This window comes from Alkalimonas mucilaginosa, from assembly GCF_036327005.1.
In the GTDB taxonomy this organism is placed as follows: domain Bacteria; phylum Pseudomonadota; class Gammaproteobacteria; order Enterobacterales; family Alteromonadaceae; genus Alkalimonas; species Alkalimonas mucilaginosa.
On record NZ_JAUGZK010000007.1, the window covers coordinates 1 to 57671 of the forward strand.

Below are 57671 nucleotides of genomic sequence, written 5' to 3' on the forward strand. Positions count from 1 at the left end.
GTACGGCGCATCCTATACTGATGCTGAGCGGTGTGGATAGCGGTGCTGGTGTTGCCGCTGTGGCGATATGTTGTCGCAAACGCTCACAAATCTGCTGCAGGTTGGCGCCTGGTACCCCAGGCAAGACGGCGACAAACTCCTCACCACCCATACGGAACAATAAATCGTAATCGCGCAGCTGTTGCCTTGCCAGTTGAGTAATGTGTTGCAAAACGCGATCGCCCACAGTGTGGCCATGCTGATCATTTACCTGTTTAAAATGATCAATATCAAATACCAGCACACTAAAGGGCTGTTGTTCGCGTTGACAGCGATGCCACTCACTATCCAGCCGCTTTTCCAGGTAATGGCGATTTAGCCAGCCAGTTAAAGGATCTGTTTCCAGTAAGGTTTGCAGTTGCAGAGTCTTTTGCCGTACCAGCAGCAGGACACAACCTACCATCGCCATCAACATAAACAACATAACCGCCATGGTCCCAATGCTGAACCAATGCTCCGGGGTCAGTATCGGTTGTGCCCCAAGCTGCTGTTGCAAAAAGGCGGTAAACCGCAGGCTCAGCTGCATCATGTTAAGAACTAACACGATATTAAGTAGCAGCGCAGCCCGGGCTGTTTCAAAGGTGGCTTTGCTGAGTAAGTAGTAAAGACTGAGCATATTAAGCAATAGCAGCAGCGGGTAGTTAAGTAGGACTCTATGCAGCAAGTCTGCTTGTGCAAAGGGTAATAGATTGGCGCCGTAGATCAGGAGCAAAACGATGGTCAGAGTTCGCTTGCGGTACGGGCGCTGAAAAAACATCGCGATACCGCTGAGCAGCAACAAATAGCTGGCCACCAGTAAGGTGTTTCCTAATGCCGGGCCGGCCCAGTAAGGCCAATGATCTGGGCTATAACTGAAACTTAGGGCTGAATAGGCTAAAAACGACATGGCAGCAAAAAACCAATGCAGCAAGCTTTGATCTTTTGGGGTTGCCAACAACAAACCAGCCATGGTGATCGTCATTACCAAAGCAACGGCGATATTTACGACCTGTAAAGTAAACGCATCCATGTGATTTTTTATCTTACGCCAGGCAGTTGCTATTATGTTAAGAGTATAACAGGGGCAGGAGCTTTTGTCATGTTGGCAGCGGCGGATGTAGGGACAAGGCAGCAACAGGCAGCTAGCATCTGTTCACATCCCTAAGTTACACAACGTCAGTTAATTTTACAGCATCAGTTACCACAAGATGATTGTTGCTGATAAGTTTATGATTTTAGAGTAATTAAATTGTGGCACTTATCTTGCTAAGTGTGCCGGGTCAATGTTGATGAAAACAATCACCTTTATGGAGGAAGTATGAAGTTATTAAAGCCTGTAGTTTGTGCTGTTGGTCTGGCATTTTCCGGTATCGTTAGCGCAGGGCCTATTTTAATTATCAATGGTGCGGATCAAACCTCAGAAGTACATACCACCGCTGCTGTTACTAACAATCTGACCTTCTTACATGAAGCTGTTGGAAATACAGTCACCGTTAGCAACCATCTGCTGGCCGATTTATCAGGCTATGCTCAGGTTTGGGATGTACGTTTCTTCAATGGGGCGGCACTGGACGCTGGTTCTTTTAACACCTACCAAAATTATCTGAGTAATGGCGGCGGCTTATTCTTGATGGGTGAAAACTCAGGTTTTATGGCGCGTAATAACTCTATCCTGTCGCTGATCGACTTGTTAGGTGGTGGTTCTGTTGGCTTTCAGGGAAACTGCCAAAGTAATCAGGTTGTACACGCCCCTTTTGATGGCCCAAATGCGGTATCACAGGTAAGCTACAATGCTGCCGGTTGCTTTGATGGTACTGGTGCCGGCCAGTGGATTACCTCCACGGCGAATGGTGCTCAGGGTTCTGGTCTGGCGTTTAGTGTAGGCACTTTGGCCAACGCTATGGCAGGTAGCCTGACCACCATCCTGGATGTGAACTTCATGATGAATCAATTTGATTTACCAAACTCGCAAGAGCTGACTAAAAACCTGATCACCTATGTTGGTGATCAAACTGAGCCAACCCCGGTACCGGCGCCTGCCAGCTTTTTATTACTTGCTGCCGGCCTGCTTGGTTTGCGCCTGAGTCGCAAAACTGCCTGATTAAGACGCAACCTTATTGGCAAATCAATGCACGCGCACTGCACAGTGCGCGTGTTTTTATTTGCAAAAACCAGTAAACTAGTCGGTGTTTTGTTACTTATTTCTGGTAGGGAAGCCCGAGCCTATGCTGTTTTTTCTTCGCGCTTGCAGTGCGCTGCTGCTGGCCGGCATTGCTTGCCTGGTATTGCTGATGTATTTGCCTGCGTCCAATGAGGCTGCAAGAGGTTTTATCCGTGCTCTTGGCGGCCATGCTCAGATGCATGTGCTGGTAGGGGCATTGCTGCCTTTGTGTATCGCTTTGCTGCTGCGGCTGTATCGTTGGTCAAAGTCTTGGCAGTGGTTGTTTTGGGGCAGCTGTCTGATGCTGTTTGCATTGGATGAAAGCATGCAGCGTTTTTCTGTATTGCGTGCATCACAACTAGCCGATTTTGGCTGGTCTGCTTTAGGCTGGGGGATAGGCTGTGCTATTTGGTGGCTGTTTACCGGCCTGGCACTCTTGTATCGCCGTCGGGACACTATCACGCACTAACCGATGCTGGCGGTGCTGGCCTCTTGAGTGCATCCGCTGTGTCCAACTGATTAGAAACTACTTATTTTCGTGCTTTATTAACATCTTTGCATGAAAGCTTGCATTTTGATCTGTTTGGTTTTTTGTTATTTTTTTTCAGTGGCTTGGATTTTTTGTTTTTCCTTTTTTCTGCGAAAAAAACGTTCTGAAGCGAAGGTTTCAGTTTTTTTACCGGGTTAAATGAACGCTTTTAGTCGACTTATATAAAAAAAGGCTGATTTGTCAGGCTTCTTTACAGGCATAAAATTCCTATTTGTTAAAACTCTTTGAAAACAGCAGCTTAATGTGTGGCATGTATTTTGCTTTAAATCTGAGTAAGTTTAAGCTCTCTTCTTATTTTTGCACAATGGAGTGTATCTATGTTCCGTGAAAAACTTTTGCCTACGCTGGTTGCTACTGTTGCTGCGCTATCTTTCAGTGCGCATGCTTCTCTTATTTCTAACGGTAGTTTTGAACAGACCCCAGGCAGCGCTGACTGTCTTGCTCAATATACGCATGCACCTTATGCATCCTGCGATGCCGAGGTGATCCGCACTGCAGATGGTAACTCAGGCGGCTGGGGTGTATTTAACCAGTTACCAGGTTGGAACCTGCTGTATGGTAACGGCATTGAAATTCAAGGGCAGAATGCTGTTGGCGGTGGTTTTGCACCGGCACATGGTGATTTTTATGTTGATTTGGATAGCCACTTTGAGGTTGCCAACCCAACTGGTAGCAACGCTGGTATTTACCAACAGTTGAACGGTCTGGCTATTGGCCAGTGGTATGAGCTGACCTTTGCTTACGGCATCCGTACCAACAACGAGAATGAAAACGGCCTGAACGTCTTCTGGGGCGAAGATGAAGCTTCTCTGGCTGATTCGATTGTACTTAGCATGATTGAACAAAGCGAAGATGCGCAGTGGTTCTCGGTATCTTACATGCTGCAAGCCACCAGTGACACCATGTTCATTGGTTTCGGCGCCTTTGGTGACTATGTCCGTCAGTTGGATAATGGTAACTGGACCTCAGACGGCAGTGGCCGTGGTGCTATGCTGGATAACGTAAGCCTGGTTGCAGTGCCTGCACCAGCCACTTTAGGTCTGTTTGGTTTGGCCTTAGCTGGCTTGCTGTTAGGCCGTCGCCGCTAAGCGTCTGCTTTCTTTACACAAAAAACCGGCCATTGTGCCGGTTTTTTTCTTAACTTCTGTTCCCCCTTCTTTAGTGAAAGCGTATGCTAGCTTTTTTGACTGCAAGCCAGCGGCATCAGACGGCTGCTTTGGCCGGCTTGCATCTGCATGGAACCCGGTATGCGGCATGATGGCAACAGCATCAAAGCAGTGAGCAGTATAGTGGCTCAGGGTGCGCTGGCTGGTGCGGCACTGGTGCAGGCGCTGGCCCTGTTGCTGGCTGGTTCCCTGACGCAGTACGGTACTTTTGCTGCGTTGCAATTGGTGCAAGGTTTGATGTTGGGGGTGGTGTCGGCTTTGCTGTTATCACCATTGCTGATCCAGCTGGCCAGCCAGAATGCAGCTTTACTGAGTGCATACGCACGTTTGCAGTTGGCTTTAAGTGTTATTTTTGCTTTGGTGCAGGCGCTACTCTGTGTCTGGCTGATAAGGGATGGGCCTGCGCTGTTGGCTGGCGGCGCTATTTTCTTTCATAGTGTGCGCTGGTATGCCCGTGGCCTGGCTCAACTCCATGGGCAACTGCTGCATGCCGTTGCCAGCGATGCATGCTCTGCAGTGGTGTTGCTAACTGGTGTGGCAGTGTTGTGGTGGTTTGACGCTGTACAGTTATCCACACTATTGGCGGTGAACCTTGCGGCGGCATTGTTGGGTTGTGTTGCCACCGGCAGCTATTTTTGGCGTACTTTGTGGCCTGTGCAGGCGAAACCCGATTGGTTAAGGCTGCGTCAGGGCTGGCGGGGGCAGGGCAGGCCGGCACTCTCCGGCACTTTGGCCTCGGAAGCGGCCGCCAATGCACACAGTTATTTTGCGGCTTTGTTGTTTGGTCCGCTGGCTTTCGCGCCCCTGGCCGCCGCCGCACTGCTGTTTCGTCCGGTAGTGGTAGTGCAACAGAGTTTGCAGCAGACGGAGCGTCCTGCTATGCGCCAGGCCCTGTTAGCTCAGAATGATGGGTTGTTTCAGCAGTTGCAGCGGCGATTTTTTGTGTTTGCCCTGGCTGCACTGGGCGCTAATGTGCTACTGGCTGCCTGGCTAATGGGGCTGCAGCCAGAGTGGCTCTGGAGCGATAGCAGCAGCATCGGCCAGTGGCAACTGGCAGGTGTTTTGATGGCAGTGCTTTGTTTTTTTCGTGTCTTTCGCAGTGGTTTTACGGCACAACTGCAGGCTCGTGATGCTTTTGCTTTTTTGGCCCGGACCGCTTGGCAGGCCGCTGTATGGGTGATTCCGTTGAGTGTGTTGGTGATGATGGTGTTTGGCGTAGTCTGGTCTTTAATGGTGGTGGTTTTGGCCGAGTGTTGGCTGCTGGTGCGCCTGCAACAGCATTGTGCTTTGCTGCAACGTCAGGTTGCTCATGGTTGAATCGATAGCTGCTAATAGCTTTGCCGATGACGCTGGCCCGGTACGGATTGCTGTGCTGATGGCCTGCTATAATCGCAAAGAGACAACCCTTCGTTGTTTGCAGCGCTTGTTCAGTCAGCAGCTTGTGAATAGCGAGCTGCAGCTGTACCTGGTGGATGATAACAGCCCCGATGGCACGGCCGCAGCTGTGCGGACAGAGTTCCCCCAGGCGCATGTGATTGAGGGGACCGGCGGGCTATACTGGAACGGGGGGATGCGGTTGGCCTGGCAGCAGGCACTGACCGGCTCGCACCACTTTTACCTCTGGTTGAATGATGATGTGCTGCTGCAGCCCGATGCCATTACGCGCTTGCTGCACTGCTATCAACAGCAAAAAACACCTGCTTTAGTGGGGGCTGTACTTGGTGCCATGATCTGCCCTGCCAGCGGCGAGGTGACCTATGGCGGCCGCCGCAGTCGCTATGGCTGGTTACCCCTGCAGATGGGGCCTTTGCTGGCAGTCTCTGAAGCTGTCCAGTACCTGGATGGCATGAATGGCAATTGCTGCTTAATCCCCCATCCGGTGGCCGCAAAGATGGGTATTTTGTCATCCCGTTATACCCATGCGATGGGCGATTACGATTATGGTTTTCGGTTGCAAAAAGCCGGTTACCAGCTGTTACAGGCTCCCGGTGCCTTTGGCCAGTGCGCCGCCAATGGCGTAGCTGGTGGTGTGCGGGATGGTCGCTTGCCATTGGTGGTGCGTAAAGCCATGTTGCAGCGACCAACCGCCTGGCCGCCGTTGCCGGAGTGGCAGTTGTTTGTTCGCCGCCATGGTGGCCCTTTGTGGCCCTTGCTTTGGTTAAAAGCTGCCCTGCGTGGTGTTTTTCCCGGGTTGTGGTTGCGTAGCATTGCGGTGCCAGCCCGGGAGCTGGACGAGCGGCCCAGAGTGGTGATCGTGCAGCAGGTGTTGAAGCAGTATCGGTTGCCGTTATTCAACCAGTTGCAGGCCGAACTGGCGCAGCGCGGCATCGCCTTGCAGCTCTTGTTCAGTAAGGCCGATGGGGTGGAAGCTGCCAAGGCCGATCAGTGCCAACAGGCCTTGCCATCCTATTGCTGTGAAGTGCCGTTGCGGCGGCTGGGGCCTTTGACCTGGCAGAGTTGTCCTTCCTACCATCCACAGCAACTGGTGATCCTGGAGCAGGCCAACCGGCATCTGTTAAATTACTGGTTGTTGTTGCAGCGACGGCTGGGGCGTTTGCCTCGTTTGGCCTGGTGGGGCCATGGCTACCATCATCAAAAGCAGCAGCCGGACCTGAAAGACAAAATAAAGCGGGCCCTGCTGACGAAAACCGACTGGTTTTTTGCCTATACCGGGCCGGTGGCAGAGTATGCGGCCGGGCAGGGCATGCCCAAAGCGCGTATCAGTGTATTAAACAACAGTCTGGATACCAGCGAACTGGCCAGCCAGGTCCGCTTGCTGCGAAAAGAGCGGCAGGCAGGGCCAGCAGGTGCCAGCGATAGCCGGTTGGTACTGCTGTTTTGCGGTGCCCTGTATCCGGAAAAGCGTATCGATTTATTGCTGGCTACGGCCGATTTGCTGCAGCAACGCGGTCAGTTACAGCGCTTAATTGTGTTGGGGGATGGCCCCTCGGCACCCTTGTTGCAGCCTGCTCCGGCCTGGCTGGATTATCGTGGCGCCTGTTTCGGTGCCGACAAAGCCAGGGCCTATGCCGAGGCGGATTTTGTACTGCATCCGGGCCTGGTTGGCCTGGCAATTCTGGATGCCTTTGCGGCCGGGGTGCCTTTTGTCTGCGCCAGCCAGCCGAATCACAGCCCGGAAATCTGTTACCTGGAGCCGGGTGTGAATGGGGTGATGACGGCGGCAACGCCAGAGGCACTGGCGGATGCGATCGTGGAGCTTTGGCAGCAGCCAAAGCGTTACCAGCAACTGGTGCAGCAGGCACAACACAGTGCTGAACGCTACAGTCTGCCAGCTATGGTGACTGCATTCAGCGATGGGATCCAGGCCTGCCTGCTGGGGGATTTGGCATGAAAGTCCTGCAAATTCATCAGTGTTACCGGCAAGCAGGCGGCGAAGAACAAGTGGTGGAGCGCGAAGCCAGGCTGCTTAAAGCTGCCGGTTGCGAAGTGGATACCTGGTTGCTGCCGGCACTGTCCGGACAGCAAAGCGGATTAAAAACACTGCTTTCGATGCTGCATCACCGACAAGCATGCCGTGAGCTGGCCAGTCGCCTGGATAGCAAAGCCTACGATGTGGTGCATTTGCACAATGTTTTTCCTGCGCTTTCACCGTCCATTTGCCAACCTGCCCGGCAACGAGGTATTGCGGTGGTGATGACGTTGCATAATTTTCGCCCGCTGGTACCAGCCGCAACCCTGACTGGGGAGTTGCCACTGCGTGGGCGGTGGCGGCTGTGGTGGCGTCAGGTGATGACGGGAGCCTACCAGCAATCACGACTGCGCACTCTGGCATTGGTGGCTTTTATTTTGGTAGCCCGTTACCGCCGGTTCTGGTCGCAGCTGGATGCTTTTATTTGCCCGTCGGAATTTGTGCGCCAGCAATATCTGCGGGCGGGCTTTGCCGCCGATAAGCTAAAGATGTTGCCGCACGCCTGTGAGCCGGTTGCCGACAGGGTGATGCCTGTGGGGCACTATGCCCTGGCGGTTGGGCGCTCAGGACCAGAGAAAGGGCTGCACTGGCTGGCTCAGCATTGGTCTGATATGCCGCTGCCCTTAAAAATAGTGGGCATAGCACCCTGCAGTGCTTTGCCTGCAGAGCCGGAATTTTGTGGTTATCTGCAAGGGGACGCATTAAAGTCCCTGTATCAGGAGGCAGCGGTGGTCGTGGTGCCTTCGTTGGTGTGTGAAACCTTTGGGAATGTCGTGATGGAAGCTTTTTCGGCAGGCAAACCCTGCCTGGTTGCTGCCCATGGTGCTTTAACCGAGTGGGTGCAGCCGGATTACAACGGAGCCTGGTTTGTGCCGGGCGATGCGGCGGATTTGCGCCGGCAGTTAACGGGGCTGCTATCGAACCCTGAGCAGTTGGCAGCTCTGGGGCACAATGCCCGTGCCTGTTGGCAGCAGCAGTTCAGCCCGGCCCGGCACGCGGCTGCGTTAATGACACTGTATCGCACCGTGTCTGCACGACAGGCAGGTCTGCGATGAAGCCGGTGGCGGTACTGCGTTTGCAGGTAGACCCTCATACGCTGAGCAGCGCTCTGGCCGCGTGCCAGCAATTGCTGCTCAGGCCCCATCCCGGCTACGTTTGTCTGGCGAATGTGCATATGTGCATGGAAGCCTGGGATCAGCCCGATTTTGCCGCTCTGGTCAATCAGGCAGCCCTGGTGCTGGCTGATGGCCGCCCGGTCTATTGGGCGCAGCGGCTGTTGCTGCCAGCCAGCTCGCCGCCAACCGAGCAAATCCGTGGGGTGGATTTTGTGCAAGCCATCTGCGCCATGGCTGCACAGCAGCAAATCCGGCTGGGTTTGTACGGTGGCAGCGACGATGCTCTGTTAGCACGGCTGGAACAGCAGCTTTGTGCGCAGAATCCCGGTTTGCAGGTGGTGTACCGCTATGCACCACCTTTTCGGGCGTTAACTGAGCAGGAGCGTTTGACGGTGCACCAAGCCATTGGTGATGCCGGAGTGCAACTGTTATTGGTCGGGCTTGGCTGTCCCAAGCAAGAGCGCTGGATGGCTGATGCGACTGCTTTGCCGGTGCTGATGTGTGGAGTGGGTGCTGCTTTTGACTTTTTGGCCGGCGCACGGGCAGAGGCACCGCGCTGGATGCAAACAACCGGCCTGGAATGGTTGCATCGCTGGTGGCACGAGCCGGTGCGTTTAAGCTGGCGTTATCTGAAACACAATCCTCGTTTTATGCTGTTGTTCTTTTGGCAATGGATTCGCGGTAAACTTCAGTAATGCATTTTGTATCTTGAATTCAGGGAAGGGTATGACCGAAAAAAAGGCATTGATTACCGGCATTACCGGGCAGGATGGCTCTTATCTGGCCGAGCTGTTATTGGGGAAGGGCTATCAGGTGCATGGCCTGAAGCGGCGCGCCTCGTCCTTTAATACGCAGCGGATCGATCATTTGTACCAGGATCCGCACACGCCGGATCCAAAGCTTATTCTGCATTATGGCGATATGACCGATAGCTCGGGTCTGATGCGTTTGCTGGCAGAAATCAGGCCGGATGAAGTTTATAACCTGGCGGCCCAAAGCCATGTGGCGGTTTCTTTTGAATCGGCTGAATACACCGCCGATGTGGATGCGCTGGGTACGCTGCGCTTGCTGGAGGCGATTCGTGCTGCCGGGCTGACCCAATGCCGCTTTTTTCAGGCATCGACATCGGAGCTGTATGGGCTGGTGCAGGAATCGCCGCAACGGGAAAGCACCCCTTTTCATCCGCGCTCACCTTATGCGGTGGCGAAGTTGTATGCGTATTGGATCACGGTGAATTATCGTGAAGCCTATGGCCTGTATGCCTGCAATGGCATTATGTTTAATCACGAATCACCGCGCCGGGGTGAAACCTTTGTGACACGCAAGATAACCCGTGCCTTTGCCGCCATGGCATATGGCCTGCAGTCGTGTTTGTATCTGGGCAATATGGATGCCCGGCGTGATTGGGGGCATGCGGCCGATTACATGGAGTTGGTATGGCGGATGATGCAGCAAGAGCAAGCCGATGACTTTGTGCTGGCGACCGGACAACAACATTCAGTGCGGGATTTTGTGCAGCAATGCGCTACAGAGCTGGGGATTGAGCTTGAGTTCAGTGGCGAAGGCTGTGCTGAAACCGGCCGGGTGCGAACTGCCTGCCCGGAGCGGGCTCCGGCTTTGAAGGTGGGGGATGTGTTGGTGCGGGTCGATCCGCGCTACTTCCGGCCGGCTGAGGTGGATTCATTGCTGGGCGATGCCAGCAAAGCCCATCGGACCTTCAACTGGCGCCCGTCTTGTAGCTTTATCCAATTGTGTCAACAGATGATGCAGCACGATATTGCCGAAGCACAGCAGCAGGCGTTGTTGCGCCAGCACGGTTTCTGTGGGCGTAGCTATGACCGGGACTAAGCCGGTGCGCGTTTGGGTTGCTGGGCATCAGGGCATGGTGGGGGCGGCTTTGTGCCGGCAACTGGCGGCACAGCCGGGGATCCGCTTGCTCACCGCCAGCCGGCAACAGCTGGATTTAACCAGCCAGGCCGCTACCCTGGCCTTTGTGCAACAGCAGCAGCCAGACCACATCTATCTGGCGGCAGCCAAAGTGGGGGGGATCCTGGCCAATAGCCAGCAACCTGCCGACTTTTTACTGCAAAATCTGCAAATCGTCACTCAGGTGGTGGATGCCGCCTGGCGCTGCGGCGTGGCCCGCGTGATGGTGCTGGGTTCCAGTTGCATCTATCCGCGCCTGGCCCAGCAGCCTGTGACGGAAGACGCCCTGTTAACCGGGGCGCTGGAGCCCACCAACGAAGCCTATGCCATTGCAAAAATTGCCGGCCTTAAGTTGTGTCAGGCGTTTAACCGTCAGTACGGCACGGATTTTCGCACCGCAATGCCAACCAATTTGTACGGGCCAGGTGATCACTATGCGCCGGGTGCCAGCCATGTGATCCCCGGCCTGATGCACCGGATGCATCTGGCCAAAGTACAGCAGCAAGCCGAGTTGCAGGTGTGGGGCAGCGGTCGTCCGCTACGGGAGTTTTTGCATGTCGATGATCTGGCCGTGGCGCTGGTGCAATTGATGCAACTGCCTCAGGCCGATTATCAGCAGTTGCTTGGCTCGGGGCCTGAGCATCTGAACATCGGATCGGATGATGAGGTGTCGATTGCAGATTTAGTGCAGTTGTTGGCGGAGGTGATTGGCTATCAGGGCCGGTTGGTGTTTGATACCAGCAAACCGGATGGGACGCCGCGTAAACGCCTGGATTCCAGTCGTATCCACCGGCTGGGCTGGCGGCCGGCATTCAGCTTACGGCAAGGATTGGCGCATACCTATCAGTGGTATCTGTCTCAGTCACAATTGCGCGGGGTGAAGGCATGAGCCTGTTGCAACCTGTGATCCTGGCTGGTGGCACAGGCGATCGATTGTGGCCTTTGTCGCGGCAACACTGTCCAAAACAGTTTCTCGCACTGGTGCCCGGGACTGAACTTAGCTTGCTGCAGCAGGCGGCGGAGCGGGTTCGCTCACCGCTGTTTGCTCCTCCTGTGGTGGTCACGCATCAAGCCTATCGTTTCCGGGTAGCAGAGCAGATGCAGGCTATTGGCATGGATGCCGCTATTATTTTGGAACCCGAAGGTAAAAACACCGCCGCGGCTATGGCTTTGGCCGCTTTGTACGCTCAGCAGCAGGGAACGGGACCGATGCTGGTACTGGCCGCCGATCATTGCATGGACCAGTTGGATGCCTTCCTGGCATCGGCTGCTTGTGCCAGGCCGCTGGCAGAGCGCGGGGCTATTGTGCTGTATGGAATTGCGCCCGACGGCCCGAACAGCCGTTACGGCTATATTCAGGCAGGAGCTGCTGTATCCGGGACGGTGCAGGGATTTCAGGGCTATGCGGTTCAGCGCTTTATTGAAAAGCCAGCCCCGGAGTTGGCAGCCAAGTTGCTCCAAGCCGGTGATTGTTACTGGAACAGTGGCAATCTGATGGTGCAACCCGGGGTGTATTTACAGCAATTGTTGCAGTTTCAACCGCAGATCCATCAATGCTGCCAACAGGCCTGGCAGGCCCGGCAACCTGATCTGGATTTTATCCGGGTGGCTGCTGCCGACTATGCGGCTTGCCCGGCAATGGCAGCCGATTACGCGGTGCTGGAGCAGACAGATAACGCGGTGATGGTGCCGCTGCAGGCTGGCTGGAGTGATTTAGGCAGTTACGATGCCCTGTGGCAACAGCTCAGCAAAGATGACCGGCAAAATGCCAGTTATGGCAAAGTTCGAGCCCTGGCCGCGGATGCGAACCTGTTGTACAGCACTCATGGGGTGCTGGTGGCGTACGGTGTGTCGAACTTGCTGGTGATTCAAACGAAGGATGCGGTGCTGGTGGCCGACAGGCAGGATGATCAGGCGCTGCGGCAGGTGGTGGCCGATCTGAAAACCAGCGGCATCAGTGAAGCTGGCAGCAGTGTGGTGACCTACCGGCCCTGGGGACATTTCGAGCTGATTGATGCCGGATCGCAGTATCAGGTGAAACGCATCAGCGTGCGTCCTGGTGGGCGCTTGTCGTTGCAGCTGCATCAGCACCGCTCAGAGCACTGGGTCGTTGTCGCAGGACAAGCCAGGGTGCAGCTGGATGGTGTGAGTCGTCAGTTGAGTGCCAATCAATCGATTTACATTCCGGCGGGTAGCCGCCATGCGTTGGAGAATACCGGCCAGGACACCCTGCAGTTGATTGAAGTGCAAACCGGCGCTTATCTGGGCGAAGATGATATCCAGCGCTTTGAGGATGTGTATGGCCGCAATGAGTGGGGAGACTGAGCCGGGTGGTACAGCTGAGTTGCTTTAAGCGCTACGATATCCGAGGTGATACCACAACAGCACTAACCCCTGTGATTGCTTATGCGATTGCCAAAGCTCTGGTTGAACAGCTTGGCTCGACTGCAGTGGCCGTCGGTTGCGATGCCCGTTTAAGTAGCCCGGCACTAAAAGATGCGGTGATCGCCGGCCTGGTGGCTGCCGGTGCCAGGGTGTTGGATCTTGGCCTGGTGGCTACAGAGCAGCTGTACTTTGTCAGCCAGCAACAGCAACTGGATGGGGTGATGATTACCGGCAGCCACAATCCGGCGCATGAGAATGGCATGAAACTGGTGTCTGCCGGAGCTGTGCCGCTGGATCCTGTGCTGTGTTTGCCGGCGATAAAACAACGGGCCGAGTCGTATCTGGAGCTGGGGGGCAACGAAATAAGGCACGTCGGTGCGGCGCTGCCAGCCTCGCGTGAGCAGCCAGTGACGCTGCTGGCACCCTCATTAACCCATAGCCGCTATTTACAACACCTGATTGGCTTGCTTGGCCTGCAATTGCAGCAGCAACGTACCGTGGTAGTGAACTGCGGGCATGGTGTGGCCGGGCCTTTGATGCAACAGCTGGCGGCAGAAGCGACCGCCGCTGGCTGGCCACTGCAGTTGGTTTTGCTGCATGCAGAGCCGGATGGCCGCTTCCCGACCGGAGTGCCTAATCCGCTGCTTAGCTGGCAACGACAGCAGACAGCAGATGCGGTGCTGGCGCATCAGGCCGATCTGGGGATTGCTTTTGATGGCGATGCCGATCGCTGTTTCTTTTTTGATCACCGCGGCCACTTTATTGATAGTTATTACCTGATTAGTTTGTTCAGTCAATGGTGCTTGCCGGCTGAAGGCGGTAAGGTGGTGCTGGAGCAGCGTGCTTGCCTCGGGCCTGAGCAAGGGGTTCTGGCTGCCGGTGGCGAACCGGTATTCAGCCGGGCTGGTCATGTGTTTATCAAGCAATGCATGCGGGAACACGATGCGGTGTATGCCGGTGAAAACAGCGGCCACCACTACTTTAAAGCGCTGGGCTTTTGCGATAGCGGTGTCTTTCCATTATTACTGGTGTTGCAACAGCTGGAGCAGCAGGCTTTGTCACTGGCGGCTATGTTGGCACCGTGGCAGGCTCATTACCTGGTATCGGATGAGATCAATTACCACTGTGAGCAAGTGCCTGCTTTGCTGCAGTACCTGAAAACGCGATTTCAGGCACAAGCGTTGAGCCTTTCTGAGCAGGATGGCCTGAGCATAGGCTGTGACAACTGGCGCTTTAATCTGCGTCAATCAACGACAGAGCCAATGCTGCGGCTGAATGTGGAAGTACGCGGCGATGCTGCATTGCTGGCAGCAAAGTTGGCTATGGTACAGCACGCCATGGCCCAAGGCTACCCGGCCATTCGTCTGCTGTCGTTTTAGCCCGGCTGCAGGCTGCAAATTACGGTATACTAAGAGCCAGATACCAAAGGAGACTCCATGATCCCATTTGCCGACCTGGCTTTGGATCCAAGATTACTGCGTTCGATGCAGCATCTTGGTTTTACCCAACCGACAGAAATACAACAAGAGGCCATCCCTGCAGTACTGACCGGCAAAGATTTGCTGGTGTCGTCCCGCACCGGCTCTGGTAAGACACTGGCCTACCTGCTGCCGATGATGCAGCGTTTGCTTCGCAGCAAACCTTTGTCACGTCAGGATGCCCGTGCCCTGATCCTGGCACCGACTCGTGAGTTGGCGAAACAGGTGTATGGCCAGCTGCGCTTGTTGATTGCCAATACCCCCATCCAGGCGGTTTTGCTGCTGGGCGGTGAAAACTTTAACGATCAGGAAAAGCAGCTAAAACGTCAGCCACAGATCATTGTGGCCACCCCTGGCCGTTTTTGCGATCACCTGGCACATCGTTCTATTTTCCTGCAGGGGCTGGAACTGTTGATCCTGGATGAAGCCGACCGGATGCTGGATTTAGGCTTTGCCAATGAATTGCTTACCATTCATAAAGCGGCCTCCCACCGGTTGCGGCAAACGCTGTTGTTCTCGGCCACGCTGGATCATATTGATGTGAATGAGCTGGCATTGGCACTGCTGCGCAAACCGCACCGCATTACCACCGATGATGCCCATCAGCAGCATGCCGATATTAAGCAAGATTTCTACCTGTGCGACAATCTTAGCCACAAAGAAGCCTTGCTGTCGCATCTGCTGCAACATGCCGCTGAGTTACGGCAGGTCATTATTTTTACAGCCACCAGAGCGGATACAGAGCGTTTGCCGGATTGGTGTGCCAGGCTGGGTTATCAGGCGATAGGGTTGAGCGGCAAATTAAGCCAGGCGAAGCGCAATAGCGTGATGCAGGACTTCGCTAAGGGCAAGTATCAGATCTTAATCACGACCGATGTTGCTTCACGCGGTTTGGATTTGTTGCAGGTGTCGCATGTGGTGAATTTCGATTTGCCCAAGTTTGCCGAAGAATATGTGCATCGGGTAGGCCGGACCGGCCGTGCCGGGATGCAAGGCCAGGCCATTTCGTTGGTGGGCCCGAAAGATTGGCAGAGTTTGCAGTTGCTGGAGGCTTTTTTCCGCCAGCCGGTGCAGTTTTCGGTGATTGACTCGTTGCCAGCCCGTTTTACTGGCCAGCCACAGGTTTCGGCAACCAAGCAAGCTAAGCAAAGCAAGACCAAAAAGAGCAGTGCGAGCCCAGCCCGGCTTACCAGCAAAAAAACCGGACAGACCCCGGACAGTAAGCCTGCCGGTCGTAAAACGTTTGAAGCCGGTGATGATGGCAATATCCCTGTTCGGCGGAAAAAAAATTAATAGGGTATTCATCAACTTTCCGGGAATTCGGTGCTACACTCATTTTGAGGTACTGCAGCAAGGCCTTGACCAGGTTGCAGTGCCCGCAAGGTGTAGCTTCAGCGGGCACCAAGAAGATCAGAATCTACCAATCCGGTTGTCTGGTAGTCCTTTGGGTGTAGTGGCTGGCTGAGTAGCCGGAGTTGCTGTCTCACTTGATGGCTGATTGTTTACAAGGTTTATTCATGGCCAGTGTGCTGGTCATCTCAAGTTAATGTAAGAGAGAGTTATGTCAGATCTAATTACCGGTACCGTCAAGTGGTTTAACGAAGACAAAGGCTTTGGTTTTATCGAGCGTGCAGGTGGCAAAGATGTATTTGTGCACTATCGGGCCATCAATGGCAGCGGGCGTCGGAGTTTACAAGAAGGTCAGCAAGTGACTTTTGAGATTGTTGAAGGCCAAAAAGGGCCTCAGGCTGAAAATGTGACGGTAGTATCCTAAGCCGGAATAAATTGCAGATAAAGCCAGCGCTTGTCGCTGGTTTTTTATTGGCTAAAGCTCTAACTGCAACTGTTTTTTATCGTGCTCAGCCAGGCCAGCTTGCAAACCAATCAAACGTACCGGCCGGCCTTTGCCACGCTGCCAGGCAGTGACCAGCAGCGATCGTAGTGCCGCCAGATCGGGGGTTTGCAACTGCTGCTCTACCGTGGTTTGCTGGAAGTCGTGAAACTTTAGTTTGACGGCAAGCTTGTGCACCAAAGGAGTGGCCCGGTGCCGCTCCAGGCGTTGCTGCAGGGTTTCCAGCAAAGCAGGCAATTCGGCTTCGCAATCTTGCAAGCTGCATTTATCCTGCGCATAGGTATGCTCTACACCAACCGACTTACGCACCCGCTCGGCACTAACCGGGCGCTGGTCCAGGCCTTGACAGCGCTCAAGCAGGGTTTGACTAAAGGCACCGAATTGCCGTATCAGTCGGGCTAATGGGATTTTAAACAGGTCCGGGCAATGGTGCACCCCCATATCATGCAAACGAGCCGCCGTCTTTGGCCCTATGCCCGGAATTTTTTGGACCGCTAGCCTGGCCACAAAGGCGGATACCTGTTGTGGGCAAATAACAAAAATCCCATCGGGCTTGCGTTCATCACTGGCAATTTTGGCTAAGAATTTGTTTGGGGCCACACCGGCAGAGGCAGTCAAACCGGTTTCTGTCTGAATGCTGTGACGAATGGCCTCGGCGATACGGGTTGCACTGCCCTGAAACTGCGCACTGTTGCTCACATCCAGATAGGCTTCATCCAGTGACAGCGGTTCAATTGTGCTGGAAAAGCGCCGCAGGATGTCCATCACCTGACGACTGGCCGTTTTGTAGGCGTGCATCCTGCCCGGCAGCAACTGTAGGTGTGGACATAGTTTTAATGCCTGAGCGGTCGGCATGGCGGAGCGAACTCCAAACGCTCTGGCCGGGTAATTGCAAGCAGCAATCACACCGCGGCTGCTGGTACTGCCGCCGACCGCTATCGGTTGATCCCGCAAAGCAGGATTGTCCCGCATTTCGACAGCAGCAAAAAAGCAATCCAAATCGATGTGTATGATTTTACGTTGCATCAGAGTCTGCCATAAGTGGTGTATGGATATACAGTATTTTAGGTGGGGCTGTGTAAAATGCAAGCAGTGTTGGTAAAAATGCACAGGGTTGTGCGGATTTTTGCACAGCCACAGCATTTAAAATACAGCTTGGATGTTTAGATGGCTAAAATCTGGGTGCATCCTGATGCTTTTGCGGGTAGAATAGGCCGCATTTCAGGCTAAGCCTTACTATGAACTAAGCGTAGCACCTACGCCGCGGGAGAACCTATGTTGAAGCGTGATATGAATATTGCCGATTATGATCCAGCACTGTGGCAAGCCATTGCTGATGAAACTCAGCGCCAGGAAGATCACATCGAGTTAATTGCCTCTGAGAACTATGCCAGCCCGCGTGTGTTGCAGGCTCAGGGGACTCAGCTCACCAACAAGTATGCCGAGGGCTACCCGCACAAGCGCTACTACGGTGGTTGTGAGCATGTTGATATCGTCGAAGATTTAGCCATTGCCCGGGCGAAGGAGTTGTTTGGTGCCGATTACGCTAACGTGCAACCGCATTCTGGTTCTCAGGCCAACTCAGCGGTGTTTCTGGCATTGCTGGAAGCCGGCGACACCATTTTAGGCATGAGCCTGGCGCACGGTGGTCATTTAACCCACGGCGCTACGGTGAGCGCTTCTGGCAAATTGTACAAGTCTGTACAATATGGGTTGCACCCGGAGACCGGAGTGATTGATTACGATCAGGCCGAGCAACTGGCTTTGGAACACAAACCCAAACTTATTATCGCTGGCTTTTCTGCTTATTCAGGCATTGTTGATTGGCAACGTTTCCGTGCCATTGCAGATAAAGTAGGTGCTTATCTGTTGGTGGATATGGCGCATGTAGCCGGTCTGGTTGCAACAGGTTTGTACCCGAACCCGGTGCCTTTTGCTGACGTAGTGACCACCACCACTCATAAAACCCTGGCTGGACCGCGTGGCGGCCTGATCCTGGCCCGCAGCAATGAAGCCATTGAGAAAAAACTGAACTCAGCCGTATTCCCTGGCAGCCAGGGTGGCCCGCTGATGCATGTGATTGCGGCCAAAGCTGTAGCCTTTAAAGAAGCACTGGAACCAGAATTTAAGCTATACCAGCAACAAGTTGTGGTGAACGCTCAGGCGATGTGTGATCAGATGATCAAGCGCGGTTACACCATTGTCTCTGGTGGTACCGAAAACCATCTGTTCCTGGTTGATCTGATCAACAAAGACATCACCGGTAAAGATGCAGATGCTGCGTTAGGCCGTGCTCATATCACGGTGAATAAGAACTCGGTGCCGAATGATCCACGCTCACCATTTGTTACCAGCGGTCTGCGTATTGGCACCCCGGCCATTACCCGTCGCGGCTTTAAAGAAGCAGAAGCGCGCCTGGTGGCTGATTTTATCTGCGATATTTTGGACAACATGGGCGATGAGTCGGTGGTTGACCGGGTGCGGGCTCAGGTTGCTGAGCTGTGTGGCCGGCTACCAGTCTATGCCTAAAGCTTGATTTTCATGCTAAAATGGCCGCTATTGCGGCCATTTTGCCATTAGCAAGCGTTTAGAGGAAAACTAAGCATGTTTTGCCCTTTTTGTGGGAAAGACGAGACCAAAGTCATTGACTCCCGATTGGTCGCTGATGGTCATCAGGTTCGGCGTCGACGGGAATGTGGTGCCTGTCATGAGCGCTTCACTACTTTTGAGTCTGCTGAGCTGGTGATGCCCCGTATCGTCAAACGCGATGGCTCACGTGAGCCTTTTAATGAAGATAAACTTCGCAGCGGCTTGCTACGCTCACTGGAAAAACGACCGGTTGCAACGGAACAAACAGAGCAACTGATCAACAAAGTCAAATCACAACTGCGGGCCACCGGGGAGCGTGAAGTCAGTAGCCAGTTGCTCGGTAACCTGATTATGGATGAGCTGGTGCTGCTGGATAAAGTCGCTTATGTCCGCTTTGCCTCGGTCTACCGTTCCTTCAAAGACATCCGTGAATTTGGCGAAGCCATTGCAAAGCTTGGAGATGAGCAGTGAGCTTTAGTGCCGACGATCATCGTTTTATGGCCCGCGCTATTGAGCTGGCGGCTAAAGGACGTTTTACCACTTCCCCCAATCCCAATGTTGGCGCTGTACTGGTGCACGATGGTGTGGTGGTGGGCGAAGGTTACCATCATCAGGCGGGTGGGCCCCATGCTGAAGTCGTGGCTTTGCAGCAAGCCGCAGAGCTGGCACGCGGCGCCGATTGTTATGTCACCCTGGAGCCTTGCAGCCATTATGGCCGGACTCCTCCTTGCGCTGAAGCCTTAATCAAGGCTGGCGTGCGCCGGGTGGTGATGGCGATGCAGGATCCCAATCCACAGGTAGCTGGCCGGGGTGTTGCGCTGTTGCAGGCGGCAGGTATTCAGGTGCAAAGCGGCTTGATGGCCAGCAGTGCCAGAGCCTTGAATGCCGGCTTTTTAAGCCGTATGGAGCAGCAACGTCCTTTTGTCCGCTTAAAGCTGGCAGCCAGCCTGGATGGTAAAACCGCGCTGCGAAATGGTGCCAGCCAGTGGATCACCTCAAAAGAGGCCCGGGCCGATGTGCAATGGCAACGGGCGCAAAGCTGCGCGGTGTTATCTACGGCTGAAACCGTGCTGCGGGATGGAGCCAGGTTAACCCTCCGGCCTGAACAGGCCAGTGCAGCCATCACCCCACTGCAGGATGGCAGCTACCGCCAACCGTTGCGTATTGTGCTGGACCGGCAACAGCGCTTAACTGGCAATGAGCCACTGTTTCAGCAAGCAGGGCCTATTGTGCTGGTGTATCCAGCGGGTTCTGCCGCTTTAGCTCTGGCTGGTGCCAGAACGCTCTTGGTGCCATGCAGCGAGGACGGCTACTTTGAGCTGGCGGCTTTGATGTTGGCGTTGGCACAGGATGGGATCAACAGCATTTGGGTCGAGGCTGGTGCCCGCCTGGCGGGCTCACTAATGCGTGCTCAGTTGGTCGATGAGTTCTGGTTGTATCAGGCGCCGAAGCTGCTGGGCGATCAGGCGCGTGGTTTGGTGGATGGTCCTGAATTTACAGATTTGACCCAAGCCTATGCTTTGCAATGGCAGGATATTCGTCAGCTTGGGCCGGATGTACGTTTTATTGCAACAGTACAGGGCAGGGGATAGCATGTTTACCGGAATTATTGAGGCCATTGGTTCTATTCGCTCCTGCCACAAAACAGGGCAGGGCATGCAGCTTTGGATTGAAAGTCCACAACTGGACTTTTCGGATGTAAAGCTGGGTGACAGCATTGCCAGCAATGGTGTTTGTCTGACGGTTACTGCAACCGACGGCGACGCCTTCCGGGCCGATCTTTCGGCTGAAACTTTAAGCCGTACTTTGTTTGCAGACTACCAGCGCGGTCAAAGGGTCAACCTGGAAAAAGCCTTATTGCCGAGTAGCCGGCTTGGCGGCCATTTGGTGAGTGGGCATGTGGATGGCGTGGGGCAGATCCGCGCTATCGACAAAACATCCGACAGCTGGGAGCTGTGGCTGAGTATGCCAGCAGCGCTTAGCCGTTACATCGCCGAGAAAGGATCCATTACCGTGGATGGCATTAGTCTGACTGTGAATGAGTTAACCCAGGATGCTTTTCGCCTGACGATAGTGCCTCATACGGCCTTGGTGACGACACTGCAGCAGGCCCGGGTGGGTAGCCGGTTGCACCTGGAGGTGGATTTGATTGCCCGCTATCTGGAACGCTTACTGCAAGACAAGACGCCTGCTATGGCTGGTGTCAGTACCGATTTACTCCGGGCCCGCGGTTTTATCTGAGCTGGTCGATATTTTGAAAAGATGAGTCTGAGAAGGTCTTTATGCAATTAAACAGCACGGCAGAAATTATTGAAGACATTCGCCAGGGGCGGATGGTGATCCTGATGGATGACGAAGACAGAGAAAACGAAGGTGATCTGGTGATGGCAGCCGAGTACGTCACGCCGGAGGCCATTAATTTTATGGCGACGCACGGCCGTGGTTTGATTTGCCTGACCTTAACCGAAGATCGTTGCAAGCAATTGAATTTGCCGTTGATGGTCGATAGCAATAAATCGCAGTTCAGTACTGCTTTTACGTTGTCGATAGAAGCCGCAGAAGGCGTGACAACGGGCATTTCTGCTGCCGATAGAGCCCGTACGGTCAAAGCGGCAGTGGCGCGCGATGCCCGAGCCAGTGACATTGTCCAGCCTGGTCATATCTTTCCGCTGAAAGCACAAAACGGCGGGGTGCTGAACCGTGCCGGCCATACCGAAGCTGGCTGTGATCTGACCCGTATGGCAGGGCTTGAACCTGCTGCTGTGATTGTTGAGATCCTTAACGAGGATGGCACCATGGCGCGGCGGCCGGATTTGGAAAAATTTGCGGCCAAGCACCACATCAAAATTGGCACCATTGCCGATCTGATTGAATACCGCAACCTGAATGAAACCACCATTGAACAGGTTGCTCGTTGCCAGCTTAGCACCGATGTCGGGGATTTTGAGTTGGTAACGTTCAGAGATACCATTGATAACCAGATCCACTTTGCATTGGTCAAAGGGGACATTAAGGCCGACGAGCCTTGTCTGGTTCGTGTGCATTTGCACAACACCTTCAGTGATTTGCTACTGGCCGACCGTGCGGCCAATCGAAGCATTCCATTGCACAAGGCCATGCAGCGTATTGCGAATGAAGGCGGTGTGCTGGTACTGCTGGGCAAGCACGAAAGCCCGGAAGCTCTGATACGGATGGTGCAGGCTTTTGAAGCCGAAGACAAAGGCGAACAACCGAAGTCGGCACCATGGCAAGGAACTTCCCGCACCGTAGGGGTTGGGTCACAAATCCTGGCCAGCCTGGGGGTTGGTAAGATGCGTTTATTGAGCAAACCGAAAAAATACCATGCTTTATCCGGCTTTGGGCTGGAAGTAGTGGATTACGTCTGCGACTAGTTGGTTGTTGCTATAATCCTTCGGCTTTGCCGCAGTTGTGGTATCATACGCGGCGATTTTGAATTTGAACCAATTGGAGCTGCAAGATGCAGGTAATTGAAGCAGGCATGACTGCCCCGAATAAGAAGTTTGCGCTGGTAGTGGCGCGCTTTAACAGTTTTATCGTTGAAAGCTTGCTGCAAGGCGCTATTGATACGTTAAAACGTGTTGGTCAGGTCCGTGATGAAGACATCACCGTGATTCGGGTGCCGGGTGCTTTTGAACTGCCTTTGGCGGTTCAACGGGTGGCTGCCAGCAAAAAATACGATGCCATCATAGCCTTAGGCGCTGTGATCCGTGGTGGTACGCCGCACTTTGAGTACGTCTCGTCCGAGTGTACCAAGGGCATTGGTCAGGTTGCGATGCAACAAGACTTGCCGGTGGCTTTTGGGGTGTTGACGGTGGACTCTATCGAGCAAGCCATTGAGCGCGCCGGTACCAAAGCTGGCAATAAAGGTGCTGAAGCGGCCATGTCTGCGCTTGAGATGGTTAACCTGCTTGAGCAGTTGTGAGGACTCCTGAATGAAACCCAATGCGCGTCGTAAGTCACGCTCGTTAGCCGTGCAGGGCATTTACAGTTGGCAGCTCAGCCAGAATAAGATTCAGGACATTGAGCAGCAATTGCTGTTAGAAAATAACGTGAAGCAGCTGGATGTTGCCTATTTTCAGGACCTGTTGCGTGGTGTGGTTAGTTACCATCAAACGCTGGACGAGCTGTTGAAGCCGTTCTTAGATCGCCCTTTCGATGAAATTGACCAGGTAGAAAAAGCCATTTTGCGTGTCTCAGGCTATGAGATGAAGTACCGGCTGGATGTGCCCTACAAAGTGGTGATTAACGAAGCCATCGAACTGGCAAAATCCTTTGCTGCCGACGACAGTCACAAGTTTGTTAACGGCATTCTGGACAAAGCGGTTCGCACACTGCGACCAAACTAAAGGACAGCCGGCACCCTAGCCGGCTTTTTTCTGTTATGGGTGAATTCGAAGTTATACAACGCTATTTTGCCAACTCTGGCCGTGCACGCACAGACACGCTGCTTGGGGTGGGGGATGATGGTGCTGTGTTGCAACTACGTGATGGTTATGATCTGGTAGTGACCACCGACACCATGGTGGCTGGCACGCATTTTTTCCCGGATGTGGATCCCAGAGCTTTGGGTCACAAGCTGGTTGCCGTGAATATCAGTGATTTAGCGGCGATGGGCGCTGAGCCGGCCTGGTTATCACTGGCCATGACCTTGCCTAAAGTTGATGATGCCTGGTTGGCTGCTTTTGCGGCAGCTTTCAGTGAGACGGCCGATTACTACGATTGCCAGTTGGTTGGTGGGGATACTACCCGTGGGCCTATGACTTTCACTGTGGTTGCCAAAGGCCAGGTACCGCATGGCAAAATGCTAACCCGCCAAGGAGCCAAAGTCGGTGACTTTATCTATGTGACCGGAACTTTAGGTGATGCTGGCTTGGGCCTGCGTTTGTGCCAGGGCCAGGTCGAAGTGAGTAAGAAGCATCGTGCCCATATTCTGCAGCGTTTTCACTACCCGACCGCTCGCCTGGCCATTGGGCAGGCATTACGGACGGTTGCCAGCAGTGCGATGGATTTGTCGGACGGTCTTTACTCGGATATTCAGCATCTGATGCATCGCTCTGTTGTTGGCGCTAGCCTGGACGTAGAGCGTTTGCCATTGTCGCAGGCCCTTAAAGACAGCTGTGATCGCAGTACGGCTTTAGCACTTGCCTTATCGGGTGGTGAAGATTATGAGTTACTGTTCACGGTGCCGGAAAGCAAAAAAAGCATGCTGGATGTATTACTGGCCCCTTATGGAGTACCCGTTACTTGCATTGGCCGGATCACCGGCGCTGCCGGCAAGCTGGAGCTGCGAGCTGGTAATGAAGCTTTTGCCTATGAACACCGGGGCTTTGAGCATTTCGAAAAATGAAAGCACAGTTTAATCTGAAAAAATGGCAACATCTGCTGGCGCTTGGTTTTGGCTCCGGGCTGGCGCCGAAAGCACCGGGGACTTTTGGTACCCTGGCCGCAGTGCCGCTGGTGGCTGGCTTGATGTTAAGTCCGCTTTGGTTGTATCTGTTGATTGTACTGGCTGCCTGGGCTTTGGGCATTTATGTCTGCGAGGTGACAGCACGTGATGTGGGCGTGCATGATCATGGTGCCATTGTCTGGGATGAAATCGTCGGGCTGGCAGTGACCATGATCCTGGTACCATTGTCGGCCTGGAACCTACTGCTGGGCTTTGTGTTGTTCCGCTTCTTTGATATTGTAAAGCCTTGGCCCATTCGCTGGTTGGATCAAAAAGTGGGCGGTGGTCATGGTATTATGTTGGATGATATTGTAGCTGGTGTGATGGCTTGTCTGGTGTTGCACGGCTTGTTTTGGTGGTTTGGATAACTGGGAGTTCAGGCATGGCGCTGAGGTGCTGCTGGATTTGGTTGCTGTTCAGCTTTTCGCTTCAGGCAGCTGTGGAGCTGTCACTGCATGATTACGATATTAAGCAGTGGGGCAACTCGGAAGGCCTTTCATCCAGTTCAGTACGAGCGCTGACGCAAGATGCAGACGGTTACATCTGGGCTGGCACTTTGCATGGGCTCAGCCGGTTTGATGGCTTAAGCTTTCAAAACTTCACCAGCCAGCAGCATCGCCAACTGGCCAGCAATGCCATTACGTCCTTGCTAACGGACTCTGAGGGCATGATCTGGGTTGGTACCAAGGCTGGCCTGAGCCGGCTGGAGCCGGATAAACTTCGCTTTGAACGTTTTAGTATTTTAAGTGAAGTCTCGGCTATGGTTGAAGTACAGCCGGGTGAGATCTGGGTGGCCGCAGAGCACTTATTTCGTATCCAGCATGATCAGGTGAGCCGGGTCAGCACCATCCGCCAGCCGGTTCGGCAGATGCGGAAATTCGGACAGTCATTGTGGTTAACAACCAGCCAGCATCTGATCCGTTATGAACTGGACTCCGAGCAGCAACACATCTATAGCTTGCCATCCGAGCTGATGCAAAGCCCTGTGTACGATATTTCGGTGGATGCAGACCAGGTACACCTGGCTACTGAGGTGGGTTATTATCATCTGACCCCTGATGGTACTATAGTGCGCTGCGAGTTGATGGCGCAGGAAAGCAGTGCTATATACCGCATTTTTAAAGACAGTCGGGGCTCTGACTGGATATCGAGTTACAGCCGTTTATTTCATCGTCACCCCGGACAACGCTGGCAGTCTATCAGTGCGGATGAGCTGGGCAGCAGCCCGTGGTTTTACGATATTTTTGAAGACAAAGATCAGAATATCTGGCTGGCAAGCTTTAGTGACGGTATCTTCCGGGCATCGCCGGGACATGTCCGGCGCGTTCTGGGCCAAGGGCAGCAGGATGTGGTGGTGCGAAGCCTTGCGGTTACCCCGGAGCAACGTTTAGTGATTGCCAGTCAGTCTGGCCTGGGTTATTTGAGCCAGCACGGCCAGTATCAGCCATTATTGACTGAACAGCAAATGGGTTCGCAGACCATCCATGATTTTCACTTTTCCAGCGATGAGTGGTTGCTGGCGATGGATTCCGGTTTGTTTTCCTATGTGCCGGGCAGCGCACAGCTCAATCCGGTTGCGGCGGAGATGCAAGGCACTACTATTCGCTTTATTGAGCCCCGAAAAGCCGGAGGCCTCTGGCTAGGTGGCAGCTCAGGCTTGTATGTCTGGCAGGATGCGGAGTTGACTCCTTTTGCGTTAAATCATGAGCTTGAATCGCGTCATGTCACGGTGCTGCAGGAGCGGGATTGGTATCAGGTCGTTGGTACCACGCGCGGCCTTTATCAATTACAACAACGGCGGATGCAGCGGCTGGGTATTGGTAGCCCGCTTTACAACAGCTATATTACCGCTTTGTTGGTGTTGCCGGATGAAACCCTGTTGGTTGCCACCCTGGATGATGGCCTCTTTATTCGCTACCCGGATGCGGAGTGGCGACACTTTGATAACAGCAATGGCTTACCACATAGCCCCATCGTGAGCATGTTGCATGATACTGAGCTGAATCAATTATGGTTCAGCTCATTAAAAGGTGTATTTCGGCTGCCAGCCGATGTGTTGGTTCGGTTTCGGGATGATCCATTTCAGGCTGAGCAGGTACTGGCTCCGTATCAGCGTCAGCTTGGCACACCTCCAGGCCGTTGCTGCAATGGTGCAGGTCATGCCAAGGTTGCCTTGTGGCAGGATCAAGTCTGGTATCCGAGTTTGCAGGGTGTTGTAGCCATCGATCGCACCTTTAAAAGCAGCAGGGATGCCGACTTCAGGCCTTTGCTGCAACACATTGTGGGTCAGCGCAAGTACCCATTGCATCGTAACCAGGCGCGCGTGGTATTACCGGTGAACGAGCGTAGCCTGAGTATCCATTATACTGCTTTGGACTATTTCCATGCAGCAGCACTGGAGTTTCGTTACAAACTGCAAGGTTTTGATGCGGAATGGCAATACGCTTCCAGCCGGCGGGAAGCCATTTACACCAACCTGCCACCAGGACACTACCGCTTTGCCGTGCAGGTCCGGCGGCAAGGGCAAAGCTGGGCCGAAGCGCCGGTCAGCACCCTGGAGCTGATATTTCCACGCCGTTTTGATGAAACTGTTTTTTTCCAGGTACTCTGGTTTGCGTTATTAGGGCTGATTTTTTACAGCATATTATGGCTGTTGCGCAAGAACAACGCATCAAAGCAGCAGGAGTTAGCCCGTCTAGTGCGCCAGCGTACGCAGGAGCTGGAAAACAGCAATAATCAGTTGAATGTATTGAATGCACAGTTAGGCCAATTGGTATACAAGGACAGCCTGACTGGGTTACGAAACCGGCGTTTTCTGTTTGAACAACTGCCCAAAGATATCGAGCATTACCAGCGAAATCGTCAGAGTCTGGAGCAGCAGGGTAAATGTGTCGCCTTGGTTCATCTTGATCTGGATGGCTTTAAATCGATCAACGATCAGTTTGGTCAGGCCGCTGGCGATAGTTTATTGCAGCAGGTCAGTGGATTGCTGCTTAGAGAAAGCCGGGGTTCGGATTACGTGGTTCGTTATGCCGGTGAGGAGTTCTTGCTGGTGTTACGGGATATCGACACCGAGCTGCTGTGGGAGCTGGTTACCAAGCTGCATCAACTGATTGGCGGCACGCGTTTCCAGTTACCGGATGGTGGCCGTATCCAGTTGAGTTGTTCTATTGGTTACTCAATTTACCCATTGCAGCTGATCGGCGGCCAACTGATGAACTGGGAGTTGTCGTTGCAACTGGCTGAAATGGCGATGTACCGTGTAAAGCATGAGGGCAAAAATGGTTTTGCAACCATCACCTTTGATCAGCAAGTGGATGCTTTTGAGTTTGAAGAAACTATGCACATTGAAGCTCAGGTAGAGCAGCTGTTATCTGAAGGCTTGGCGCGTTTTAAAATTCAAAGAGAAGAACAAGAAAGTGATGAGCAACAACAATCCAACGGATAAGCTGGTCTGTTGTTGCTCAAAGCAATCAGGCTAACCGTTGCCGGATGCTGCGTAATATCCCGGCTTCATCCAGCCCTAATTCGGCGTAAATTTCCTGCTGACTGCCATGTTTGATAAACTGATCTGGTAGGCCCAACTGCAGCAACTGACAAGGGTGTTGCTGCTGCAGTAGCATTTCTGCGACAGCAGAGCCTGCCCCTCCCAACACAGCGCCATCTTCAATGGTCACCAATAATTCATGCTCTGCGGCCAGCTCAGCCAACAAAGTCTGATCCAATGGCTTGATAAAGCGCATATTGACTAAGGTGGCGTCCAGTGTTTCAGCAACCGTATGGCAGCTTTGCAGTAAGGGCCCGAACGCCAGGATGGCTACCTGCTTGCCTTGCCGTACTTTCAGTCCTTTGCCTAGGGTCAGGGGCTGCATCTCCGATGTTGGTACAACGCCATTACCACTTCCACGCGGATAGCGGACCGCTGCCGGGCCAGCATGCTGGTAACCTGTGTACAGCATTTGCCGGCACTCGTTTTCATCGGCCGGGGCCATCAGTACCAGATTAGGAATACAGCGTAAAAAGCTGATATCAAAAGCACCCTGGTGGGTGGGCCCATCCTGACCGACCACACCGGCACGATCAATGGCAAAAAGCACATCCAGATTTTGCAGCGCAACATCATGGATCAGTTGATCGTATGCGCGCTGTAAAAATGTGGAGTAAATAGCTACCACAGGCTTTAAGCCTTCAATAGCAAGGCCTGCCGCCAGAGTGACTGCATGCTGCTCGGCAATGGCAACGTCGTAATAACGTTCTGGAAAGCGTTTTGAGAACTCCACCAGATCTGAGCCTTCCCGCATCGCGGGGGTAATGGCGTGCAGGCGTTTATCCTGCGCTGCCATATCGCAGATCCAACGACCAAATACATTGGAGAAACTGGGACGACCAGCGGCTTTGGCTGGCAAGCTGCTGCTGGTTGGATCGAATTTAGAGACGGCATGATAACCAATAGGATCCTGTTCTGCCGGGTGGTAGCCTTTGCCTTTTTTGGTGACCACATGCAGCAGTTGCGGGCCCTTCATGGTACGCATATTGCGGATGGTATCGGTCAGGCTAAGCACATCATGGCCATCGATGGGGCCTATGTAATTAAAGCCCAGCTCTTCGAAGAAGGTGCCTGGTGTTACCATGCCTTTGAAATGCTCTTCTGCCCGGCTGGCCAGTTCATGCAGGGGCGGGACGCCACTGAGGATTTTCTTGCCGCCCTCACGCAAATTGGTGTAGAAGTTACCGGATAAAATACGGGCAAAATATTTATTCAAAGCGCCGACATTTTCCGAAATCGACATGTCATTGTCATTCAGGATCACCAGCATATCGGGTTTGGTTTCCCCGGCATGGTTTAAGGCCTCAAAGGCCATGCCTGCAGTAATAGCACCATCGCCAATCACTGCGACCACCCGGCGGCCACTTTGCTCTGCCTGAGCCGCCAGCGCCATGCCAAGAGCTGCACTGATGGAGGTACTGGAGTGACCTACACTTAAGGTATCGTATTCACTTTCTTCCCGGTATGGAAAAGGGTGCAAGCCATCTTTTTGCCGGATGCTGCTCATCCGATCACGGCGTCCGGTCAGAATTTTGTGCGGGTAGGCCTGATGGCCTACATCCCAAATCAAGCGATCAAAGGGCGTATTGTAGACATAGTGTAAGGCTACCGTCAGTTCCACCGTGCCAAGGCCTGAGGCGAAGTGACCACTGCTTTGGCTCACACTATTGAGCAAAAAATCGCGTAATTCGTGACAGAGCCTGGGAAGCTTGTCCTGGGGGATCTGCCGTAATTGCTGTGGCAGGTTTGCCTGCGCCAGCAAAGGGTAGTTGTCGATATCAACAGTCATGCATCTGCCTTTGGTTTTAGTTTTTACGGGCAATTAGAAATTGCGCCAAGGCTTTTAAATCATCGCCCGGGTAGGGCAGTTGCTCCAGGGCTGCCAGTGCATCCTGATGCAATAATTCAGCTTTGCGCTTTGCCTCTGATAGCCCCAGCAAGGCCGGGTAGGTTGCTTTGTTGGCCTGGTGATCAGAGCCCTGGGGCTTGCCTAGTGTTTCAGTATCGCTTTCAATATCAAGGATATCGTCCTGCACCTGGAATGCCAGGCCTAATGAGGCGGCAAAACGGCGTAAAAGCTCCAATTCCTCAGGAGCCGTTGCAGGGCTGGCCAGCCAGGCCAGCTCAATGGCGCACTGGATCAATGCGCCCGTTTTTAAGCAGTGCATTTGCTCCAGTGTTTCCAGGTTAAAACCCTGATTGGTGTGTGCCAGGTCGATGGCCTGACCGGCGCACATGCCGGCTGCCCCCCCGGCTTTTGCCAACTGCTGTACCATTGCCAGTACGCGCTGCGCAGGAACTTGTTGGTAACTATGGCTGCTAAGTATATCAAATGCCAGGCTTTGAATGGCATCACCGGCTAAAATTGCGGTCGCTTCATCAAAGGCAATGTGGCAAGTAGGCTTGCCGCGACGCAGTGCATCGTTGTCCATGGCTGGCAGGTCATCGTGGATCAGCGAGTAGCAATGGATGGCCTCGAGTGCTGCCGCAGGCGCATCCAGGTCCTCGAGCCTGGCCCCTAGCATCAAACCACAGCGATACACCAGCGAAGGGCGTATCCGCTTACCTCCAAGTAAAATACTGTAGTGCATGGCCTGTTGCAGGGATTGGGCGGCTACGTCCTGTTGCTGCAGTTGTTGCTGCAATACCTGCTCAACCCGTGCCTGGTCAAGTGCTAAAAATGCTGGTTTCACGCCGGTTCATCATCCTGATTGGTAAAGGGAACCAGTTCATTCTGGCCGTCTTTTTGCAATAGTTGGTGCACTTGTTGTTCGGCCTGCTGCAATTGCTGCTGGCTTTGCCGGGATAACTGAATGCCCCGTTCAAACTGCCGTAAGGATTCATCCAATGACAGATCGCCTTGCTCCAGCTGTTGAACAATTTGTTCCAGCTCGGTCAATTGCTGTTCGAACTGACTCAAATCGGTTTTCTTTTTTGCCATGCGTTCCTCGTTCCAAACCCGCGGGCGAAGTGCCTTGACCCGCTATTATGGCGAATCAACCACAGCTTTTGAACTGGTTTTACCGGAAAAGTGAATTTAAGCTTTGTTTTACTTTGTCGATAAACAGCTATCGGCTAAGATAAAAGCAATAAAGCTCAATCATTTGTCCGGCGCGGGGAGTCAGGTGTGGATTTAGCAACGCTCATAGGTCTGGTTGGTGCCATTGGTTTTATCATCATGGCTATGATCATCGGCAGTGCCGGCGATCCGGGGATGTTTGCCGATGTGGTGTCTTTGTTGATTGTGGTCGGTGGTTCTCTGTTTGTGGTAATTGCCAAGTTTCCCCTTGGGCAATTTTTTGGTGTTGGCAAAGTGATGGTCAAAGCCTTCATGTTCAAAATTGAAGAAGCTGAGGAGCTGATTGAGCAGGCCGTCCAATTGGCTGACTCCGCCCGTAAGGGGGGCTTTTTGGCGCTGGAGGAGGCGGAGATATCCAACACTTTTATGCAAAAAGGCATCAATATGCTGGTAGATGGTCACGATGGCGATGTGGTGCGGGCCACATTACTCAAAGATATTAGCCTGACAGAGAAACGTCACGAGCAGGGAGTCAGCATTTTCCGAAGCTTAGGAGATGTTGCACCTGCCATGGGCATGATTGGTACTCTGATTGGTCTGGTGGCTATGTTGTCCAATATGGATGATCCTAAGGCCATTGGCCCGGCGATGGCGGTTGCATTGTTAACCACCTTGTACGGTGCTTTTATTGCAAATGTGATTGCCATTCCCATTGCAGATAAGCTGGCGCTGCGCAACGAACAGGAAAAGTTGAATAATCAGCTGATCCTGGATGCCATTTTAGGCATTCAGGACGGTCAGAACCCGAAAGTCATTGAAGGACTGCTACGTAATTACATTGCGCAAGGCAAGCGTGAAGTGGCAGTTGAAGAAGGCTAACGGCTATGAGAGAAGAAACCCAAGAGTGTAAATGCCCCCCCAAGGGACTGCCCCAGTACATGGGCACCTTTGCCGATCTGATGGCACTCTTGATGTGCTTCTTCGTCCTGTTACTGGCATTCTCAGAAATGGATGTGCTGAAATTTAAACAAATTGCTGGCTCAATGAAGTTTGCGTTTGGGGTGCAAAATAAGATTGAAGTGGAAGACATTCCAAAAGGCACCAGTGTGATTGCGCTGGAATTTCGGCCCGGACGTCCTGACCCAACCCCGATTGAGACTTTGCAACAGCAAACCATTGAAATTACTCAGCAAATGATAGAGTTTCAAGCCGGTGAGGAAGACTCCGCTGGCGGCCGCCAGGAACAGCAACAGGATCAAACCGGTGGTATGTCTGCCAGTACCGATGATGAGGTGTCTGAAAGTGATACTGAGGCAGCGCAGGCGCAACAGGAAGTGAACGAGCTGGTGAAGCGTATTGCCGATCAAATGGAGCAACAGATTTTGGATGGTGCTATCGAGTTGGAATCGTTAGGCCAGCAGATCATTATTCGTATTCGTGAGAATGGTTCTTTCCCATCTGGCTCGTCGTTTTTGCAGCCGCGTTTTAAACCCATCATTCAACAAATCGGTGGCTTGTTAACAGAAATTCCTGGTGAAATTACGGTGACCGGACACACGGATGATGCGGTGATAGCAGACGAGTTACACGACAACAACTGGGACTTATCGGCCAAGCGGGCTGTGGCTGTGGCGACTGAAATGCTCAAAGCGCCGGGCTTTGATAAAAACCGGTTGGCTGTGGTTGGTTATGCCGATACCAGACCTTTGGTGCCGAATACCAGCGATCTGAATCGACGCCGCAATCGTCGGGTTGAAATTTCCATTATGCAGGGGCAGGCGAAAGAGTCGGATCCGATCAGTTTGGAAAATTAGCGCTGGAAAACCAGCGTTAGTCAGGCTGGTAGCGATCAGGTATAATGCCGGGCTTTATTAGCAAGATTAGCCCGGCAATGCTCGAATTTATTATTAAACTGCACTCTGAAATCACCATCAAAAGCAAGTCGGTGCGTAAGCGCCAGACCAAGCTACTGCAACAAAACCTGAAAACCATCCTGCTGCAACTGGATCCAGCAATACGCATTGAGAGCCACTGGGACCATCTGATGGTGTTGGTGCCTGAAGCCAGCCCGCAGTTACGGGCCCAGTTGATCGAGCGACTGGCCTGTATTCCGGGCATCGCGCAGTTTGCTGAAATGCAATCGAGCAGCTTTAGCAGTCTGGACGATATTTATCAGCAGGTGCTGCCGGTATTCGCCGACAAAATCGCAGGCAAAAGCTTTTGTGTACGGGTGCGGCGTGCCGGTTCGCACGACTTCAGTTCGACCGAAGTTGAGCGTTATGTCGGGGGTGGTTTGAATCAGCAGGTGCCAACAGCCCGGGTGCAATTGAAAAATCCGGATCTGACGGTGCAACTGGAAGTCCGTAAGGACAAACTGATTATGGTGCGGGCGCAGTATGCCGGCATGGGCGGTTTTCCTTTGCCTTCGCAGTCCGATGCTTTGTCCTTGATTTCAGGTGGCTTTGATTCTGCGGTCAGCAGCTATCTGATGATCAAAAAGGGCATGCGCAATCACTATCTGTTTTTTAACCTGGGGGGCAAGGCGCACGAGACCGGGGTCCGTGAAATTGCGTATTTCCTTTGGCAAAAATACAGTTTGTCGCACAAGGTGAAATTTATCAGTGTGGATTTTGCTCCGGTGGTGGCTGAGATCCTGGAAAAATCTGAGCCGGGCCTGATGGGAGTGATTTTAAAACGGATGATGATGCGTGCCGCAGCCGATATCGCGCAGCAGCTTGGTATTCCGGCCATCGTGACCGGAGAGAGTGCCGGCCAGGTTTCCAGTCAGACACTGGAAAATCTGAATGTGATTGACCGGGTCACGCCGATGTTGATCCTGCGGCCGTTAATTGCACATGATAAGCAGGACATTATTGATATCGCCCGCAAAATTGGGGTCGAGGATATGGCTGCCAGTATGCCAGAGTACTGCGGGGTGATTTCCAACAAGCCAACGGTTAAGGCGCGCCTGGCGGATGTGGAAGCCAACGAGCAGCGTTTTGAGGCGGAAGTGCTGGCCAAGGTTGTTGCCGCTGCCAAGATTATGGATATCCGCACCATTGATTATCAGTCCAGTCAACAAGTGACAACCATTGAAGCTGTGCAGGCCATGCCATTGGATGCAATAGTGCTGGATATTCGCCGGCCCGATGAAGCCGAGGCCAGCCCACTGCAGGTGGCTGAGCATCAGGTGGTCGAGCTACCGTTTTACAAATTGGCCAGTCAGTTCAGTAGTTTGGCGCAGGACAAAGCCTATTACCTGTATTGCGATCAGGGGGTGATGAGCCGGATGCAGGCGTTATTGCTCAAAGATGAGGGCTATCAAAACGTGGGTGTTTATCAAAAACCCGCATCCTGACACTGTTGGTATAGTTGCTGGTGCTTGGGTAGCACCAGTCCACATCGTTCTGCCTCACGCAGCACAAAGCCGGTAATAAACGCCAGCTCGGTACGACGCCCTGCCAGTCGGTCTTGCAACATGGATGAGCGGTTGCTGGCAGTGCGCTGGATCACCTGCTGCAGTTGCTGCCAGGCTGCAGCCTGATCTTGCGGATAACCGACTGCTGCTGCCAGCAGGCAAAATTCGTTGAACAACCCATCCAGTTCAGCAGCAAAACGGGGACTTGCCAGTGCGCCGTTTGGCACCTGATGCAGTGCTGTTAATGGGTTGATCAGACAATTGATCAGCAATTTTTGCCATAAAAACGGCTGAATGTCTGTAACCCGTTGCAATGGTCCCAGAGCTTTTGCCAGGGCCCTTTGCCAATCAGGCTCCTGGTGGATGGCATTGGGCCCAATAGCGGCCAGTATTGAGTTACCACCACCGCTATGAACCACCTGACGAGTGGCTGCTTTATCCGCTTTGATGTAAGCACCATGGGTGGTGGTTAAAAACCATAGTTGTTGTTTGGGTTTTAATTCAGCCTGAATGCTGGCCAGTGTGCCTAAACCATTGTGACTAAGGATCAGGCTGGCATCTTCAGCCAGTTGCGGCTGCAATTGCCGGATGCAGTCCAAGGCGTCGTAAGCCTTGACGGCTATCAAAGCCAGCTTTGCTGCTTTGTCCTTTGGCCAGGGTGCAAACTGGTGCTGTTGCAGCGACCCTTCAAGCGCAGTGAAAGCCACCTTCAGTGGAGCAGGCTGTCGCAACCACAGTTGCACTCTTTCGCCTTTTTGCTGCAACCGGCAAGCGCTTAGCAGGCCAATGGCTCCTTTACCGACCACCAGCCAATCGGCCGAATTTTGCTGTATTGAGTTCGTCATCGTAGTACCAAAGCGCAACAATGCTCGGATTGTAGCAACTTTACCGCTATAATCGCGAGGTTTAATCAGCTTTGGAGTGACTATGCCATCTTTTGATATTGTGTCTGAAATCGAGCAGCAGGAAGTACAAAATGCGGTGGATAATGCCAACCGTGAACTGGATACCCGCTATGACTTCCGTGGTGTGGAAGCCAGCTTTAGTCTAACCGACCAGCAGGTCACTATGAAGGCGGATGCTGAATTCCAATTGCAGCAGATGTTGGAAATCTTCCGTGCTAAGGCTATTAAGCGCAATCTGGATGTACGCTCCTTTAAAGAAAACGACGTGGTGCATTCAGGGAAAACCTACAGCCAGACGTTAAGTCTGCTGCAGGGGATTGATACTGCCACCGCGAAAAAACTGGTGAAGCTGATCAAAGACAGCAAACTGAAAGTGCAGGCTTCTATTCAGGGAGACCAGGTACGGGTGACCGGCAAAAAGCGTGATGATTTGCAAGAGGCCATCGCCTTTATTAGACAAAGCGAGCTGGAGCAACCATTCCAGTTTACTAACTTCCGCGATTAACGCCCACGCTGCAAGCAAAGACCGGCTGCTTGGTGGCTCTGTCTTTGCTTGGCTGGTTTAGCCATCTGGATTTCTATTGACATTTTCCTTGTGCAGGCTACACTGAGCCCGCTTTTTTCAGGTGCTGCGTAAATACGCAGTGAAACGGGAATCTGGTGTAAAACCAGAGCTGCCCCCGCAACGGTAACAAGCATGGTCCGAAACCACTGTCGCTGGATGGGAAGGTTAGGACAGGCGCTGCTTGTAAGCCCGGAGACCGGCCTGAAAATTCCATCAACCAACCAATGTGCGGTGGGCACATTGCAGGAGTTTTTCATGTCTAAGTATACTTTGGCAGCATTGGCTGTTGCTACGGCTTTGCCTGCCGCCTATGCCGATTCTATCGAAACCCTTACTATCTATAGTAGCCGCCAGGTACAAACGGTCGAGCAAAGTCTGGCCAGTGTGACTGTATTAGAGCGAGAGGATATTCTGGCCCGCCAGGTGCAGGATCTGCCGGCTTTACTCAATCAGTTGCCAGGCGTGACCATTGCCCGTGACGGTGGCCGTGGTCAAAGCAGTGGTGTCTTTATTCGCGGCGGTAACAGCGGCCATACACTGGTGTTGGTGGATGGCGTTCGGACCGGTTCGGCAACATTGGGGCAGGCCTCATTGGCGATGATTCCACTGGATATGATTGAGCGCATTGAAGTGATCCGGGGCCCCCGTGCGGCCTGGTATGGCTCGGATGCAGTGGCTGGTGTGATTGCCATAACGACCCGGCGGCAGCAACAAACCGAATTTAATGCTGGTGTTGGCAGCTATGGGCTGTTGGAAAGTGATTTAGGGCTGCAGCACCAGCAGGGATCTCTGCAGCTGCAAGCCAATGTGGGCTACAGCAGAGCCGATGGCTTTAATGTCCAGCCAGCGCTGGACCCGGATAAAGACGGTTACTGGCAGCGCTTTGCCCGCTTTGGAGCTGCTTATCAGTCGGATATTGGGCACTTTCACTGGCACAGCCATATTAACTCTGGCCGTTATGACTTTGATACTGCCTGGGGCAGCGAAGATCGCTCTGCGGTGTTGCAGCGCAGCCATGTGCTCGGGTGGCAGCATCAGTTGGGCCAGACTGGCCATCAGTTGCAGCTTAGTCGGAATCTGGATTCGGATACCACCTTCGGACCGGATTCTCGCAGCCCGTTCAGTACTGCGCGTGATGAAGTAAACTATCAGTTGACTCAGACGGTGCTTGCCGGGCTGGATGTGCTGCTGGGTGCAAACTGGTATCAGGAAGAAGTGGCCAAGGCAGCACCAGCATACGAAGAAAGTAAGCGCAACAACCGCGCCTGGTTTACCGGACTAAACTATCAGCTGGAGCAATGGTTGTTTGAAGCGGCAATCCGGCAAGACAGATTCAGTCAGTATGGCAGGGAGCGCACCTGGCAGTTGGCTGCCGGTTATTACTTTACCGAGCAGTGGTTGCTGCGTGTTAGTCGGGGAACTGCATTTCAGGTTCCTTCCTTTAACCAATTGTACTGGCCTGGTTTTGGCAATCCGGATTTAAAGCCGGAAGAGTCGGTATCCAATGAAATTGCGCTCCGATACAGCGGTCTGCAGTTACAGTCCGAGCTGGTCTTGTTTGAGCGGGATGTGACCAACCTGATCCAGGGCGGGGAGCAGGCAGAGAATGTATTGCTTGCCACGGTGCGCGGTGCTGAGTACAGCCTGGGTATGACGCAGGATAGCTGGCAGCATCAATTGGCTTACACCTGGTTGGATAGCCGAAATGAACAAAGTGGTGAGCCTTTACAACGCAGGCCAAAACATAGTGTGAATGTGCGCTCTGGCTGGCATGGTGAGAGCTGGCAGTGGTTTGCTACTTTGGATTATCAAAGTGCTACCTTCCAGGGATTTGACTGGAACAGCAATGCCAACCATCCGGATCTGGGCGGTTTTACGCTGCTAGGTGTGGGGGCAAGTTATCAATTGACACCACAATGGCAACTCAGTGCCAAGCTGGACAACCTGAGCAATAAAACTTACCAGACCAGTATTGGTTATGCTACGGCCGGCCGAACCCTTGGTATCAGGGTGCGTTACCTCGGCTTCTGAACCGACAAGGACTGATGGCTATGGCTGTCAGTCCTGTTTCAGCTGGGCACGGAACTGCTGACGGAACTTCGCCAGTTTAGGAGCAACTATAAACTGGCAATAACCTTGTTGGGGATTTTGCTTGAAATAGCCCTGATGGTAACCCTCCGCCGGATAAAAACGACTGGCAGGGCTGAGCTCTGTCACTATAGCGTCCGGAAAGACATTCGCTGCTGTAAGTTCCGCCTCTATCTCGGTTGCTTGCTGTTGTTGGGCTTCGTTATGGTAGAAAATCACCGAGCGGTACTGGGTGCCGACATCGTTGCCCTGCCGGTTTAGCTGGGTTGGATCGTGCAGGCAGAAAAAAATCTGGCACAGCTGCTGATAACTGATCTGTGCAGGATCGAAGGTAATTTGAACAACTTCTGCATGGCCCGTCTGGCCCGTGCAAATTTGCTGGTAACTTGGGTTCTCGGTGGTACCACCCATATAGCCACTGATGGCTTGCTGCACGCCATGCAGCTGATTCATGGCGGCTTCCAGGCACCAAAAGCAGCCCGCTCCAAAGGTGGCGATTTGGGTTGTCATAAGTGACTCCTTTTCCTGTTTTGCTTTGATCGTAGCGCTTCTGATATACGTACACCAGCACAATTGGATGACAAGGAATCAAAATGCGTGTAGCAATCGTAGGAGCTGGAGTTGCCGGTCTGAGTTGTGGCCAGGCCTTATTGGCAGCAGGTGCTGAGGTACACTGGTTTGATAAAAGCCGTGCGTCAGCTGGCCGAACTTCCGCCAAAAGGGCTTTTGATGGGCATGTCGATTTGGGGGCTCAGTACTTTACCGCGCGTCAGCCTGAGTTTCGCCAACAGGTTGAGTTATGGCAGCAGCAAGGACTGGTTGCCCGCTGGCGGGCAAATCTTTACCGTTACCAGCAAGGTCAACTGCTGGCTTCGCCTGATGATCAGGTGCGTTATGTTGGGGTTCCTGCTATGCACAGCCCATGGCGGCATGGCCTGGATAGCAACAATTTTACTTTAAACAGCCGCATTACCGGGCTGGAGTATCAGCAAGGCTGGCAACTGCATGATGAGCAGGGGCAGAGCTTTCAGGGGTTTGATGCATTGGTATTGGCCGTTCCACCGGTGCAGGCCATTCAGCTTTTGGCGCATGATGATGAGTTGCGTCAGCAAGTACCTGACAGCATGCTACAGCCGTGTCAGGCCATTGCAGTAAAGCTGGCAGAGCCGGTCCGGCATGAGGCTACAGCTGTTTTTGTGAAGGGCAGGCCTCTGGGTTGGGTTGCGCGCGATGATAGCAAGCCCGGACGGCAGACAGCTTTTCAGCAATGGGTGCTGCATTGTACACCGGAGTTTAGTCAGCAACAGTTAACGAGCCCGTCCCATGAGTTGGTTGCCTTGGCGATTGCGGAACTGGAGCTGCTGTTTCAGCAAGAGATCAAACTGCTAGACAGTGTGCATCATCGCTGGCTCTATGCCATAGTTGATGCCGGGCAGGCAGCTCCTGGTGTGCTGATAAGCCGTCGTTTACCCTTGGTATTGGCCGGTGACTGGTGCCTGGGGGGACGGGTAGAAAATGCCTGGTTAGCCGGCCGTCAGGCGGCTAAGGCGGTACTTCATGTCTGAGGTGTTGATTATCGGCGGCAGTGGGGCCATTGCAACGGCCTTAATTCACCACTATGGTGCTAACGGGAAAGGGGTCACTGCTTTAAGTCGTCAACTGAGACCAGGCTGGGCCGAAGGCATGAACTGGTTGAACTGGCATAGCGTGGACGAGCAGGATACGACCGCTTTAGAGGCGGTACTGGCGCAGTGCTTTAGCAGCTCGCCGGCCTTGATTTACCTGTGCCAGGGCTGGTTGCACTCGGACCAGATGCTGCCGGAAAAAGCCATAAGTCAACTCACTGAGGTGCAGCTGCAGCAAGCTTTAACGGTTAACCTGTTTTCCCCGGCGAGATATCTGCAACTGATGATGCCCTATCTGTTTAAACTGGCTGCAGTGAAAGTATTGGTACTGAGTGCCAAAGTTGGCAGCATTACCGATAACCAGTTGGGTGGCTGGTACAGCTACCGGGCAAGTAAGGCTGCTTTGAATATGTTGGTGAAGACCGCAAGCATTGAACTTAAACGTCGTAATAAAACGGCGACTTTGGTCACCGTGCATCCGGGAACGACCGCATCGGATTTATCCGCTCCTTTTCAGGCCAATGTTCCGGCCGGGCAATTACAGCATCCTGCCAATACCGCCAGACGTCTGGCGGATGTGGCAGCGGTTGTGCAACCGGAGCAAAGCGGTTTGCTGTTAAACTGGGATGGGCAGGTATTGCCATTTTAAAACCTGCTTACAACCGGCATAAGCTGCTGTGGAGGTGGCTTCTGCCGTGTTGGATTTTCGGGCCCAATCCCGGGCCCGTGTTCCTTGGTTAATGCTTCTCTGGCCCTGCTTCTGCTTCCAGCACTTCCAGCTCTTTGGCCAGTCGTTTTGGTGAACCGGTGTTACGCGCCAGGGCAATGTACATCACTGGCACTACATAAAGTGTCAGCAGCGTTGCCAGGGCGACACCAGAGAAGATAACCGTACCAATCACCATCCGGCTCTCCGAGCCAGGCCCTGATGCCAGAATTAATGGCAGGCTGCTCATGGCGGTGGTAAAGGCCGTCATGGTAATAGGACGCAGACGTTGCACCGCTGCACGGCGCACTGCATCTTCAAAGGCAACGCCGGCATCACGCAGCTGGTTGGCAAACTCGACAATCAGAATACCATTTTTTGCCACCAGACCTATCAGCATCACCAGGCCTATCTGACTGTAAATATTCAGCGTCATACCCGAGAAATAGAGACCTGCCAGGGCACCCACCAGACCAAGCGGCACTGTAATCATAATCACCAAAGGGTGAATAAAGCTTTCGAACTGTGCAGCCAGTACCAGATAGGTGATCAGCAAAGCCAGTAAAAAGACCAGGGCCGTGGCATCGCCACTTTCCTGATACAGCTGCGACTCGCCCTTATAATCAATGCTGACATGATCATCAATTTCCGTGCGAACAATATTCTCCAGGTACGCCAGTGCTTCCCCCAAGCTGTAGCCTGCGGCCATATTACCGCTGATGGTTATGGCCCGCATCCGGTTGTAACGGTTCAGGCTGGAAGCTGTGGCTTCTTCGCGTAAGCTCACCAGGTTATCCAATGGGATCAACTGATTGGAGGTTGACGAGCGGATATAGACATTGCTGATGGTCGATGGCGAACGGAAGTCGTCATCCCAGCCTTCCAGTAAGACGTCGTATTCACGGCCACGGTCTAAAAAGGTGGTGACACGGCGTCCACCCAGCATGGCTTCCAACGAACGGCCAATGGCACCAATGGAGACCCCTAAGTCTGCTGCTCGTTCAACATCAATATCAACCAGCACCTGAGGCACAGTTTCCCGATAATCATGATCCAGCATCAACAAGTTTGGATTCTCTGCTGCTTTTTCCAGCACGATATCACGCCAGCGGGCCAGTTCTTCATAGGTATTGCCTTGCAGCACAAACTGGATGGGCCGGCCACCGCCGCCGCCGCCACCAAGGCCACTGCGCATAAAGGTAAAGGCACGGATATCTGGCAGCTCATTCAGCTTTGCCCGTACTTCCCCCATCAGTTCTTCAGTACGGCGGTGATCGTTGTGCCAGTTCTCTGAGCCGACGATGGCGATACCACCGGCATTGCCCCAGCCAGGTACCCGGATCAACAGGCGGTTGAACTCGCCACGCTCGTAGTAGGGGAGCAGTACGTCTTCGACCAGGCTCATATTACGGCTGTTGCTGCTGTAGCTGGCACCCTCTGCGCCATTCATACTGACAAAGAAAGTACCTCTGTCTTCGGTGGGGGCTAATTCAGAGGGCAGTAAACGCAGGAGCATGACACTGGATGCCAGGCAAAGCGCCACCAGCGCAATCACCGGCCAGCGGCTTTTGGTCACGACTTTCAGTTGATTGGTATAGCCAGACTCCAGTTTTTGGAAACCGACATGCAACCAGTTGCCTAGTTTGCTTTCGCGCTTTCGGTGGCTGAGTATTTTGCTGCATAGCATTGGCGACAGGGTAAGGGCTACAATGCTGGAGAAAGCGACAGCCGCCGCTACAGCCAGGGCAAACTCGGTAAATAAGCGCCCAATTTGGCCTTCCATAAACACCAGCGGCACAAAGACTGAAATCAGTACCAGAGTGGTGGCGATAACCGCGAAACCTACTTCGCGGGCACCCCGATAGGCGGCCAGTAGGGGCGGTTCTCCTTGCTCAATACGACGGTAGATGTTTTCCAGCACCACGATGGAGTCATCGACCACCAGGCCAATAGCCAATACCATGGCTAACAGGGTGAGCAGGTTGATGGAAAAGCCCAGTGCGTACAGGACAGTAACAGCAGAAATCAGCGCCACAGGTACCGTAATGGCTGGAATAAAGGTGGCGCGGACATTGCCAAGAAACAGATAAATCACCAGCACCACCATGCTCATGGCAATGGCAAGGGTGCGGTAGACTTCTTTGATCGACTCTGAAATAAATAATGATGAGTCGTAACCTGGCTCTATGGTGGTCCCGGCAGGCAGGTTCTGTTTGATCCGCTCCATCTCTGCTCGGGCATTGCGCACCACCTCCAGCGTATTGGCTGTAGACTGTTTTACAATGCCTATACCCAGTACGTTGCGGCCATCACTGCGAAACTCGCTTTCTTCATCCTCGGAAGACAGCACGACATGGGCTACTTCACCCAGTCGTACCAGATAGTTGTTGGCCCCGCGTTTCACAACCAGATTGCGAAAGTCTTGCTGGGTTAAGAAGGTTCTGCTAACCCGGACGGTAAAGTCCCGGTCAATGGATTTGATATTGCCAGCCGGTAATTCGACATTCTCACTGCGCAGCACGTTCTCAATGTCCTGAATCGTGACCTGGCGTGAGGCCATCGCCTCCTGATCGAGCCAAATACGCATGGCATAGCGCCGTGAGCCACCAAGACGCAGGTTGGCTACGCCATCCACGACAGAAAAGCGTTCTACGATATTTCTGTCGGCGTAATCGGTGAGTTCCAGCGAGGTCATGGTTTCACTGTTCAGCACAAACCAAACCACCACATCATCGTCATCACTGGCTTTGAACACTTCGGGAGGAAAGGCTTGATCCGGCAAGTTATTCAGCGCTCTGGAAACCCTTTCGCGGACATCGTTGGAGGCAGCATCAATGTCGCGACTAATATTGAACTCTATGGTGATATTAGAGCGGCCATTGCGGCTGGTGGAGTTAATGCTTTTGATGCCTTCCACACCGCTGATGCGATCTTCCAGCAATTGCGTGATTCTGGACTCGACGATTTCAGCGGATGCACCAGGATAGACCGTACTAATACTAACCACAGGACGATCAATGCTGGGGTATTCCCGCAACGGTAGCATGGTAAAGCAAACGATACCGAAGGTGAGCAGCAGCAAGTTGACAACGGTAGCAAAGACCGGACGCTTTACAGACAGATCGGATAACAGCATCTTTTACTCCACCCGGCTGATAGTAACGCCAGTGCGTACTTTTTGTACGCCTTCGATGATGATTTCATCCCCCTGTGTCAGGCCGGTTAAAATTTCAACCCAGCCAGGGATGCGTTCACCAATGGTCACTTCAACTTGAGTGACTTTGTTGTCTTCACCCACTTTGAAGACATATTGCCGATTTTGCAGTGGCACCAGAGCATTTTCCGGTACCATCAATGTATCCTGATTGTCCAGTGTTACCCTGACATCCAACAGCATGCCGGGACGTAAACGCAAGTCCTGGTTATCGATCATGCCATGCACTCTGACTGAGCGGGTAACTGGATCAAGTCGAGGGTCGATGGCTTTGATCTCGCCATTAAACTCAACCTGCCGGTAGGCAACGTTGCTGATGGCAATGGGCATTCCTACTGCCAGTTCGGCGATAAAGCGTTCAGACACATTAAACTCGACCCGTAATCGGGAGATATCGTCCAGCGTAGTTATGACGCTGCCACTGTTGACGTAAGCGCCCTGACTGACTGAGCGCAAGCCGAGGACGCCATTAAAAGGAGCCCGGATGGTCATTTGCCGCAAGCGGGATTCGGCACTTTCCAGTTGCGCCAAAGTGGTATTGACCCGGGTTTGTTGTTCGTCCAGCATGGATTGAGCCGTGGCCTGAGTGGCTGCCAGATTTTTCAAACGCTCCAGCTGGCGTTGCTGTTCGGTCAGTTGTGCTTGCAGTTCTGCAACTCTGGCGCGTTGCTCTACATCATTGAGCCGGGCAATCACCTCACCCTGGCTTACCGGACGACCTTCAATCACATTCAGATAGGTCAGGTACTCACTGCTGGATGCAATCAGTTCTACGGAGTTATTGGCAAGGCCGGTCCCTAAGGCGGATACTTGCCTGACGAGTGGCCTGGTATCGGCATGGGTTGTTTTCACTGCAACCGTCTGTGCTGGCGGGCGCTGACCATTTGCTTCCTGCTGCGTCTGGTAAAATAAATAGCCGGAAAACAGGATCAAACCTGCCAGCAGCAAAAGAATAAGACCCGAATAATTCTTGACCACAATCACTCCAATACGTAAAAAAGCAGAACCATGGCTATTGTATGTAAATTAGCGCCAGATGGATGTCTCGTTGTCGCAGAGCAAGCTGCGTTGGTCGTATAAAGCACAGAGTGCACTGAGACAGAGCACCGATGGCAAGCCCTCGAGAAATACAGTATAGTTGCTGCCATGGTAAATTTTGGGTGTTGCTCTATGTTGCAAAAAGCAGGACCGCCACAAGCAGGTAATGATGGTACTTTAATGCAGTTTAAAGCCAGCGGTAACGAAGGTGGCGCTAAAACCATGCTGTACAGTGCAGCTATTTTTGCATTATTGGTGTTGTATTCCTGGTGGTTTGCTGAGCAGGCCAGCCCTGTGCTGGCGATTTGCTTTATTGCTGCTTCTGTTGGGATCTATGCCGGTTGGGCCAAGCTGGCAGAGCCGTTGCATGGTATCGTGTGTGATGAAGCTGGCGTGCATTATCACCATAAGAAAGGAAGTTGGCTGTTACCCTGGGCGGCTTTCTCGCATTGCAGCCCGCAGCCAGATGTGGAACAGGAAGTGAATTACATTGCTTTCAAAGTCACTGATATGCATGCATTCTTACAGCATTTACCGCTACGCCTTGCTATTAAATTGATGATGGAACAGCGGGCACTTTGGTTTGCTGTGCTGAAAGAAAAATGCCCGCAAGGGCAGTGTGCGACTGAATGGCTGGCAGAAAAAGACCGGTTCTCAACACCAGAGCAGCAATACGACGGTGTGAAAGCCATGTTTGCCAATCGAATGCAACGATTTGGTGGCTTTTGTGGTTTTGAGCTTTTTATTCCAGTGAACGCCATTGATGTGACGGCGGAAGAGTTTTGCAAACAAGTAAATCAGCTGCGGTTGCAGCAATTAAGTGACAGACCATAAGCTAGACAGTTGAGTTTGGCTGTATCATAATGAATTAAATTAGTTCTGTGAAGTCAGGTGACTATGAATGAATAATTTCGAAAAAGCGTTTTTAGTGAGCGGCCGCAACACCATCATCCACAAACAAAAGAAAGTAGACCTGATCATTATAAATGATGATGAAGATCCGCCGTTGATTGTTTCCCGTCATGGTGTTAAGCCTTTTACCGAGACGGTACCTGCCAATAAGGCTGAGGCCAAAGACCGTTATATGGAAATTGTCGATATCTCCAGTACCGATGTATTTGGTGAGTGTAAAACGCTGTTATTTGTCCAGGCTCTGAACAACAAAGAGTACAAGATCGACTACAGCAAACCCAATACACCGCTCTTTATCCGGGTGCATCAGGATAACTACATTTAATTACTTATTTGCCCTGTCCAAACAAGGCACAGGGCTTGCCTTTCCTCCAATTATTTGTTTCATTAGTCACTATCTGACTCTTCGTTGTGCGATGGTGCTGTGAGCGACATTCAAATCAGTTTTAAAGAAAAAGAGCAACAAGTCCATGCTGTTGTGGCGGTGGTTGAAACGCCATTAACCAAAGAGCTTCTGCAACAAGCTTTGCAACAAGCGGGCTATAGCCGCTGTAAGCTGGTGCCAGAGCAAATAAAGAATCTGCTGACCCACTATGAGCAGGAACAACAAAAAGTTAAAGAAAAACTGCAAGCTCCGCATAGCAAAGAGCTGAGTTACGCTGTGGCGGAAAAAATAGACGCTGAGCTTTTCTTTACGATAGCGGACGATAAGATGACCGCTTCGGCGCACATTACCGCTGCTTATGGTGGAGCTCCTGTGTCGGCTAATGCGCTGGTCAAAGCGGCACAAAAAGAAGGCATCGTGTTTGGTTTTATTAAAAATAATATCATTCACCTGGTGGCTCAGGCGGCGAAGGTGGATGCTGGTACTAAACTTAAGCATACCATTGCGCAGGGGCGCGCTATCCAACAAGGCGAGAACTCGCGGTTCGAGCCCCTGATCCAGGCGATGGAGAGTCGCCGTAATCGCCCAGTCATCAATCCGGATGATAAGAAAGCCGATCTACGTGATTTTGGTGTGATCCCTTCCATTGCTGCCGGTGAACCTTTGATGCGGCGTCACCCACCAACCCCAGGAAAAGAAGGGATGACGGTCACTGGCGAAGCGCTGCCCGCCATGCCTGGTTTGACAGTGGAGTGGAATCTGGGGGAGGGGGTTGGTTTATCTTCGGACGATCCGGACCTGTTGCAAGCAACCAAAGATGGTTTGCCACGCGTGATCGAAGCCGGGGCCACCGTGGATGATGTATTCAGTGTGAAAGAGGTTGATAACAGCACTGGGCATATTATTTTTAAAGGTTCTGTGGTGGTAGCCGGGGATGTTCATGAAAGCATGAAGGTCATTGCCGGGGGCAATATTTTTGTGAAAGGTATTGTTGAAGGCACCTTACTGGAAGCCGGCGGAGATATCACCATCCAGGGGGCCGTGATAGGGCACCAGATTTCTAACCCGGATGAGCAAAGTGAATACAGCACTGTGGTGCAGGCGAAAGGGGATGTGCAGTGCAATATGGCGCAATACGCTCGTTTTCGCTGTGGTGGCAACTTGTATGTCAACAAACAGCTGGTGCACAGTGCTGTGGAAGCCCGCATTGTGTTTGCCGGCCCTGAAGACAAGCCAACCGGCAAAATTATTGGTGGCAATTTTTACCTCGATCAAGGGGTTTATGCCGGGAGCCTGGGTGCCTTATCCATCAGCTCGATTGTGATTCGCTTGAATCGTTTAATAGACCCTATTGTGGAAAAACAAGAGGTACTCAAATCCAGTGTGGCCGGTTTAAAGACTGATATGGCGGCAGTGAAGGAGAAAATTGAGCAGTTTAAGAAGCTGGAAGGCAGTGCCGCTATTGAAGCCAGGCTGGAAGAGTTAACCAGGGAGTTTGAAGATTATCGCCGTACAGCGACTGAATTGATTGCGGATATTCGACTGCTGGAAGAGCAGCGCAAAGAGCTGTTGGCGAAGGCTGAGGTGGTTGCCCGCAACGAGCTTTTTTCTGCAGTTGAGGTGCAGTTTGATAAAGACATTATTCGTAGTCGTCGCGAATATGGACCATCCAAAATCCATATGGTTGGGGTTAAACCGGAGATAGAGCCACTGTAACTTAAATCCGGTCTGGCCTGAACCTTGCTTTACGACTTGTCTGAATGCTCTGATGCCAGCACGCCCTGCTGCAGGCATTGTTGATGGGAGTGGAGCCTTATCTCATGATGAACTATCGATGGATTCTGCTGGTTAGCCTGATGCTACTAGCTGCATGTGGTGGTAAAGGCTCTGAAGCGGAGAGCCTGGCCAGCGTCAATGCCGGGCCGGATCAGACTGTGCATGTCGGCGATACCCTGAATTTGATAGCCAGAGGCGATCCTTCCGGCGGCGAATTTACCTGGCGACAATTGTCAGGGCCAACACTTGCTGAGTTTCCATTGACTGGTGGTGCTGCCTCAGTGCTTTTGCCAGATAGCATGACACCAGCCCGCTTGGTACTGGAAGTACAGTACCGTTTGCCGGATGGCAGGGTATTGACGGATCGGATGACTGTTGATGTGCAGCCTCGGGTCTCTGTTCCTGTGGCGCTGATTCAAAGTACTGCCGCCTCAGGTCAATGGCTGGCAACCGGAGCGATGGTGCTGCTGGACGGCAGTGATTCCTTCGATCCGGAAGGGCAAAGCCTTTCCTTCTCCTGGCAACAACTTGCAGGTGACAGCAACTGGTTACATGGTCAGGATCTGTCTCAACCAAGATTGGAACTGAAAGCGCCCTTGTTGGCTGCAGACAGCCGCTACCTGTTTGAACTTACGGTGCAAAATGATGCCGGACTCAGCGATCAAGCCACTATGGAGCTCTGGGTGCAGGGCAATGCTGCCGGTATTTATGCCGATGCTGGCGTGGATCAGACGGTGGTAGAATTTAAGCAGCATTGGCTGGATGGTGGTAACTCGGCATCCTTAGCTGGCCCCATTCGCTGCAGTTGGACACAAACCCAGGGAAATAGTGCTGTTGTAACCGATGCCTCGGACTGTCGGACAGACTTCGTGGTGCCAGATAGCCGGCAACAACCTGAACTGGTGTTTGAACTCCAGGTTCAGGATGACAGTGGGGCATCTGCCAGCGACACGGTGCGGTTCACAGTGCGTCCATCAGGCTTGCACTACAAAGCGGATACAGGCCAAAGACAGTGTTACGATCAGCTTGCGGCACTGCCATGTGACGATCAGGCCTATCCCCGTCAGGATGCAGACTTTGGGCGTGATGCCGTCGCCGATTTTCTGAATAAAATAGGCATTGGTCGCGCTGGTTTTGATTTTAGTAAGTTGGATGCTTTTGGTGATGAGTTGCCCCGGGATGCCACCGATTTTGTCTGTATTCGGGATAACGTCACTGGCCTTATCTGGGAGTTAAAAGAACCGGCCGCTGCCAGCCTGGCCAATGCGTCGCTTCGGGCAGCGAGCAATTACTACAGCTGGACCAGCGAGCAGGATGGCAATGGCGGAGAGCCTGGCCAGGCGGCTGCAGCACAGGATGGCTGTCCCAGCCAAAGTGATTGTGGTACTGCAACATACCTGGCTGAAGTGAATGCCAGTTTGTACTGTGGCGGTGCAAACTGGCGGCTGCCTACCGTGACCGAATTAAATAGCCTGGTAGATTTTGGTCATACTCAGGTGCTGGATCCGATTATTTTTCAGCATGAACCTGCTGCATCCTTATTAGGTCACCGTTATTACTGGACCCGGCAAACCAGTGCCGAAGGAGGTGCTGGTCATGCAGCCTGGGTTATTAGCATGGACGATGGCAACGACAACTCCTTACCAAAACGGCAGGATAGTCGTGCTTTCATCCGCTTGGTGCGAAGCCCCTAAGGAGAGACTCTATGCGACCCTGCCTGATACTTTTGTTGCTAACTTCTGGTTTGCTCCAGGCGCAACAAGCTTGTTTTAGTGATATTACCGCATCCAGTCCCGCCAGTGATTTTACGGTATTGCCAGGTGGCTTGGTGCATCAGCAAAGTACTGGCCTTACCTGGCAGCGTTGCTTGTACGGCCAGAGCTGGAATAGTGCCGGGCAGCGCTGCGATGGGACAGCCATCCGTTTGAGCTGGCAGGAAGCGCTGCAACAGAGCACACTGCTGCAACAACAAGGTGCTGTCTGGCGTTTGCCTGATGTCAAAGAAGCCATGCGTATTGTGGAACGCAGCTGCGTTGATCCTGCGATTCGGTTGAACATTTTCCCCAATGCCAACAGTGAAAATCTTTGGACCAGTACCACAGTGCAGGCCGTGCCAGCTGAAGCCTGGGCTATTGCCATGTACAGTGGTAAAAACAATCGCAAAGGCAAAGAACAGCAGCTGTACGTTCGTTTTGTGCACTTTTCCGATGAGTAGAGTACTGGCTGCGTTTTGTTGTGCTGAGTGACTTGGCAGAATAAGCTACTATTCTACAGAGCTGTATTGCGGGTGGGGTTGAGTTGTGAAGCGTATTATTAGTATGTGCCTGTTGCTTTGTGTCTGGTCGGTGCAAGCCCGTGATTGCAATATGGGTTTTGGCTATGGCCTGCTGATTTCACCCGAGCAGATCCGCATTATGAAGAATGACAGAACCTTGATGCAGATTAATCATGACGCTCAGCTGTTTATTCAGGGGGAGTGGCAGCAGCTGACCGAGCAAGAAACAGCCCTGGTCACTGAGTATAGCCAGGGGTTGCGCAAATTTGTGCCTGAAATTGTTGGTATTGCTGTCGATGGGGTCGAGCTTGGCTTGTCTTCCATGGAGCGGATGTTATCCGGCGTCGGCAGTCGCTCACAGCAAGCTGAGTGGAACGATTTGATCAGGGAGACCACTTTTCAATTGTTATCCCGGTTTGTCCGCAGCGGCGATCATTTTTATCTTGCACCGCAAAGCCTGAACGAGCTAGAACACTTCTTAAATGGTGAGTTGAAGCCCCAGCTCAACAATCTGGCCCGGCACTCTTTTGGAGCTGTTTGGGAAGCGTTACGGGACACCTTACAGCACACCGATGCAAACTTCGAGCAAACCGATCCGCAGGAGTGGGATGCAGTTGGGCACCTGGTGGATCGCATCAATACTGGCCTGGAAGAAAAAGCCAGTCTGCTGGAAGAAAAAACAGCGTTATTCTGCCAGCGATTAAAAGAGCTCAATAGCATCGAGACGCAGCTGCAGCAACGACTACCGCAGCTACTGGCGTACGATGTGGTGGTCGAGAAATAACAGCGTTATTTCGCTTCATTCGCACTTATTGGCTGCATCAGGCGAAAGCCATTGTTACGATGACGTAAGGTTGCGTCGTAACTGCTGCGGTGGCTCACGCTGAGCTGTGCCTGGGTTGAGAGCCAGGTCCCACCCCGCAGGACACGACGTACACAATTTCCGCTCAGCCTGGGCTCTGTGGTAGCAACTGCCTGTTGGTAGTCGGCATTCCAGCAATCCTGCGTCCACTCCCATACATTGCCATGCATATCGTACAAGCCGAAGGCATTGGGGCTATAGGACATGACCGGCGCAGTGCCATCCAGCTGATTGCTGCATTCTCCACCACTGCGCCTGCCAAACCGGCCTTGTTCGCAACTGATGCTATCCCCAAACTGATAGGGCGTGTGTTGACCTGCCCTGGCGGCATACTCCCATTCTACCTCCGATGGCAAACGAAAGGATTGACGGCTTGCTTGATTGAGCCAGGGGATAAACTCAGCAACAATTTCTTGATAACTGACATTCATTACCGGACGATTGCCTCGCCCCCAGCCTTCGTCACGAGGCCTGTGATTGCAACCACCCTGTTCAACGCAAGCATCCCACATTGCAAAGGTGACCTGGTGTGCCATCATCTGAAAACTGGGTACCTCGATGGTGCGGGTTGGCAACTCTTCTTCCGGGCAGTTGGTGCCAGAGCAGCCCATGATAAAATTGCCAGCGGGTATGGTGACAAGCTGATACAACTGCCGTGTTTCTTTGAGTCGTTGGCTTTCCAGTTGTGCCAGACGTTCCATACTGTGGTGCTGGTTTAGCAACTCTTTGTCTTCGGTCGATGGTTTGCTAAAGACATAAGTGACGGCGACCAGCAGCAAAGCTGCGGCTGCACCTGCACTGTATTGCAGAGTGCGAGGGGAGTCTGATGCGCTCTGCTCAGGTGTAGTCCTGGCTGGGACCGGGGTTGCAATCACAGCCGCCTCAGGCACACTCTGAGCTGTATCCTTTTGCTCCGCCTTGATAGCTGGGGCTATGCGGTTAGACGCCGTTGGTTTGCTGGCAGGCATGGCTTTGCCATGCAGTATGGCCAGCACTTCGGTAATACTTTGTGGCCTGTCCTTTTGCCGTAATTGTACGCAAGCCGTAACAAGCTGAATGAGTGCATCGCTGTAGCCATTGCTTTGTGAGGACAGCTCTGGCAATGGATCCACTTCATTATCGAGGATAGCGCTCAGTCGATCTTGTGCTAACGGCAGCTCCAGCCCGGTCATCAGCGAATACAATGTCATACCCAGGGCGTAAATGTCACTGGCAGGATTTAACTCTGACTTTTTCGACAGCAGCTCGGGTGCCAGATAGGGATGAACCGATTCCAGTGACACTATGCCGGATAAGGTGCTGGTCTGGCCGATGCATTGCGCCTGCGCAAAGTGCGTAATGACCGGTGCCGATAGCTGTGGGACAAAAATATGTTTGGGTTGCAAGTCTAAATGCACTATACCTTTATTGTGCAGACATTGAACACCTTGCAGGATCGGAGTGATGAGTTGCTGAATGTCCGATTCGTCTAATTGTGTACTTGACCGTTGTTGCTGGTATTCCAACAGTGAGGGAGCGTCCAGCTTTTCATGCACACTCAGGACTGTCCCACCATGATGCAGGCAAGCCATAGTCCGGTTTAAATTTGGATGCTCGCATTCAAGTAAGAGCGAACAGATCCGGGCAAAGTTTTGGATACTGCTTTGCAGTGTTTCTGCTTTTGCTGCCTCAGTGGCACTTAAATCACGAAAGCTGCTGTGTCGTGTTGCTAAAGCTGCCGGGAAAAACTCGGTTAGTGTGACCAGTCGGTTGCTGCTGGTGCTGAGGGCTCGATAGTGAATGCTGATATCGTCGAAAGCCAGAGCCTTAACGATACTGTAATCCTGAATGGGAGAGCCGGTGGATAGAGGTACACGATTGTCTGTTATTTTCATTATACTCAGGACCCAAAAATGCCATGTAAATCCCTAATGTAGAAACAAAAATTCAGCTTTCCATGCATATTATTTAGTTAGTGTTATAACTCCTATTGCTGCAAAGACCAAGACTTTCTTAATAAAAAAAGGCGGGGGATCCCCGCCTTACCCAGTAAGTTGTAGTTTTCAGTCAGAGCCAGTATGGCTAGCCAACTTTAATCTGCTGCCTCGATATAGGCATCGATCAGTTGTTCCAGCACATCCAGCGGGACGGCACCATTTCGTAGCACCACATCGTGGAATTCCCGAATATCAAAGCGCTCGCCAAGTTGCTCTTTGGCTTTCGCCCGGAGTTCCAGCAGTTTGATCATGCCAATTTTATATGCTGTAGCCTGTGCTGGCATCACAATATAACGCTCAATGGCTTTTTGTGCATCGCCCTCTGGATTAGGGGTATGCTCAACCAGGTAGGCGATGGCTTGTTCGCGGCTCCAGCCTTTGTGATGAATACCGGAATCGACTACCAGCCGGGCTGAACGCCATAGCTCCATCGCCAACCGGCCAAAGTCGGAGTAAGGGTCCTGGTACAAGCCAATTTCTTTTGGCAGCAGCTCGGTATAAAGTCCCCAGCCTTCGGTATAGGCGGTATAGCCACCAAAACGGCGAAAACGTGGGATCCCTTCCAGTTCCTGCTGAATCGCCAGTTGCATATGATGGCCAGGCAATCCTTCATGGTAGGCCAGGGCTTCCAACTGATAGAGCGGCATATCGCTCATGCGGTACAAATTGGCGTAGTAAATGCCTGGGCGACTACCGTCCATTGAAGGGCGCTGATAAAATGCTTTGCCGGCGGATTGCTCTCGAAATGGCTCGACTGCCCGCACTTCCATCTCTGCCTGTGGCAGGGTAAGGAAAAGCTCATTCAGTCGGGTCCGCATATGATCGATCACAGCGGTCGCTTGCTGCAGGTAGGCCTGACGGCCTTCTTCGGTATCCGGCAAGTAAAATTGCGGATCGCTGCGCATAAACTCGAAAAATTCCGCCAGTGAGCCATCGAACTCGACCTGCTGCATAATAAGGCGCATCTCCTGGTGGATCCGGGCCACATCGTCCAGGCCGATTTGATGGATTTGTTCGGCAGTCAACTGGGTGGTGGTCATGCGGTTCAGAGCATGTTGATAGAACGCACGCCCATCCGGGAAACGCCAGACACCATCGTCATCGCCGGCTTTTTGCTCCAACTGCTGTAAGTAGGTAATCAGTTGTTGGTAAGCCGGTTTAACACTGGTTACTAATGCCAGCTCGGCCTCATTTAAAAGCAGCTGTTGTTCAGCCTGGGATAAAGGCAATGCGGTGACTTTACGCTGGAAATCGGCCCAGAGCACACTGTCGTCACCACCATCAAAAGGGGCTCCGGTAATCACATTACTGCTGTCCTGCACTACGTAGGGAAAGACAAAACGAGGAATGATAATGCCTTTTTCTGCCCGCTGTTCCAGTTGATTGATCAGTTGGGCAAACAGGGTGGGCACTGCATTTAAGCGGCTAATATAATCTTTGGCATCCTGTTCTGTTTCGATGTGATGTTGGTTTAACAGCGTGACTGGTACCTGCGTGTGGATCCCCCGCATTTGATTGACCGGGTAGCTGTACAGATGCCATTGCTCATTTTCCAGCCGTTGCTCCAGACGTTGTTTCATCAGTTGGTAGCTTAGTTCGGTTTGCTGATCCAGTGCCGGAGCATCGATGTCGGCAAGTAATGCCAGATGCTGACGGGTAAGTTCCAGATCTGCCAGCCGTCGCTGTTCGGATAAATCTTGCCAACGGTCCTTATTGGTCTTTAGGCCCAGTTGGGTTTGTCGCAGTGGGTTGGTTGCCAGTTCTTCATCAAAAATTTGTTCAAACAACGCATTGGCCCGTTCAGACTCCGTTTGCTGGCTGCTCTGCTGGCTGTTTGCTGTTGTTGAGCTGTGGCTGCCTGGTTGGGGAGGCTCGCAACCGGTGAGTACACTTAGACTTATGGCGAGGGCCAGACTGGTCAAGCGGTGTGATCTGAGCATCTTGATTCCTTAGATAAAGTGGGTCAGCAGATCATTCAGGTAACGGGCTCCTTTAGAGCTGATCTGCCAATGATCTGTTTGCTGCTGAAGTAACTCTAGCTTAATGGCCTGTTGGATGGCTGCCGAGGTAGTTTCGACCGGCAGGCCGGTGTACGCGGTAAAGTCACTAATCGGGCAGGGCTCCAGCAGCCGGAAACGGTTCATAAAAAACTCAAAAGGTAGCTCGTCGGCTGCGACAATACGCTGAAGATCCAAGTAGGAGCGAGTCAGATCCATGTAGCCTTTGGGGTGTTTAATCTTGCTGGTGCGCAAAATGCTATTGTTCTTTGGCAGGGTAATTTTGCCATGGGCGCCACAACCAATGCCGAGGTAGTCACCAAACCGCCAGTAATTCAGGTTGTGCTGGCATTGATGGCCGGCTTTGGCATAGGCCGAAGTTTCGTACTGCTGATAGCCATGTGCCTGCAACAGTTGATGCCCATGCTCCTGGATCTCCCATAGCAGTTCGTCCTCTGGCAGCACCGGTGGCCTGGAGGCAAAAGCAGTATTGGGCTCGATGGTTAACTGGTACCAGGATAAATGAGGCGGCTCTAAAGCGATGGCTTGCTGCAAATCGGCCATGGCATCGGCCAGGCTTTGGCCGGGCAGGCCATGCATTAAATCCAGGTTAAAACTGTGCAGGGGGAGTTTGGCTGCCAGCTGTGCTGCCTGAATGGCCTCGCTGCTGCTATGGATCCGGCCAAGTGCAGTAAGCTGTGTCTGCTGAAAACTTTGCACACCAATCGAGAAGCGGGTTACGCCAGCTGCAACATAACCAGCAAAGCGCTCAGCCTCAAAGGTGCCGGGGTTGGCTTCCATCGTCACTTCGCAGTCATCGGCCAGTTGCACGCGGCTACGGACACCAGCCAGCAGTCGTGCTATGCCAGCGGCTGTAAACACACTGGGAGTACCGCCGCCGATAAAAATACTTTGAATAGCACGGTCCTGCACCCAGGACAAATCCTGCGTTAAATCATCCAACAAATGGCTGATGTATTCCTGCTCCGGAATGCCTTGCTTCACGGCGTGGGAGTTAAAGTCGCAGTAAGGACATTTTTGGATGCACCAGGGAATATGAATGTACAGCGATAAGGGCGGCAGTTGCAGGCTCAAGAGATCAGGTATCCCTGTTGTTGCAACTGGCTTAGCAACTGGCGCAGTGCCTGGCCGCGATGACTGAGTTGCTGTTTTTGTGCTTTACTGAGCTCTGCAGCAGTGCAGTTCAGTTCAGGCAGATAAAACACTGGATCGTAGCCAAAGCCACCCTGACCTTGTGGTTGCTGATGAATGATCCCTTGCCAGCGGCCATGGCTGATTAAAGGCGTTGGATCTTCGGCGTGGCGCATAAACACCAGTACACAATGAAATTGAGCCAGGCGTTGTTGCTTTGGTACGTCGTTCAGTGCTTGCAGCAGTTTGTGGACGTTGTCGGTATCGCTGGCCCCTTCGCCGGCGAAGCGGGCTGAGTAGATACCCGGAGCCCCTCTGAGCGCATCGACCGCTAAGCCTGAATCATCAGCAATGGCTGGCAAACCGGTATGAAGAGCGGCATGCCGGGCTTTGATAATGGCATTTTCGACAAAGCTTAGCCCTGTTTCATCGGCATCGGCCAGCTTAAACTCACTCTGGGGGGTTACCGTGCAGGCAAATGGAGCCAGCATGGCAGCAAGCTCGGTGACTTTACCAGGGTTGCCTGTGGCTAAAACAAGTTGTTTCATGGGGTACTCAATCGATGTAGTAAGTGTGTTCAAAGTGCAAGCGTTGTTGTTCATTGCCTTGTTGCAACTGAATATCAAAGCGCCACAACTCTTCGTTGCGGATGGTTAGCGGGGCGAAGTAGTATATAGCAGCGCCATCCCGGACCTGTTGGAAACGCAAGGTACGTTGTTGCCCGAGCAAGTTACGGGCTGTGCCGGTCACATTGACCGGCTGAGCGCTCTGATCATCACTGCTAAGGACCGATAGATTCACAATACCGGTAAACCGGCTGCGTTCGATACCGTAACTGCGGGCTACTTCGGGGGTTAAAAAGGTAGCATTAAAGGCCAGGTAATGGACATCCCAGGGGCCTAAGCTTTGTTTTTGCTCGGCGACAGCAAAGCAACTTAACAGCGAAAAAACACAAGCCAGCCAGATTTTCATACACACCTCGTTCAAGTCAGGCAGGGGGGATAAAGTATAGCTGAAACCCTCTGTGCTGTCGCAGCGCAAACTGGTAAGACAGCACAGCAGGTCAGGCTTTAGAAGCCCCGTAACACATCGGCTAGCAGGATTTGCACAAACTGCAGTGCAATTAAGGCCACCAGCACCGATAAATCCAGGCCACCCATGGGTGGGATCACCCGGCGGATTGGCCGTAGCAGCGGCTCAGTTAATTGATGCATCACCAGTTCAATGGGATTACGGCCCTGACTGAACCAGCTAAGAATGGCGCGGATTACCAAAATCCAGAACACCAGGCTAAGGCTTTCTTTCAGTAAAATCAGTACACCGGCAACCAGGGCATGGCTTAGTACGATGCCACCTAACAACAGTTGTTGCAACACCAGCATTTTAACAACAGCTACCAGCCAGGCCAGTACCAGAGTGGCAGTATCCAGCGGCCCAAGGCTTGGGATCACTTTGCGCAGCGGCAACACCAACGGATTGGTTGCTTTGACGATAAACTGACTGAACGGATTGTAAAAATCCGCCCGGGCCAACTGCAGCCATAGCCGAAGTACCACCACCATCAGGTAGAGGTTAAAGCCGGTATTGATTAAAAAAAACAGCGCGTTATTCATAGCGTCCCCAAAAGTTTTTGACCAAAGCAATTAAAGTGTTTGTGCCATTTCACGCGCCCGGCGAATCGCTGCCTGCATCGCCTCGCTGACCATCTGTTCCAGACCAGCATTGGCAAAGCTGGTGACGGCTTCATGGGTGGTACCGCCTTTGGAAGTCACCTGAGCGCGTAACTCGGCAAAGCTATGCTCGCTCTGAAGGGCCATGGTGGCAGCGCCCAAGGCCGTTTGGGCCACCATTTTTTTGGCTTGCTCTGGGGCAAAGCCCAAGGTTTCGGCTTCTTGTTGCATGGCCTGCATAAAATAGAAAAAATAGGCGGGGGAGCTACCGGTAACGGCAATCACATGATCGATCTCGGCTTCGTTGTCCAGCCAAACCGTCATGCCGGTGCCTTTAAACATGGTATCGACAAAGGCTTTTTCGTAATTGGAGCAGCGGCTGGGGTAAAGACCGGTGACGCCAA

Annotated in this window: 52 protein-coding genes and 1 riboswitch (1 of these 53 running past the window's edge); of the genes, 36 read left to right on the forward strand and 16 right to left on the reverse strand. The window is 52.8% G+C overall.

The genetic code is table 11. The features are described 5' to 3' along the window. Positions 1–1048 (reverse strand): GGDEF domain-containing protein (locus QWF21_RS10555; RefSeq protein WP_330088016.1); only part of this gene is annotated, 1048 nt, incomplete at its 3' end. A gap of 288 nt (positions 1049–1336) precedes the next feature. Here QWF21_RS10555 and QWF21_RS10560 point away from each other — a divergent pair. The 13 genes from QWF21_RS10560 (at position 1337) to QWF21_RS10620 (ending at position 16003) form a co-directional block, all read left to right on the forward strand. Further along, complete coding sequence (locus QWF21_RS10560) at positions 1337–2119, forward strand: PEP-CTERM sorting domain-containing protein (RefSeq protein WP_330088017.1); 783 nt, start codon at positions 1337–1339, stop codon at positions 2117–2119. A gap of 124 nt (positions 2120–2243) precedes the next feature. Continuing rightward, positions 2244–2648 (forward strand): hypothetical protein, encoded by a 405-nt coding sequence (locus tag QWF21_RS10565; RefSeq protein ID WP_330088018.1) that lies wholly within the window; start codon positions 2244–2246, stop codon positions 2646–2648. A 398-nt stretch (positions 2649–3046) separates the two neighbouring features. Next, positions 3047–3817, forward strand: coding sequence for a PEP-CTERM sorting domain-containing protein (locus tag QWF21_RS10570; protein WP_330088019.1), 771 nt, complete (start codon positions 3047–3049; stop codon positions 3815–3817). A gap of 159 nt (positions 3818–3976) precedes the next feature. After that, positions 3977–5212, forward strand: a complete 1236-nt coding sequence (locus QWF21_RS10575; protein WP_330088020.1) for a hypothetical protein — start codon at positions 3977–3979, stop codon at positions 5210–5212. Beyond that, on the forward strand, positions 5205–7247 hold the full coding sequence (locus QWF21_RS10580; protein ID WP_330088021.1) for a glycosyltransferase: 2043 nt from the start codon (positions 5205–5207) through the stop codon (positions 7245–7247). The genes QWF21_RS10575 and QWF21_RS10580 overlap by 8 nt, the downstream gene beginning before the upstream one ends. Beyond that, positions 7244–8380, forward strand: coding sequence for a glycosyltransferase family 4 protein (locus QWF21_RS10585; RefSeq protein ID WP_330088022.1), 1137 nt, complete (start codon positions 7244–7246; stop codon positions 8378–8380). Before QWF21_RS10580 ends, QWF21_RS10585 begins: the two co-directional genes overlap by 4 nt. Then, positions 8377–9135, forward strand: coding sequence for a WecB/TagA/CpsF family glycosyltransferase (locus QWF21_RS10590; RefSeq protein ID WP_330088023.1), 759 nt, complete (start codon positions 8377–8379; stop codon positions 9133–9135). Before QWF21_RS10585 ends, QWF21_RS10590 begins: the two co-directional genes overlap by 4 nt. Before the next feature lie 31 nt (positions 9136–9166). Further along, complete coding sequence (gene gmd, locus QWF21_RS10595) at positions 9167–10288, forward strand: GDP-mannose 4,6-dehydratase (RefSeq protein WP_330088024.1); 1122 nt, start codon at positions 9167–9169, stop codon at positions 10286–10288. Next, a complete protein-coding gene (locus QWF21_RS10600) occupies positions 10275–11255 on the forward strand; it encodes a GDP-L-fucose synthase family protein (RefSeq protein WP_330088025.1) in 981 nt (326 codons plus the stop codon). The genes gmd and QWF21_RS10600 overlap by 14 nt, the downstream gene beginning before the upstream one ends. Beyond that, the gene (locus QWF21_RS10605; RefSeq protein ID WP_330088026.1) at positions 11252–12691 is read left to right on the forward strand and encodes a mannose-1-phosphate guanylyltransferase/mannose-6-phosphate isomerase; all 1440 of its coding nucleotides are present in this window, start codon (positions 11252–11254) and stop codon (positions 12689–12691) included. The genes QWF21_RS10600 and QWF21_RS10605 overlap by 4 nt, the downstream gene beginning before the upstream one ends. Next, positions 12679–14130: a phosphohexomutase domain-containing protein gene (locus QWF21_RS10610; RefSeq protein WP_330088027.1), complete on the forward strand. Its 1452-nt coding sequence runs from the start codon at positions 12679–12681 to the stop codon at positions 14128–14130. The genes QWF21_RS10605 and QWF21_RS10610 overlap by 13 nt, the downstream gene beginning before the upstream one ends. 57 nt (positions 14131–14187) lie before the next feature. Further along, the gene (locus QWF21_RS10615) at positions 14188–15522 is read left to right on the forward strand and encodes a DEAD/DEAH box helicase (protein WP_407935286.1); all 1335 of its coding nucleotides are present in this window, start codon (positions 14188–14190) and stop codon (positions 15520–15522) included. A gap of 268 nt (positions 15523–15790) precedes the next feature. Beyond that, a complete protein-coding gene (locus QWF21_RS10620; protein ID WP_330088028.1) occupies positions 15791–16003 on the forward strand; it encodes a cold-shock protein in 213 nt (70 codons plus the stop codon). Positions 16004–16054: 51 nt separating this feature from the next. On the opposite strand, the gene dinB is transcribed toward QWF21_RS10620, so the two are convergent. Then, positions 16055–17107 (reverse strand): DNA polymerase IV, encoded by a 1053-nt coding sequence (gene dinB / locus QWF21_RS10625; protein ID WP_330088029.1) that lies wholly within the window; start codon positions 17105–17107, stop codon positions 16055–16057. Between the two features lie 249 nt (positions 17108–17356). On the opposite strand from dinB, the gene glyA reads away from it, so the two are divergent. From glyA to QWF21_RS10675, 10 genes are all read left to right on the forward strand, one after another. Then, positions 17357–18610: a serine hydroxymethyltransferase gene (gene glyA / locus QWF21_RS10630; protein WP_330088030.1), complete on the forward strand. Its 1254-nt coding sequence runs from the start codon at positions 17357–17359 to the stop codon at positions 18608–18610. A gap of 75 nt (positions 18611–18685) precedes the next feature. Next, positions 18686–19141, forward strand: a complete 456-nt coding sequence (gene nrdR, locus QWF21_RS10635; RefSeq protein WP_330088031.1) for a transcriptional regulator NrdR — start codon at positions 18686–18688, stop codon at positions 19139–19141. Next, the gene (gene ribD, locus QWF21_RS10640; RefSeq protein ID WP_330088032.1) at positions 19138–20262 is read left to right on the forward strand and encodes a bifunctional diaminohydroxyphosphoribosylaminopyrimidine deaminase/5-amino-6-(5-phosphoribosylamino)uracil reductase RibD; all 1125 of its coding nucleotides are present in this window, start codon (positions 19138–19140) and stop codon (positions 20260–20262) included. Before nrdR ends, ribD begins: the two co-directional genes overlap by 4 nt. A 1-nt stretch (position 20263) precedes the next feature. Next, positions 20264–20911, forward strand: coding sequence for a riboflavin synthase (locus tag QWF21_RS10645; protein ID WP_330088033.1), 648 nt, complete (start codon positions 20264–20266; stop codon positions 20909–20911). Positions 20912–20952: 41 nt separating this feature from the next. After that, positions 20953–22062, forward strand: a complete 1110-nt coding sequence (gene ribBA / locus QWF21_RS10650) for a bifunctional 3,4-dihydroxy-2-butanone-4-phosphate synthase/GTP cyclohydrolase II (RefSeq protein ID WP_330088034.1) — start codon at positions 20953–20955, stop codon at positions 22060–22062. 86 nt (positions 22063–22148) lie between these two features. After that, positions 22149–22613: a 6,7-dimethyl-8-ribityllumazine synthase gene (gene ribH / locus QWF21_RS10655; RefSeq protein ID WP_330088035.1), complete on the forward strand. Its 465-nt coding sequence runs from the start codon at positions 22149–22151 to the stop codon at positions 22611–22613. Between the two features lie 10 nt (positions 22614–22623). Beyond that, positions 22624–23037 (forward strand): transcription antitermination factor NusB, encoded by a 414-nt coding sequence (gene nusB / locus QWF21_RS10660; RefSeq protein WP_330088036.1) that lies wholly within the window; start codon positions 22624–22626, stop codon positions 23035–23037. Between the two features lie 35 nt (positions 23038–23072). After that, on the forward strand, positions 23073–24038 hold the full coding sequence (gene thiL / locus QWF21_RS10665; protein ID WP_330088037.1) for a thiamine-phosphate kinase: 966 nt from the start codon (positions 23073–23075) through the stop codon (positions 24036–24038). Next, positions 24035–24505, forward strand: coding sequence for a phosphatidylglycerophosphatase A family protein (locus QWF21_RS10670; RefSeq protein WP_330088038.1), 471 nt, complete (start codon positions 24035–24037; stop codon positions 24503–24505). The genes thiL and QWF21_RS10670 overlap by 4 nt, the downstream gene beginning before the upstream one ends. 14 nt (positions 24506–24519) lie before the next feature. After that, entirely contained in the window at positions 24520–27585 is a 3066-nt protein-coding gene (locus tag QWF21_RS10675) for a ligand-binding sensor domain-containing protein (protein ID WP_330088039.1), read from the forward strand. Positions 27586–27610: 25 nt separating this feature from the next. On the opposite strand, the gene dxs is transcribed toward QWF21_RS10675, so the two are convergent. Genes dxs through xseB form a run of 3 tightly spaced genes read right to left on the reverse strand, consistent with a single transcriptional unit; the run spans position 27611 to position 30625 of the window. Further along, positions 27611–29473 carry a 1-deoxy-D-xylulose-5-phosphate synthase gene (gene dxs, locus QWF21_RS10680; protein WP_330088040.1) on the reverse strand — a complete coding sequence of 621 codons (1863 nt, stop codon included), beginning with the start codon at positions 29471–29473 and terminating at the stop codon, positions 27611–27613. Between the two features lie 16 nt (positions 29474–29489). After that, the gene (ispA, locus tag QWF21_RS10685; RefSeq protein WP_330088041.1) at positions 29490–30377 is read right to left on the reverse strand and encodes a (2E,6E)-farnesyl diphosphate synthase; all 888 of its coding nucleotides are present in this window, start codon (positions 30375–30377) and stop codon (positions 29490–29492) included. Next, entirely contained in the window at positions 30374–30625 is a 252-nt protein-coding gene (xseB, locus tag QWF21_RS10690) for an exodeoxyribonuclease VII small subunit (protein ID WP_330088042.1), read from the reverse strand. Before xseB ends, ispA begins: the two co-directional genes overlap by 4 nt. A 186-nt stretch (positions 30626–30811) precedes the next feature. Between xseB and pomA the strand changes: the two genes are divergently transcribed. The 3 genes from pomA to thiI all read left to right on the forward strand — a co-directional run bounded on the left by pomA (position 30812) and on the right by thiI (position 34061). Next, positions 30812–31582, forward strand: a complete 771-nt coding sequence (pomA, locus tag QWF21_RS10695) for a flagellar motor protein PomA (protein WP_330088043.1) — start codon at positions 30812–30814, stop codon at positions 31580–31582. Positions 31583–31587: 5 nt separating this feature from the next. After that, entirely contained in the window at positions 31588–32517 is a 930-nt protein-coding gene (locus QWF21_RS10700; RefSeq protein ID WP_330088044.1) for a flagellar motor protein MotB, read from the forward strand. Positions 32518–32594: 77 nt separating this feature from the next. Next, the gene (thiI, locus tag QWF21_RS10705; protein ID WP_330088045.1) at positions 32595–34061 is read left to right on the forward strand and encodes a tRNA uracil 4-sulfurtransferase ThiI; all 1467 of its coding nucleotides are present in this window, start codon (positions 32595–32597) and stop codon (positions 34059–34061) included. Here thiI and QWF21_RS10710 read toward each other — a convergent pair. Beyond that, positions 34043–34966, reverse strand: a complete 924-nt coding sequence (locus tag QWF21_RS10710; protein ID WP_330088046.1) for a ketopantoate reductase family protein — start codon at positions 34964–34966, stop codon at positions 34043–34045. The genes thiI and QWF21_RS10710 overlap by 19 nt on opposite strands. Positions 34967–35048: 82 nt before the next feature. Here QWF21_RS10710 and QWF21_RS10715 point away from each other — a divergent pair, with 82 nt between their 5' ends. Next, positions 35049–35531 (forward strand): YajQ family cyclic di-GMP-binding protein, encoded by a 483-nt coding sequence (locus tag QWF21_RS10715; protein WP_330088047.1) that lies wholly within the window; start codon positions 35049–35051, stop codon positions 35529–35531. Positions 35532–35633: 102 nt separating this feature from the next. Beyond that, a riboswitch (cobalamin riboswitch) is annotated at positions 35634–35810 on the forward strand. A gap of 36 nt (positions 35811–35846) precedes the next feature. After that, entirely contained in the window at positions 35847–37622 is a 1776-nt protein-coding gene (locus QWF21_RS10720; protein ID WP_330088048.1) for a TonB-dependent receptor domain-containing protein, read from the forward strand. Between the two features lie 27 nt (positions 37623–37649). Here QWF21_RS10720 and msrA read toward each other — a convergent pair whose 3' ends face one another. Further along, a complete protein-coding gene (msrA, locus tag QWF21_RS10725; protein ID WP_330088049.1) occupies positions 37650–38189 on the reverse strand; it encodes a peptide-methionine (S)-S-oxide reductase MsrA in 540 nt (179 codons plus the stop codon). 83 nt (positions 38190–38272) lie between these two features. On the opposite strand from msrA, the gene QWF21_RS10730 reads away from it, so the two are divergent. Beyond that, positions 38273–39244: an NAD(P)/FAD-dependent oxidoreductase gene (locus QWF21_RS10730; RefSeq protein ID WP_330088050.1), complete on the forward strand. Its 972-nt coding sequence runs from the start codon at positions 38273–38275 to the stop codon at positions 39242–39244. Beyond that, a complete protein-coding gene (locus tag QWF21_RS10735; protein ID WP_330088051.1) occupies positions 39237–39953 on the forward strand; it encodes an SDR family NAD(P)-dependent oxidoreductase in 717 nt (238 codons plus the stop codon). Before QWF21_RS10730 ends, QWF21_RS10735 begins: the two co-directional genes overlap by 8 nt. A gap of 88 nt (positions 39954–40041) precedes the next feature. On the opposite strand, the gene QWF21_RS10740 is transcribed toward QWF21_RS10735, so the two are convergent. Next, entirely contained in the window at positions 40042–43146 is a 3105-nt protein-coding gene (locus QWF21_RS10740; RefSeq protein WP_330088052.1) for an efflux RND transporter permease subunit, read from the reverse strand. Between the two features lie 3 nt (positions 43147–43149). Beyond that, positions 43150–44202, reverse strand: a complete 1053-nt coding sequence (locus QWF21_RS10745; protein ID WP_330088053.1) for an efflux RND transporter periplasmic adaptor subunit — start codon at positions 44200–44202, stop codon at positions 43150–43152. Positions 44203–44394: 192 nt separating this feature from the next. Here QWF21_RS10745 and QWF21_RS10750 point away from each other — a divergent pair, with 192 nt between their 5' ends. The 6 genes from QWF21_RS10750 (at position 44395) to QWF21_RS10775 (ending at position 50394) form a co-directional block, all read left to right on the forward strand. Beyond that, entirely contained in the window at positions 44395–45096 is a 702-nt protein-coding gene (locus QWF21_RS10750; protein WP_330088054.1) for a DUF2982 domain-containing protein, read from the forward strand. Between the two features lie 67 nt (positions 45097–45163). Then, the gene (locus tag QWF21_RS10755) at positions 45164–45499 is read left to right on the forward strand and encodes a hypothetical protein (RefSeq protein ID WP_330088055.1); all 336 of its coding nucleotides are present in this window, start codon (positions 45164–45166) and stop codon (positions 45497–45499) included. Between the two features lie 99 nt (positions 45500–45598). Continuing rightward, positions 45599–47275 (forward strand): DUF342 domain-containing protein, encoded by a 1677-nt coding sequence (locus QWF21_RS10760; protein ID WP_330088056.1) that lies wholly within the window; start codon positions 45599–45601, stop codon positions 47273–47275. A 104-nt stretch (positions 47276–47379) separates the two neighbouring features. Beyond that, positions 47380–49029 carry an Lcl C-terminal domain-containing protein gene (locus tag QWF21_RS10765; protein WP_330088057.1) on the forward strand — a complete coding sequence of 550 codons (1650 nt, stop codon included), beginning with the start codon at positions 47380–47382 and terminating at the stop codon, positions 49027–49029. An 11-nt stretch (positions 49030–49040) separates the two neighbouring features. Continuing rightward, positions 49041–49550, forward strand: coding sequence for an Lcl C-terminal domain-containing protein (locus tag QWF21_RS10770; protein ID WP_330088058.1), 510 nt, complete (start codon positions 49041–49043; stop codon positions 49548–49550). A gap of 85 nt (positions 49551–49635) precedes the next feature. Continuing rightward, a complete protein-coding gene (locus tag QWF21_RS10775) occupies positions 49636–50394 on the forward strand; it encodes a DUF2884 family protein (protein WP_330088059.1) in 759 nt (252 codons plus the stop codon). 5 nt (positions 50395–50399) lie between these two features. On the opposite strand, the gene QWF21_RS10780 is transcribed toward QWF21_RS10775, so the two are convergent. The 7 genes from QWF21_RS10780 to proC all read right to left on the reverse strand — a co-directional run. Continuing rightward, positions 50400–52346 (reverse strand): SUMF1/EgtB/PvdO family nonheme iron enzyme, encoded by a 1947-nt coding sequence (locus QWF21_RS10780; protein WP_330088060.1) that lies wholly within the window; start codon positions 52344–52346, stop codon positions 50400–50402. A gap of 197 nt (positions 52347–52543) precedes the next feature. Beyond that, positions 52544–54388 (reverse strand): DUF885 domain-containing protein, encoded by a 1845-nt coding sequence (locus QWF21_RS10785; RefSeq protein WP_330088061.1) that lies wholly within the window; start codon positions 54386–54388, stop codon positions 52544–52546. 9 nt (positions 54389–54397) lie between these two features. Further along, positions 54398–55540 (reverse strand): radical SAM family heme chaperone HemW, encoded by a 1143-nt coding sequence (hemW, locus tag QWF21_RS10790; protein WP_330088062.1) that lies wholly within the window; start codon positions 55538–55540, stop codon positions 54398–54400. Beyond that, a complete protein-coding gene (gene rdgB / locus QWF21_RS10795; RefSeq protein WP_330088063.1) occupies positions 55537–56145 on the reverse strand; it encodes an RdgB/HAM1 family non-canonical purine NTP pyrophosphatase in 609 nt (202 codons plus the stop codon). Before rdgB ends, hemW begins: the two co-directional genes overlap by 4 nt. A 7-nt stretch (positions 56146–56152) precedes the next feature. Next, positions 56153–56569: a DUF4426 domain-containing protein gene (locus tag QWF21_RS10800; protein ID WP_330088064.1), complete on the reverse strand. Its 417-nt coding sequence runs from the start codon at positions 56567–56569 to the stop codon at positions 56153–56155. A 98-nt stretch (positions 56570–56667) separates the two neighbouring features. Continuing rightward, positions 56668–57210 carry a YggT family protein gene (locus QWF21_RS10805; protein ID WP_330088065.1) on the reverse strand — a complete coding sequence of 181 codons (543 nt, stop codon included), beginning with the start codon at positions 57208–57210 and terminating at the stop codon, positions 56668–56670. Positions 57211–57240: 30 nt separating this feature from the next. Further along, positions 57241–57671, reverse strand: the 3' portion of a protein-coding gene (gene proC / locus QWF21_RS10810; RefSeq protein WP_330088066.1) for a pyrroline-5-carboxylate reductase. It continues 385 nt past the right edge of the window; only the last 431 of its 816 coding nucleotides appear in the window; its start codon lies off the right edge, out of view; it ends in the stop codon at positions 57241–57243.

Excerpts from the sequence above, each read along its gene's own strand:
- QWF21_RS10560 (WP_330088017.1), top strand. The coding sequence starts at position 1,337 with ATGAAGTTATTAAAGCCTGTAGTTTGTGCTGTTGGTCTGGCATTTTCC.
- QWF21_RS10565 (WP_330088018.1), top strand. The coding sequence starts at position 2,244 with ATGCTGTTTTTTCTTCGCGCTTGCAGTGCGCTGCTGCTGGCCGGCATT.
- QWF21_RS10570 (WP_330088019.1), top strand. The coding sequence starts at position 3,047 with ATGTTCCGTGAAAAACTTTTGCCTACGCTGGTTGCTACTGTTGCTGCG.
- QWF21_RS10575 (WP_330088020.1), top strand. The coding sequence starts at position 3,977 with ATGCGGCATGATGGCAACAGCATCAAAGCAGTGAGCAGTATAGTGGCT.
- QWF21_RS10580 (WP_330088021.1), top strand. The coding sequence starts at position 5,205 with ATGGTTGAATCGATAGCTGCTAATAGCTTTGCCGATGACGCTGGCCCG.
- QWF21_RS10585 (WP_330088022.1), top strand. The coding sequence starts at position 7,244 with ATGAAAGTCCTGCAAATTCATCAGTGTTACCGGCAAGCAGGCGGCGAA.
- QWF21_RS10590 (WP_330088023.1), top strand. The coding sequence starts at position 8,377 with ATGAAGCCGGTGGCGGTACTGCGTTTGCAGGTAGACCCTCATACGCTG.
- gmd (WP_330088024.1), top strand. The coding sequence starts at position 9,167 with ATGACCGAAAAAAAGGCATTGATTACCGGCATTACCGGGCAGGATGGC.
- QWF21_RS10600 (WP_330088025.1), top strand. The coding sequence starts at position 10,275 with ATGACCGGGACTAAGCCGGTGCGCGTTTGGGTTGCTGGGCATCAGGGC.
- QWF21_RS10605 (WP_330088026.1), top strand. The coding sequence starts at position 11,252 with ATGAGCCTGTTGCAACCTGTGATCCTGGCTGGTGGCACAGGCGATCGA.
- QWF21_RS10615 (WP_407935286.1), top strand. The coding sequence starts at position 14,188 with ATGATCCCATTTGCCGACCTGGCTTTGGATCCAAGATTACTGCGTTCG.
- QWF21_RS10620 (WP_330088028.1), top strand. The coding sequence starts at position 15,791 with ATGTCAGATCTAATTACCGGTACCGTCAAGTGGTTTAACGAAGACAAA.
- dinB (WP_330088029.1), bottom strand. The coding sequence starts at position 17,107 with ATGCAACGTAAAATCATACACATCGATTTGGATTGCTTTTTTGCTGCT.
- glyA (WP_330088030.1), top strand. The coding sequence starts at position 17,357 with ATGTTGAAGCGTGATATGAATATTGCCGATTATGATCCAGCACTGTGG.
- nrdR (WP_330088031.1), top strand. The coding sequence starts at position 18,686 with ATGTTTTGCCCTTTTTGTGGGAAAGACGAGACCAAAGTCATTGACTCC.
- QWF21_RS10645 (WP_330088033.1), top strand. The coding sequence starts at position 20,264 with ATGTTTACCGGAATTATTGAGGCCATTGGTTCTATTCGCTCCTGCCAC.
- ribBA (WP_330088034.1), top strand. The coding sequence starts at position 20,953 with ATGCAATTAAACAGCACGGCAGAAATTATTGAAGACATTCGCCAGGGG.
- ribH (WP_330088035.1), top strand. The coding sequence starts at position 22,149 with ATGCAGGTAATTGAAGCAGGCATGACTGCCCCGAATAAGAAGTTTGCG.
- nusB (WP_330088036.1), top strand. The coding sequence starts at position 22,624 with ATGAAACCCAATGCGCGTCGTAAGTCACGCTCGTTAGCCGTGCAGGGC.
- thiL (WP_330088037.1), top strand. The coding sequence starts at position 23,073 with ATGGGTGAATTCGAAGTTATACAACGCTATTTTGCCAACTCTGGCCGT.
- QWF21_RS10670 (WP_330088038.1), top strand. The coding sequence starts at position 24,035 with ATGAAAGCACAGTTTAATCTGAAAAAATGGCAACATCTGCTGGCGCTT.
- QWF21_RS10675 (WP_330088039.1), top strand. The coding sequence starts at position 24,520 with ATGGCGCTGAGGTGCTGCTGGATTTGGTTGCTGTTCAGCTTTTCGCTT.
- dxs (WP_330088040.1), bottom strand. The coding sequence starts at position 29,473 with ATGACTGTTGATATCGACAACTACCCTTTGCTGGCGCAGGCAAACCTG.
- xseB (WP_330088042.1), bottom strand. The coding sequence starts at position 30,625 with ATGGCAAAAAAGAAAACCGATTTGAGTCAGTTCGAACAGCAATTGACC.
- QWF21_RS10700 (WP_330088044.1), top strand. The coding sequence starts at position 31,588 with ATGAGAGAAGAAACCCAAGAGTGTAAATGCCCCCCCAAGGGACTGCCC.
- thiI (WP_330088045.1), top strand. The coding sequence starts at position 32,595 with ATGCTCGAATTTATTATTAAACTGCACTCTGAAATCACCATCAAAAGC.
- QWF21_RS10710 (WP_330088046.1), bottom strand. The coding sequence starts at position 34,966 with ATGACGAACTCAATACAGCAAAATTCGGCCGATTGGCTGGTGGTCGGT.
- QWF21_RS10715 (WP_330088047.1), top strand. The coding sequence starts at position 35,049 with ATGCCATCTTTTGATATTGTGTCTGAAATCGAGCAGCAGGAAGTACAA.
- QWF21_RS10720 (WP_330088048.1), top strand. The coding sequence starts at position 35,847 with ATGTCTAAGTATACTTTGGCAGCATTGGCTGTTGCTACGGCTTTGCCT.
- msrA (WP_330088049.1), bottom strand. The coding sequence starts at position 38,189 with ATGACAACCCAAATCGCCACCTTTGGAGCGGGCTGCTTTTGGTGCCTG.
- QWF21_RS10730 (WP_330088050.1), top strand. The coding sequence starts at position 38,273 with ATGCGTGTAGCAATCGTAGGAGCTGGAGTTGCCGGTCTGAGTTGTGGC.
- QWF21_RS10735 (WP_330088051.1), top strand. The coding sequence starts at position 39,237 with ATGTCTGAGGTGTTGATTATCGGCGGCAGTGGGGCCATTGCAACGGCC.
- QWF21_RS10740 (WP_330088052.1), bottom strand. The coding sequence starts at position 43,146 with ATGCTGTTATCCGATCTGTCTGTAAAGCGTCCGGTCTTTGCTACCGTT.
- QWF21_RS10750 (WP_330088054.1), top strand. The coding sequence starts at position 44,395 with ATGTTGCAAAAAGCAGGACCGCCACAAGCAGGTAATGATGGTACTTTA.
- QWF21_RS10755 (WP_330088055.1), top strand. The coding sequence starts at position 45,164 with ATGAATAATTTCGAAAAAGCGTTTTTAGTGAGCGGCCGCAACACCATC.
- QWF21_RS10765 (WP_330088057.1), top strand. The coding sequence starts at position 47,380 with ATGATGAACTATCGATGGATTCTGCTGGTTAGCCTGATGCTACTAGCT.
- QWF21_RS10770 (WP_330088058.1), top strand. The coding sequence starts at position 49,041 with ATGCGACCCTGCCTGATACTTTTGTTGCTAACTTCTGGTTTGCTCCAG.
- QWF21_RS10780 (WP_330088060.1), bottom strand. The coding sequence starts at position 52,346 with ATGAAAATAACAGACAATCGTGTACCTCTATCCACCGGCTCTCCCATT.
- QWF21_RS10785 (WP_330088061.1), bottom strand. The coding sequence starts at position 54,388 with ATGCTCAGATCACACCGCTTGACCAGTCTGGCCCTCGCCATAAGTCTA.
- rdgB (WP_330088063.1), bottom strand. The coding sequence starts at position 56,145 with ATGAAACAACTTGTTTTAGCCACAGGCAACCCTGGTAAAGTCACCGAG.
- QWF21_RS10800 (WP_330088064.1), bottom strand. The coding sequence starts at position 56,569 with ATGAAAATCTGGCTGGCTTGTGTTTTTTCGCTGTTAAGTTGCTTTGCT.
- QWF21_RS10805 (WP_330088065.1), bottom strand. The coding sequence starts at position 57,210 with ATGAATAACGCGCTGTTTTTTTTAATCAATACCGGCTTTAACCTCTAC.